Source organism: Bacillus sp. PK3-037, assembly GCF_054161355.1.
Window position 1 is genome coordinate 4012672 of the sequence record NZ_CP096408.1, and the last position, 57671, is coordinate 4070342.

Annotated in this window: 46 protein-coding genes, 11 tRNA genes, 6 rRNA genes, 1 pseudogene and 1 other annotated feature (2 of these 65 only partly in view); all 64 genes and pseudogenes read right to left on the reverse strand. The window is 45.2% G+C overall.

Features of this window, described 5'->3' with window-relative positions:
* A protein-coding gene (gene sigH / locus M1D69_RS20645; RefSeq protein WP_458105028.1) for an RNA polymerase sporulation sigma factor SigH crosses the window boundary here: on the reverse strand, positions 1–47 show its 5' end (the start). 610 nt of this gene lie to the left of the window's left edge; the window shows 47 of its 657 coding nt (coding positions 1–47); the start codon lies at positions 45–47; its stop codon lies off the left edge, out of view.
* Positions 48–109: 62 nt separating this feature from the next.
* The gene (gene rae1 / locus M1D69_RS20650; RefSeq protein WP_044153431.1) at positions 110–622 is read right to left on the reverse strand and encodes a ribosome-dependent mRNA decay endonuclease Rae1/YacP; all 513 of its coding nucleotides are present in this window, start codon (positions 620–622) and stop codon (positions 110–112) included.
* Positions 623–628: 6 nt separating this feature from the next.
* A complete protein-coding gene (gene rlmB / locus M1D69_RS20655) occupies positions 629–1378 on the reverse strand; it encodes a 23S rRNA (guanosine(2251)-2'-O)-methyltransferase RlmB (RefSeq protein WP_458105027.1) in 750 nt (249 codons plus the stop codon).
* Positions 1362–1794: pseudogene (locus M1D69_RS20660) on the reverse strand (mini-ribonuclease 3). Before M1D69_RS20660 ends, rlmB begins: the two are co-directional and overlap by 17 nt.
* A 3-nt stretch (positions 1795–1797) precedes the next feature.
* Positions 1798–3198, reverse strand: a complete 1401-nt coding sequence (gene cysS / locus M1D69_RS20665) for a cysteine--tRNA ligase (RefSeq protein WP_059352661.1) — start codon at positions 3196–3198, stop codon at positions 1798–1800.
* On the reverse strand, positions 3195–3848 hold the full coding sequence (gene cysE, locus M1D69_RS20670) for a serine O-acetyltransferase (RefSeq protein ID WP_458105026.1): 654 nt from the start codon (positions 3846–3848) through the stop codon (positions 3195–3197). The genes cysS and cysE overlap by 4 nt, the downstream gene beginning before the upstream one ends.
* 80 nt (positions 3849–3928) lie before the next feature.
* Positions 3929–4159, reverse strand: a binding site (T-box leader).
* A gap of 2 nt (positions 4160–4161) precedes the next feature.
* Positions 4162–5613: a glutamate--tRNA ligase gene (gene gltX / locus M1D69_RS20675; RefSeq protein WP_059352660.1), complete on the reverse strand. Its 1452-nt coding sequence runs from the start codon at positions 5611–5613 to the stop codon at positions 4162–4164.
* Between the two features lie 88 nt (positions 5614–5701).
* Complete coding sequence (ispF, locus tag M1D69_RS20680) at positions 5702–6178, reverse strand: 2-C-methyl-D-erythritol 2,4-cyclodiphosphate synthase (protein ID WP_458105025.1); 477 nt, start codon at positions 6176–6178, stop codon at positions 5702–5704.
* On the reverse strand, positions 6171–6869 hold the full coding sequence (gene ispD / locus M1D69_RS20685) for a 2-C-methyl-D-erythritol 4-phosphate cytidylyltransferase (RefSeq protein ID WP_458105023.1): 699 nt from the start codon (positions 6867–6869) through the stop codon (positions 6171–6173). Before ispD ends, ispF begins: the two co-directional genes overlap by 8 nt.
* Positions 6870–6884: 15 nt before the next feature.
* The gene (locus M1D69_RS20690; protein ID WP_059291688.1) at positions 6885–7985 is read right to left on the reverse strand and encodes a PIN/TRAM domain-containing protein; all 1101 of its coding nucleotides are present in this window, start codon (positions 7983–7985) and stop codon (positions 6885–6887) included.
* Between the two features lie 119 nt (positions 7986–8104).
* A complete protein-coding gene (gene disA, locus M1D69_RS20695; protein ID WP_003242042.1) occupies positions 8105–9187 on the reverse strand; it encodes a DNA integrity scanning diadenylate cyclase DisA in 1083 nt (360 codons plus the stop codon).
* 3 nt (positions 9188–9190) lie between these two features.
* Positions 9191–10567, reverse strand: a complete 1377-nt coding sequence (gene radA, locus M1D69_RS20700; RefSeq protein ID WP_458105022.1) for a DNA repair protein RadA — start codon at positions 10565–10567, stop codon at positions 9191–9193.
* Positions 10568–10658: 91 nt separating this feature from the next.
* Positions 10659–13091 (reverse strand): ATP-dependent protease ATP-binding subunit ClpC, encoded by a 2433-nt coding sequence (gene clpC / locus M1D69_RS20705; protein ID WP_458105021.1) that lies wholly within the window; start codon positions 13089–13091, stop codon positions 10659–10661.
* Positions 13088–14179, reverse strand: coding sequence for a protein arginine kinase (locus M1D69_RS20710; RefSeq protein ID WP_059291687.1), 1092 nt, complete (start codon positions 14177–14179; stop codon positions 13088–13090). The genes clpC and M1D69_RS20710 overlap by 4 nt, the downstream gene beginning before the upstream one ends.
* Positions 14179–14736 carry a UvrB/UvrC motif-containing protein gene (locus M1D69_RS20715; RefSeq protein WP_458105020.1) on the reverse strand — a complete coding sequence of 186 codons (558 nt, stop codon included), beginning with the start codon at positions 14734–14736 and terminating at the stop codon, positions 14179–14181. Before M1D69_RS20715 ends, M1D69_RS20710 begins: the two co-directional genes overlap by 1 nt.
* Positions 14737–14749: 13 nt before the next feature.
* The gene (gene ctsR / locus M1D69_RS20720; RefSeq protein WP_010332747.1) at positions 14750–15214 is read right to left on the reverse strand and encodes a transcriptional regulator CtsR; all 465 of its coding nucleotides are present in this window, start codon (positions 15212–15214) and stop codon (positions 14750–14752) included.
* A gap of 244 nt (positions 15215–15458) precedes the next feature.
* Positions 15459–15574: ribosomal RNA gene (rrf, locus tag M1D69_RS20725) — 5S ribosomal RNA — on the reverse strand.
* A 54-nt stretch (positions 15575–15628) separates the two neighbouring features.
* A 23S ribosomal RNA gene (locus tag M1D69_RS20730) occupies positions 15629–18556 on the reverse strand.
* A 169-nt stretch (positions 18557–18725) separates the two neighbouring features.
* Positions 18726–20275: ribosomal RNA gene (locus tag M1D69_RS20735) — 16S ribosomal RNA — on the reverse strand.
* A gap of 239 nt (positions 20276–20514) precedes the next feature.
* Positions 20515–20590, reverse strand: a tRNA-Ala gene (locus M1D69_RS20740).
* Positions 20591–20597: 7 nt separating this feature from the next.
* Positions 20598–20674: transfer RNA gene (locus tag M1D69_RS20745), tRNA-Pro, on the reverse strand.
* 23 nt (positions 20675–20697) lie between these two features.
* Positions 20698–20774 (reverse strand) — tRNA-Arg (locus M1D69_RS20750).
* 9 nt (positions 20775–20783) lie between these two features.
* Positions 20784–20869, reverse strand: a tRNA-Leu gene (locus tag M1D69_RS20755).
* Between the two features lie 14 nt (positions 20870–20883).
* Positions 20884–20958 (reverse strand) — tRNA-Gly (locus M1D69_RS20760).
* Positions 20959–20998: 40 nt separating this feature from the next.
* Positions 20999–21081 (reverse strand) — tRNA-Leu (locus M1D69_RS20765).
* A gap of 7 nt (positions 21082–21088) precedes the next feature.
* Positions 21089–21164, reverse strand: a tRNA-Lys gene (locus M1D69_RS20770).
* Between the two features lie 37 nt (positions 21165–21201).
* Positions 21202–21277 (reverse strand) — tRNA-Thr (locus M1D69_RS20775).
* Positions 21278–21280: 3 nt separating this feature from the next.
* Positions 21281–21356: transfer RNA gene (locus M1D69_RS20780), tRNA-Val, on the reverse strand.
* A 22-nt stretch (positions 21357–21378) separates the two neighbouring features.
* A 5S ribosomal RNA gene (gene rrf, locus M1D69_RS20785) occupies positions 21379–21494 on the reverse strand.
* Positions 21495–21548: 54 nt separating this feature from the next.
* Positions 21549–24476, reverse strand: a 23S ribosomal RNA gene (locus tag M1D69_RS20790).
* A gap of 169 nt (positions 24477–24645) precedes the next feature.
* Positions 24646–26195 (reverse strand): 16S ribosomal RNA (locus M1D69_RS20795).
* Together the 16S, 23S and 5S rRNA genes with 9 tRNA genes alongside form the textbook arrangement of a ribosomal RNA operon.
* 376 nt (positions 26196–26571) lie before the next feature.
* On the reverse strand, positions 26572–28071 hold the full coding sequence (gene lysS, locus M1D69_RS20800; RefSeq protein WP_024123647.1) for a lysine--tRNA ligase: 1500 nt from the start codon (positions 28069–28071) through the stop codon (positions 26572–26574).
* Between the two features lie 91 nt (positions 28072–28162).
* A complete protein-coding gene (dusB, locus tag M1D69_RS20805) occupies positions 28163–29164 on the reverse strand; it encodes a tRNA dihydrouridine synthase DusB (RefSeq protein WP_458105018.1) in 1002 nt (333 codons plus the stop codon).
* Positions 29165–29188: 24 nt separating this feature from the next.
* Positions 29189–29398 carry a helix-turn-helix domain-containing protein gene (locus M1D69_RS20810; RefSeq protein WP_458105017.1) on the reverse strand — a complete coding sequence of 70 codons (210 nt, stop codon included), beginning with the start codon at positions 29396–29398 and terminating at the stop codon, positions 29189–29191.
* Positions 29350–29853, reverse strand: a complete 504-nt coding sequence (gene folK / locus M1D69_RS20815; RefSeq protein ID WP_458105016.1) for a 2-amino-4-hydroxy-6-hydroxymethyldihydropteridine diphosphokinase — start codon at positions 29851–29853, stop codon at positions 29350–29352. Before folK ends, M1D69_RS20810 begins: the two co-directional genes overlap by 49 nt.
* Positions 29850–30212 (reverse strand): dihydroneopterin aldolase, encoded by a 363-nt coding sequence (gene folB / locus M1D69_RS20820; RefSeq protein WP_101865159.1) that lies wholly within the window; start codon positions 30210–30212, stop codon positions 29850–29852. Before folB ends, folK begins: the two co-directional genes overlap by 4 nt.
* Positions 30205–31062, reverse strand: coding sequence for a dihydropteroate synthase (folP, locus tag M1D69_RS20825; RefSeq protein WP_044153463.1), 858 nt, complete (start codon positions 31060–31062; stop codon positions 30205–30207). The genes folB and folP overlap by 8 nt, the downstream gene beginning before the upstream one ends.
* A 14-nt stretch (positions 31063–31076) precedes the next feature.
* The gene (pabC, locus tag M1D69_RS20830) at positions 31077–31925 is read right to left on the reverse strand and encodes an aminodeoxychorismate lyase (protein ID WP_458106094.1); all 849 of its coding nucleotides are present in this window, start codon (positions 31923–31925) and stop codon (positions 31077–31079) included.
* Complete coding sequence (pabA, locus tag M1D69_RS20835; protein ID WP_458105015.1) at positions 31925–32509, reverse strand: aminodeoxychorismate/anthranilate synthase component II; 585 nt, start codon at positions 32507–32509, stop codon at positions 31925–31927. The genes pabC and pabA overlap by 1 nt, the downstream gene beginning before the upstream one ends.
* 13 nt (positions 32510–32522) lie before the next feature.
* Positions 32523–33932 (reverse strand): anthranilate synthase component I family protein, encoded by a 1410-nt coding sequence (locus tag M1D69_RS20840; protein WP_458105014.1) that lies wholly within the window; start codon positions 33930–33932, stop codon positions 32523–32525.
* Positions 33933–34095: 163 nt separating this feature from the next.
* Entirely contained in the window at positions 34096–35022 is a 927-nt protein-coding gene (gene cysK, locus M1D69_RS20845) for a cysteine synthase A (RefSeq protein WP_458105013.1), read from the reverse strand.
* A gap of 75 nt (positions 35023–35097) precedes the next feature.
* Positions 35098–35991, reverse strand: a complete 894-nt coding sequence (locus M1D69_RS20850; protein WP_458105012.1) for a peptidyl-prolyl cis-trans isomerase — start codon at positions 35989–35991, stop codon at positions 35098–35100.
* 48 nt (positions 35992–36039) lie between these two features.
* Complete coding sequence (gene hslO, locus M1D69_RS20855; RefSeq protein ID WP_044153473.1) at positions 36040–36915, reverse strand: redox-regulated molecular chaperone HslO; 876 nt, start codon at positions 36913–36915, stop codon at positions 36040–36042.
* Between the two features lie 11 nt (positions 36916–36926).
* Complete coding sequence (locus M1D69_RS20860; RefSeq protein ID WP_044153475.1) at positions 36927–37703, reverse strand: type III pantothenate kinase; 777 nt, start codon at positions 37701–37703, stop codon at positions 36927–36929.
* 188 nt (positions 37704–37891) lie between these two features.
* A complete protein-coding gene (ftsH, locus tag M1D69_RS20865; protein WP_024123634.1) occupies positions 37892–39808 on the reverse strand; it encodes an ATP-dependent zinc metalloprotease FtsH in 1917 nt (638 codons plus the stop codon).
* Positions 39809–39905: 97 nt separating this feature from the next.
* Positions 39906–40448 carry a hypoxanthine phosphoribosyltransferase gene (gene hpt / locus M1D69_RS20870; protein WP_038954341.1) on the reverse strand — a complete coding sequence of 181 codons (543 nt, stop codon included), beginning with the start codon at positions 40446–40448 and terminating at the stop codon, positions 39906–39908.
* A 2-nt stretch (positions 40449–40450) separates the two neighbouring features.
* Positions 40451–41863, reverse strand: coding sequence for a tRNA lysidine(34) synthetase TilS (tilS, locus tag M1D69_RS20875; RefSeq protein ID WP_458105011.1), 1413 nt, complete (start codon positions 41861–41863; stop codon positions 40451–40453).
* A 103-nt stretch (positions 41864–41966) separates the two neighbouring features.
* Positions 41967–42989: a protein kinase domain-containing protein gene (locus M1D69_RS20880; protein WP_458105010.1), complete on the reverse strand. Its 1023-nt coding sequence runs from the start codon at positions 42987–42989 to the stop codon at positions 41967–41969.
* The gene (locus tag M1D69_RS20885; protein WP_010332713.1) at positions 42955–43692 is read right to left on the reverse strand and encodes a vWA domain-containing protein; all 738 of its coding nucleotides are present in this window, start codon (positions 43690–43692) and stop codon (positions 42955–42957) included. The genes M1D69_RS20880 and M1D69_RS20885 overlap by 35 nt, the downstream gene beginning before the upstream one ends.
* An 84-nt stretch (positions 43693–43776) precedes the next feature.
* Entirely contained in the window at positions 43777–46260 is a 2484-nt protein-coding gene (gene spoIIE, locus M1D69_RS20890) for a stage II sporulation protein E (RefSeq protein WP_458105009.1), read from the reverse strand.
* A gap of 199 nt (positions 46261–46459) precedes the next feature.
* Positions 46460–46531: transfer RNA gene (locus tag M1D69_RS20895), tRNA-Glu, on the reverse strand.
* Positions 46532–46540: 9 nt separating this feature from the next.
* Positions 46541–46617 (reverse strand) — tRNA-Met (locus tag M1D69_RS20900).
* Between the two features lie 167 nt (positions 46618–46784).
* Positions 46785–47171 (reverse strand): S1 domain-containing RNA-binding protein, encoded by a 387-nt coding sequence (locus M1D69_RS20905; RefSeq protein WP_003218379.1) that lies wholly within the window; start codon positions 47169–47171, stop codon positions 46785–46787.
* An 80-nt stretch (positions 47172–47251) separates the two neighbouring features.
* Positions 47252–47629 carry a cell division protein DivIC gene (gene divIC, locus M1D69_RS20910; RefSeq protein ID WP_010332711.1) on the reverse strand — a complete coding sequence of 126 codons (378 nt, stop codon included), beginning with the start codon at positions 47627–47629 and terminating at the stop codon, positions 47252–47254.
* Positions 47630–47646: 17 nt separating this feature from the next.
* Positions 47647–48282, reverse strand: coding sequence for a spore cortex biosynthesis protein YabQ (gene yabQ, locus M1D69_RS20915; RefSeq protein ID WP_215510923.1), 636 nt, complete (start codon positions 48280–48282; stop codon positions 47647–47649).
* Positions 48279–48581: a sporulation protein YabP gene (gene yabP, locus M1D69_RS20920; protein ID WP_024123628.1), complete on the reverse strand. Its 303-nt coding sequence runs from the start codon at positions 48579–48581 to the stop codon at positions 48279–48281. Before yabP ends, yabQ begins: the two co-directional genes overlap by 4 nt.
* A gap of 78 nt (positions 48582–48659) precedes the next feature.
* Positions 48660–48920 carry an RNA-binding S4 domain-containing protein gene (locus tag M1D69_RS20925; RefSeq protein ID WP_024123627.1) on the reverse strand — a complete coding sequence of 87 codons (261 nt, stop codon included), beginning with the start codon at positions 48918–48920 and terminating at the stop codon, positions 48660–48662.
* 1 nt (position 48921) lies between these two features.
* Complete coding sequence (gene yabN / locus M1D69_RS20930; protein WP_458105008.1) at positions 48922–50391, reverse strand: bifunctional methyltransferase/pyrophosphohydrolase YabN; 1470 nt, start codon at positions 50389–50391, stop codon at positions 48922–48924.
* A complete protein-coding gene (locus tag M1D69_RS20935) occupies positions 50381–51979 on the reverse strand; it encodes a putative polysaccharide biosynthesis protein (protein ID WP_316273845.1) in 1599 nt (532 codons plus the stop codon). Before M1D69_RS20935 ends, yabN begins: the two co-directional genes overlap by 11 nt.
* A gap of 181 nt (positions 51980–52160) precedes the next feature.
* The gene (gene spoVT, locus M1D69_RS20940; RefSeq protein ID WP_458105007.1) at positions 52161–52697 is read right to left on the reverse strand and encodes a stage V sporulation protein T; all 537 of its coding nucleotides are present in this window, start codon (positions 52695–52697) and stop codon (positions 52161–52163) included.
* Positions 52698–52832: 135 nt separating this feature from the next.
* Entirely contained in the window at positions 52833–56366 is a 3534-nt protein-coding gene (mfd, locus tag M1D69_RS20945) for a transcription-repair coupling factor (protein ID WP_458105006.1), read from the reverse strand.
* A 69-nt stretch (positions 56367–56435) separates the two neighbouring features.
* The gene (locus tag M1D69_RS20950; RefSeq protein ID WP_458105005.1) at positions 56436–56666 is read right to left on the reverse strand and encodes an anti-sigma-F factor Fin; all 231 of its coding nucleotides are present in this window, start codon (positions 56664–56666) and stop codon (positions 56436–56438) included.
* 60 nt (positions 56667–56726) lie between these two features.
* Entirely contained in the window at positions 56727–57293 is a 567-nt protein-coding gene (gene pth / locus M1D69_RS20955; RefSeq protein ID WP_458105004.1) for an aminoacyl-tRNA hydrolase, read from the reverse strand.
* Positions 57294–57398: 105 nt separating this feature from the next.
* On the reverse strand, positions 57399–57671 hold the 3' end of the coding sequence (locus M1D69_RS20960; protein ID WP_458105003.1) for a 50S ribosomal protein L25/general stress protein Ctc. Its footprint extends 345 nt past the window's final position; only the last 273 of its 618 coding nucleotides appear in the window; its start codon lies beyond the right edge, outside the window; it ends in the stop codon at positions 57399–57401.

A 57671-nucleotide genomic window follows, 5' to 3' on the forward strand; every position in this document is an offset into this window, starting at 1 on the left:
CAAAACTGCTCTTTGTTGAATTTTCCCTTGTTGTTCTGTAGATTCACTCCGATCCCCCCGGCGCACGTAGATAGAAATATTATACATTACTGGACAAAAAAGCGTCAACTTAATCTAAGTCGCCCCTCCGCCATTTTTCAAACGTTTTCAAAACCTCTTCCGATAAAGCAATTTTACCCGCTGGCTTTTCAGAAGTGATCTTTCTTACCCGCCTTTCGATTCGCCTTTCTATCGCTTCTACCTCTCTCAAGAGCTCCCGGGCCGATTTTCGCAATGCCCCTTGTCCGAAAATCGCCCACTGCTCAGTGTAGTCAGAGGTCGCAACATGAATTTGAGTCGCAATGTTATTCAGATCCTGTGCCAGCTTTTCTATCCGCTCATCCGCAGTCTCATTTTCTTTTGTGAAAATCACTTCAACTCTGTGGTTGGTCTGTTTTTTCTCAATTCCCTTCACAAGATGCGCGTCAAATACGACAATAACCCTGTTTCCTGTATACGATTGATATTCCGCCATTTTCTGAATCAGTACGTCTCTCGCCTCTTCAAAACTGTTCGCTTTTAAATCCTTCAGCTGCGGCCAGGCTCCAATCATGTTGTATCCGTCTACTAACAGGATATCCATGGGTCTTTATTCTCCCAGAGGGTTTCGCTTCCGGTAGACTTCATACATCAAAAGCCCCGCCGCTACAGATGCATTGAGTGAAGTAACTTTACCTGCCATCGGGAGTTTAATAAGAAAATCACATTTTTCTTTAATCAGGCGTCCCATTCCTTTTCCTTCACTTCCGATGACGAGAGCCAAAGGCATGCTGCCGTCCATTGTACGGTAATCCTCCCGCGCGGATGCATCAGTTCCGACAACCCAGATTCCCCGCTCTTTCATCTCTTCTAACGTCCGTGCCAAATTGGTGACCTTTGCGACAGGAATATGCTCAATTGCGCCTGTTGAAGCCTTTGCCACTGTAGTTGTCAGACCGACAGCTCTGCGTTTTGGAATCACAATGCCATGGGCGCCGACTGCATCAGCTGTTCTCATAATTGATCCGAGATTATGAGGGTCCTCAAGCTCGTCCAGAATGAGAAAGAAAGGCTGTTCATTTCTTTCCTCTGCCGCTTGATATAAGTCGTCCAGTTCCGCGTACTCATACGCTGCGACCTGTGCCACTACACCTTGGTGCTGCCCTGTCACCATTTGGTCGAGTTTTTTTCTAGGGACGTATTGAATGGTGATGCCCTGCTTTTTCGCAAGCTCAATCACCTGCTGTGCTTGTCCCTTTACGGTGTTTTCCGCCATCCACAGCTTATACAGCTTGCGATCTGATTTTAACGTCTCGATCACTGCATTTTTTCCTATGACGTAATCATGTTGCTGACTCATTTGTTTTCCTCCCTGACCGTTCCGAATTGTATAGCTTCAGCAACAAGCTGATTCAGTCTTTCTTCTTTTTTCTCAAGAAAAAGATAGCCCAGCAGTGCTTCAAATGCTGTACTATAGCGGTACGTTTGCACATCTGTATTTTTAGGTATCGTTCCCGACTTGGCATTTCTGCCTCTTTTCAGCACCGCTTCCTCTTCTTCCGTGAAAAATGATTGATTCCGCAGAAAGAAAAGGATCTCAGCCTGTGACTTTGCCGATACGATCCGGCTTGATTTCTTGTGAAGATCATTTGGTTTGGTAAATCCCTGCTTAAGCAGGTGATGCCTCACATAAACTTCAAAAATGGCATCACCTATATAAGCAAGCGCAAGGCCGTTGAGCTGCTTTGAATCTTTTATCGTTTCAAAATCAAGCATCCGTTATTCTCCTCGTTTCCAGCGAGTGCCTTGAGCCGTATCTTCAAGAATGATATTCATGCTTTTCAGCTGGTCGCGGATCTGATCAGACAGAGCAAAATCACGATTGCGGCGCGCTTCATTTCTTTTTTCAATCAAATCTTCAATCTCTTGATCCAGAAGCTCCTGCTCACCCAGTGAGAAACCGAGGACAGAAACAATTCGGTCAAACATGTCAATAAACGCTGTAATCACGTGATCTGCCGTATGATCTTCCTGAAGATAATAGTTCGCATTCTTCGCCAAATCGAATAAAACAGAAATGGCATTCGCTGTATTAAAATCATCATCCATTGCTTCTTCAAATGCTGTTCGATGTTCTTCAATCTTTGCAAGCCATTTATCATCATCTTCTGTTAAATTCGTGCTGCTGTTTAAACGGTGCTGAAGGTTGCTGTACGCTGTTTTCAACCGGTTAAACGCGCTCTTTGTGTTCTCCAGAAGCTCTTCTGAATAGTTAATTGGGTGACGATAGTGAACAGACAGCATAAAGAATCTGAGCAGCTGCGGATCATGCTGTTTAATAATGTCATGCACAAGCACAAAGTTGCCGAGTGATTTTGACATTTTTTCATTATCGATATTGATATAGCCGTTATGAAGCCAGTATTTCGCAAATGTTTTGCCAGTCAGCGCTTCTGATTGAGCAATTTCATTTTCATGGTGAGGGAATGTTAAATCCTGGCCGCCTGCATGGATATCAATTTGATCACCTAAGTACTTTTTCACCATAGCAGAGCATTCGATGTGCCAGCCCGGACGTCCTTTCCCCCAAGGGCTATCCCAAGAGATTTCTCCTTCTTTCGCCGCTTTCCACAGAGCGAAATCAAGAGCATCTTCTTTTTTCTCGCCAACTCGGATGCGCGCGCCAGATCTCAATTCATCAATCGATTGCTGCGAGAGCTTTCCGTATCCCTCAAATGCTCTTGTTTTGAAATAAACATCTCCTTCAGATTCATAAGCATAGCCCTTTTTCACCAGCTGATCTATAAAATCAATAATCGCGTCCATGTTTTCCATGACGCGCGGATGAAGGTCCGCTTTTCTGCAGCCAAGAGCGCCCACATCTTCAAAGTATGCCTTAATAAAACGCTCAGAAATGGTCGGAACATCTTCACCAAGTTCATTTGCCGCTTTAATTAATTTATCATCTACATCTGTGAAGTTAGAGACATATTGGACATCGTAGCCTTTATACTCCAAATAGTTTCGAACCGTGTCATAAACGATAGCCGGACGCGCGTTCCCGATGTGAATGTAATTGTAAACCGTCGGTCCGCACACGTACATTTTCACTTTCCCCTCTTCAAGAGGAACAAATGTTTCCTTCTGTCTAGTTAATGTATTATAAAGAGTGATTGTCATTTTTGATTAATCCTTTCTTTTCTGTCTTCAAGTTCCGTCTTCAGCTCTAAAATCTGCTGTTCCAAAGACTTAAACCGGTCAGCAACCGGATCGGGTAAATCCTGATGGTTTAAATCCCGTCTTACTTTTTTGCCATTTCGTACAACGACCCGTCCAGGGATGCCGACAACTGTTGAAAAATCAGGAACATCGTGCAACACTACTGAACCAGCGCCAATTTTTGAGCCTTCACCGACAGTAATTGAACCGAGCACTTTAGCACCTGTGGCTATCAATGCGTCATCTTTAATCGTTGGGTGCCTTTTTCCCTTTTCTTTTCCTGTTCCCCCGAGGGTAACCCCCTGAAAAACGGTTACGTTATTGCCGATTTCACATGTCTCCCCAATGACAACCCCCATCCCATGGTCTATGAAAAATCTTCTTCCGATCGTAGCCCCTGGGTGGATTTCAATTCCCGTAAAAAATCGGCTCACCTGAGATATAAGGCGTGCAAGGAAATAAAATTTTCGTTTATATAAAGCATGTGCAATCCGATGCGCCCATATAGCATGTAAACCAGAATAAGTTAAAATCACTTCAAAATAACTTCGTGCTGCAGGATCTTGATCGAACACCGTATCAATGTCTTCTTTGAGCATTTTAAAAAACACATGCTTCCCCCCATTCTACCCGCTATCATCTATCTATTTCCTCTAGACCCAATAAAAAAAGCGCCTCTGCATGTAAACATGACAGAGACGCTTTGACCGCGCGGTTCCACTCTGTTTGAAAAGCAGACTCCTGCTCTCCCAACTTCAGCCTGTAACGGCGGCGGCCGCCTTTGAATACTGATTTCGAAAAACGTTCTTCAAAGGTCTTAAGGGCGCACTTCTAAAACCCGACTCCTGGATCTCTCTCAGCCAATGAAGATCCTTTCTGTATTGGTCTAAAGCTTTATACTCTTCCCTGTCAACAATCATCTATTTAGATATTTTTCAACCGCTGAATTGCAGATTCTTTTCCGATCAGTTCAATTGATTGCGGAAGCTCAGGACCGTGAGTTTGGCCTGTTACAGCAACACGGATCGGCATAAACAGTTTTTTCCCTTTATGACCTGTTTCTTTCTGCACTGCTTTGATAGAAGCTTTGATCTGGTCCGGAGTGAACTCCTCCAGCTCTTCAAGCTTCGCAGCGAATGTGCTGAGCACTTCAGGCACCTGTTCTTCTTCTAAAACAGCTTTTGCTTCTTGATTATACTCGATCTCATCCGTAAAGAACAAATCAGTCAGCTCAACAATTTCCGCACCGTAGCTCAATTGCTCATGATATAGAGAAATCAGTTTACGAACCCATTCTTGTTCTTCAGGAGATAGTTCATTGCCAACTTTGCCGGCTTTTTGAAGATGCGGAAGCGTAAGCTCAACAACCTGATCAAGATCCAATTTTTTCACATATTGGTTGTTGACCCATTTCAGCTTATGCATATCAAACAAAGCTGGTGATTTAGATAAACGATTCACATCGAAAATATCAATAAACTCTTCTTTTGTGAAAAGCTCTTCTTCTCCCACCGGCGACCAGCCCAGCAGGCCGATAAAGTTGAACAGCGCCTCCGGCAAGTAGCCAAGCTCTTTATATTGCTCAATGAATTGAATAATTGATTCATCACGTTTGCTGAGCTTTTTACGGCTTTCATTTACAATCAGCGTCATGTGGCCGAACTGAGGAATATCCCAGCCGAACGCTTGAAAGATCATGATCTGTTTTGGTGTATTCGAAATATGGTCCTCACCGCGCAGCACGTGCGTCATTTTCATTAGATAGTCATCCACAGCTACTGCAAAGTTATAAGTCGGCGTTCCGTCTTTTTTCACAATAACAAAGTCGCCGATGCCATCAGATTCGAAAGAAATTTCACCTTTTACAATATCATTAAACGCAATGATTTTTCCTTCAGGGACACGGAAACGAATACTCGGCTTTCTGCCCTCTGCAAGGAACTTTTCCTGTTCTTCCTGAGTCAGATCTCTGTGCTTTCCGGAATAACGCGGCATTTCTCCGCGGGCAATCTGCTCTTCACGTTCTTTTTCAAGTTCTTCTTCTGTACAGAAACATTTATAAGCAAGCCCTTTTTCAAGCAGCTCTTCATAGTAAACCTTATAGATATCGTTACGCTCGGACTGACGGTATGGGCCGTACTCTCCGCCGACATCCACACTCTCATCCCAATCGATGCCAAGCCATTTTAAATAGTTGAGCTGGCTTTGTTCTCCGCCCTCAATGTTGCGTTTTTTATCAGTGTCCTCAACACGGATAATAAACTTGCCGCCTTGGTTGCGGGCAAATAAATAATTAAAAAGCGCCGTTCTGGCATTTCCAATATGCAAATGTCCTGTTGGACTCGGTGCATAACGGACGCGTACTTCGTTTCCCATTTCATATACTTCCTTTCATCTCATGTATGGCCTCAGGCTAAATGTATGCATCTATTCTACCACCAAATAGACCGGGCATCAAAACAAGTTAGCCTTTTTGTATCAGCACTGTGGCTTGAGCCGCTATTCCTTCCGCTCTTCCTGTAAATCCAAGCTTTTCGGTCGTGGTCGCTTTAACATTCACTTGGGAAACCTCTGCCTCAAGCCCTTCAGCGATTCTTTTTCTCATGTCTTCTATGTACGGCAGCATCTTCGGTTTTTGCGCAATGATGGTGCAGTCAATGTTTCCAAGGACATACCCCTTCTGTTTCACGATCCCCCAGACATGCTGAAGTAATTTAAAAGAGTCAGCGTCCTTGAACTCAGGATCAGTGTCAGGAAAATGCTTGCCGATGTCGCCTTCTCCCACAGCTCCCAGGCATGCGTCAGCAACGGTGTGCAATAATACATCCGCGTCAGAATGTCCGAGCAATCCTTTTTCATACGGGATTTCAACTCCGCCGATAATGAGAGGCCGGCCCTCTACTAATTGGTGCACATCAAAACCTTGTCCGATTCTAAACATGATTATTCCCACTTTCTGCTTCCATGATAGCTTCAGCTGACGTTAAATCATCAGGAGTCGTCAGCTTAATATTTGTATAGTTACCTTCTACAACACGAACCGAACGGCCCGCCAGCTGTTCGACGAGACTGGCGTCATCCGTTCCTAAAAACCCCCTGCGCTCTGCCTCAGCGTGAGCCTCCATCAATAAAGAAAGACGAAAAGCTTGTGGCGTTTGGACAGCCCACAAGCTTGAACGTTCAATCGTCTCACTGACTTCTAAATCTTGAACGCGTTTAATCGTATCTTTTACCGGAACAGCCAGGATGGCCGCTCCGATCTGCTCCGCTTCAGCAATCAATTCGTCAATCTGGTCATGCTTTATAAAAGGACGAGCGCCGTCGTGAACGAGGACAATCTTTTCTTGTTTAACGGCTTTGAGCCCTTTATAAACACTGTGCTGGCGTTCATCTCCGCCTGCTACAAGCTCGATAGCGGTTTGAAACGGATATTGATTCAGCAATTGCTGAAAGTCTTCCCGTTCGCGCTCGTTAATCACCAAAATGATTCTGCCGCACGGACGATGGCTGTCAAACACCCGTAAAGTGTGAATGATAACCGGGTCTCCTTTCAGCTCGATAAACAGTTTATTTCTCCCTGCCTTCATCCGTTTCCCCTGTCCGGCCGCAAGAATTACCACATCATAATTCATTGTTTCTTTCTCCCTTTACAGCGCCTTCTCCAACAGCTTAGGCTTGGCAAAAATCATTCGTCCCGCTGCTGTCTGCAGCACGCTTGTGACGAGAACATCAATGTGTTTGCCGATATAATTCCGTCCTTCTTCAACGACAATCATAGTGCCGTCATCCAAGTAAGCGACTCCCTGATTATGCTCTTTGCCGTCTTTAATGACCTGAACATTCATTTCCTCACCCGGAAGCACAACAGGCTTGACCGCGTTGGCAAGGTCATTAATGTTTAACACTGCTACCTTCTGAAGCTCGCACACTTTATTTAAATTAAAATCATTCGTCACAACGACTCCGGATGTCAGTTTAGCGAGTTTGACCAGCTTGCTGTCAACCTCCTGAATATCTTCAAAGTCACCTTCATAAATTTCAACTTTAATATCTAATTCTTTTTGAATACGGTTCAGGATATCAAGACCGCGGCGCCCTCTGTTGCGCTTTAACACATCTGAGGAGTCAGCGATATGCTGCAATTCCTCAAGGACAAACTGCGGAATCACGATAATTCCCTCTAAAAAACCAGTCTGACAAATATCTGCAATTCTCCCATCAATAATAACACTTGTGTCCAGGATTTTCAGCTTTTTGTCTTGGACCTCGTGCTCTTCATCAGCTGTTCCTTTTTTCTTTTGCATTCTGGCGGAAATGGAGAATAGGCTGATCAATTCATCCTTTTTCTTAAAGCCCACCTGAAAACCAAGATAACCGAGAAAGAAAGCTAAAAACACAGGGATGATTGTGCTGAGTATGCGGTAAGGTATATTGTCTAAAGGAATAACGTTTACGATAAGATAAGCAATTATAAGTCCAAATACTAAGCCTAGACTTCCAAATAACAAATCTGGAACCGGCGCTTTTAATAATGAATCCTCTATCCACTTCACCCAGTTCACAACGTAATCTGTACCCCATATACTGATGAGAAAAAAAATAATTGCACCTATTGCCGCAGACGTATATGCGTTTGTTATTAAAGGTATGTCCTGTAAACTTAACAGTACAAACAATTCAGGTATTAAAAATATACCAACAACGCCGCCGAAGATAATGAAGAACGCCTGAACTATTCGTTTTAACATACCCCCACCTCCTTTAAAGAAAATTGTTGTATTTCACAAGATTTTACGTAACCTACGAATATCAGAATAAACAAAAACCAACAATAATATACCCGTAAAGATATGGTTTTAACCGAAAGTCATAGCTGTCTGTCTAAATAATGCTTCTCTTGAAGGCGTTTTAAGCCCTTTTTGATTTTTTGGGCTCGTACTTCACCGATACCCTCTACTTCATCTAATTCTTCTGCGCTGGCCTCAATAATTCTCGGCAGGACGCCAAATGCCTCCACCACATTCTCCACAATCGGCATCGGAAGGCGCGGAATCTTATTTAGCAGCCTGTATCCTCTAGGCAGAACATAGTCATCAAGATTTGTAGAAGCCGGATAACCAAGAAGCTTATAAACAATGGAATCATCCAGCAAATCGTAGCTGGACATATCCTGCAGCTCTTTCAAGAGAACAAATGGATCTTTAATCTTTTCTTTCACATAATCCTTAATAAATAAAGCAGCCTCTTCTTCCATATCAGTAATCAGTTCGATGACCTGCAGCTTAATCAAATGACCTTCTGTTCCCAGTTCCCTGATATACATGTTGATTTCATTTTTGATTCGCAGCACCATTTCATAACGGTGCATCACAGACAGAACATCGCTGAATGTAACGAGTTCCTCAAACTCTAATGCGTTTAGTGCATTAATCGTTTTGTCCAGAATTGTTTTATATTTTTCTAGAGTTTGAATGGCTTGATTCGCTTTTGTTAAAATAAACCCTATGTCTTTAAGTGTATACTTCATACTTTCCTGATATAACGTTATGACATTTCTTCTCTCAGAAATTGCGATAACGAGACAGCCGGTTTGCTTAGCTACTCTTTCGGCGGTGCGGTGCCGCATTCCTGTTTCTGACGAAGAAATTGTGGCTTCTGGCATCAATTGTGTATTGGCATATAGGATCTTTTGACCAGAATCACTTAAAATAATCGCACCATCCATTTTAGCCAGTTCATATAAATGCGCCGGAGAAAAAGCAGTGTTAATGTGGAAACCGCCATCCACCACTTCTTTTACTTTATCATTATATCCAACAACAATCAGACCGCCTGTATTTGCTCTCAGTACATTTTCTATTCCCGCTCTGAGCGGTGTTCCAGGAGCAACAAACTGCAAAATAGAAGACAGGTCTAACTCATGTTTCGCCCCTTTTTTCTCTTTTTCCATCTATTATCCTCCTAATGAAGTACGAAGAGCCTCTGCAACATTTGCTACTCCGATGACCTCAATCCCTTTTGGTTTCGTCCATCCATCCAGATTTGCCGCAGGTATGATCATGCGTTTAAAACCAAGCTTTGCCGCTTCTTTTACACGCTGTTCAATCCTTGATACCCGGCGGACTTCTCCGGTTAATCCCACCTCTCCTATAAAGCAATCTGCAGGATTTGGAGGTGCGTCTCTAAAGCTTGATGCGATACTGACCGCTATAGCAAGATCAATCGCAGGTTCATCAAGTTTGACGCCGCCCGCTACCTTCAAATATGCATCCTGATTTTGCAGCAGCAGCCCTACTCTTTTTTCTAACACAGCCATTAACAGTGACACCCTGTTATGATCTATCCCTGTTGCCATGCGCCGCGGATTGCCAAAGCTTGTTGGCGAGATGAGCGCCTGAATTTCAACAAGAATCGGCCTTGTACCTTCCATAGAAGCCGTTATGCTCGACCCCGCAGATCCCGCCGAACGCTCTTCTAAAAAGATCTCTGAAGGATTCAGTACCTCAGTGAGCCCTTCTTCCCGCATTTCAAAAATACCCATTTCGTTTGTAGAACCAAAGCGGTTTTTTACAGCCCGTAAGATTCGGAAAGTATGGTGACGTTCTCCTTCAAAGTATAAAACAGTGTCAACCATATGCTCCAGCAGTCTCGGCCCCGCGATGGATCCTTCTTTCGTTACGTGACCTACAATAAATATCGGAATACCTTTTGTCTTTGCAATTTTCATCAGCTCGGCTGTACATTCTCTTACCTGTGACACACTGCCGGGAGCCGATGTAATATCGCTTTGATAGATCGTTTGAATAGAGTCAACAACCACAAACGCTGGATTCATCTCTTCTATAGCAGACGAAATATACTCCATATCGGTTTCGGATAAAACATGCAGTGAGGGATTATTTATGCCCAGACGGTCTGCTCTTAATTTTGTTTGTTTTACCGATTCTTCTCCTGAAATGTACAGAACATGACGTGTTGAACCAGATAACTGAGCGGATACTTGCAGTAATAAGGTCGATTTTCCGATGCCGGGGTCCCCGCCAATTAAAACAAGTGAGCCCTTCACCACACCGCCGCCGAGCACTCTGTTAAACTCGCCGAGCTGTGTTTTAACCCGGGGTTCTTCTGATGTTTCGATTGATGTTATGGGGGAAGGTTTCTGAACGGTTTGAACAGAATGAGAAAAAGCCGCTCTCCGATTGGCCGGTGCTTTTTTAATCATTTCTTCCACCATTGTATTCCAAGCGCCGCAGCCCGGACATTTCCCCATCCATTTTGGAGACTCGTAGCCGCAGGATTGGCAGATGAATTTGGATTTTGTTTTAGCCATAAATAGTGTAAGACCTCTCCCTTGTTCTATTTCTTGATACGAAATTGAGGCATACACTTACATGCTGTATGCCTCATTTTCGTCTTCTATATTAATTCGTTTTAACTGTCGTTTTTACGACAAATTCGCCATCTTCTACATCCAGAACGATATGGTGTCCTTTATGAATGTTACCTCTGAGCAGCTCTTCAGATAAACGGTCCTCCACATGTTTTTGAATGGCTCTTCTGAGCGGGCGGGCACCGTATTCAAGGTCTACTCCCTCTTCCGCGACTTTTGCTTTCGCAGCTTCCGTCAATTCAATAGAAAGATCCTGTTCTTTAAGACGTTTCGTTAATTGATCAGACATCAATGACACGATTTCAGCCAGATGTTTTTTCTCAAGTGAATGGAAGACGATAATTTCATCAATACGGTTGATGAATTCCGGTCTGAACGCACGCTTCAGCTCACCCATCACTTTATCCTTCATGTCTTTATGATTTTGCGTCTCATCCTGAACGTTGAAGCCGACATATTTGTTGCGTTTCAGCTCACTTGCTCCGACGTTTGACGTCATGATCAGAATCGTGTTGCGGAAATCAACTGTACGGCCTTTAGAATCAGTCAATCGTCCGTCTTCAAGAACTTGAAGGAGGATATTGAAGACGTCAGGGTGCGCTTTCTCAATCTCATCAAGAAGCACGACAGAGTATGGTTTTCTTCTTACCTTCTCTGTTAATTGGCCGCCTTCATCGTATCCCACATACCCTGGAGGTGAACCTACAAGTCTAGAAGTCGAGTGTTTTTCCATGTATTCAGACATATCAATTCTAATCATGGCTTCTTCATCACCGAAGATAGACTCAGCAAGTGCCCGTGCAAGCTCCGTTTTACCTACACCTGTAGGGCCTAAGAAAATGAATGAGCCAATTGGGCGTTTAGGGTCTTTTAGCCCTGCTCTTGCACGTCTGACCGCTTTAGCAACGGCTACAACAGCTTCATCTTGGCCGATGACACGGGAATGAAGAATGCTCTCCATATTAAGAAGCTTATCAGTTTCAGTTTGAGCGATTTTTGATACAGGCACCCCAGTCCAGCTGGATACAACCATCGCAATATCATCCACAGAAACCTCTGAGTTTTCCTGTCCCTGCTTCTCTTTCCATGATTTTTTCGTATCTTCCACTTGTTCACGTAAACGCTGTTCCGTATCACGCAAGGAAGCCGCTTTTTCAAATTCTTGGCTTTGCACCGCAGCATCCTTCTCTTTACGAACTTCATCAAGTTTCTGTTCCAGCTCTTTTAAATTAGGAGGCGTTGTAAAGGAACGCAGTCTGACCTTTGAACCCGCTTCATCGATCAAGTCAATAGCTTTATCCGGAAGGAAACGGTCAGAGATATATCTGTCAGAAAGCTTAACCGCAGCCTCAATGGCTTCGTCAGTGATAGAAACGCGGTGGTGGGCTTCATATCGGTCACGCAAGCCTTTTAGGATTTGAATGCTTTCGTCTACAGACGGCTGATCAACCTGGATTGGCTGAAAACGGCGTTCCAGAGCTGCATCTTTTTCAATATATTTACGGTACTCATCAAGAGTTGTCGCACCGATGCACTGAAGTTCTCCGCGAGCAAGTGAAGGTTTCAAAATGTTGGATGCATCAATGGCACCTTCTGCTCCGCCCGCTCCGATTAGTGTATGGAGCTCATCAATGAATAGAATGATGTTTCCAGCCTGACGGATTTCATCCATAACTTTTTTCAAGCGGTCCTCAAATTCACCGCGATATTTCGTACCGGCAACAACTGTTCCCATGTCTAATGTCATAACGCGTTTATCCCGTAAAATTTCGGGAACTTCATTATTGATAATTTGCTGTGCGAGACCTTCTGCGATAGCCGTTTTCCCTACGCCCGGTTCCCCAATCAGAACAGGATTGTTTTTCGTTCTGCGGCTCAGCACTTCAATGACACGCTGAATTTCTTTGCTTCTGCCGATAACCGGATCAAGGCTGTCTTCCTTCGCAATCGCTGTTAAATCTCTTGCCAGGCTATCTAGTGTAGGCGTATTCGCATTGCTGTTTGTTCCAGCAGCTGATGAACCTGTTTCATTACTTCCTAGAAGCTGAAGCACTTGCTGTCTTGCTTTATTCAAGCTGACTCCGAGATTGTTAAGCACTCTCGCAGCCACACCTTCACCTTCCCGAATAAGACCAAGAAGAATATGCTCTGTTCCCACATAAGAATGACCGAGTTTTCTGGCCTCATCCATTGAAAGCTCAATGACTTTTTTAGCTCTCGGAGTATAATGAATCGTTTGAGACATTTCCTGTCCGCGCCCAATTAAGCTCTCCACTTCTTTTTGGATTTTATCTGAACCAAGTCCAAGCGCTTGAAGTGCTTTAGCAGCGATGCCCTCTCCTTCTCGCACCAGTCCTAATAAAATATGCTCAGTGCCGATATTGTTATGACCTAAACGAAGTGCTTCTTCCTGTGCAAGCGCCAGTACCTTTTGAGCTCGTTCTGTAAATCTTCCAAACATCATATCGATTCATCCTCCTGTCTATTCCCATTCATTTCTAAGTGAAGCCGTTCTCTGATAAGAGCCGCTCTTCGTATATCTCTTTCGTTCGGACGCAAAGCGCCTCCCGAGTACTGCTGTAAAAATCCCGGCTGTGTTAAAATCATCAGTTCATTAAGTATATTGCTTGAAAGTCCTTTTATAATGCCTAAGTCTATACCCAGCCGAACATCTGAAAGACACTTTGCAGTTTCTTTCGATTCTATCATCCGGCAATTGGACAAGACTCCATAGGATCGATACACACGATCCTCAAGCTCAATCTTAGAGGTTTGGTAAAGCGCTTCTCGAGCAGATCGTTCCTGTTCAATCAGCTGGGCGGCTACGCTGTTAAGGTCATCGACAATATCCTGTTCCGACTTTCCAAGCGTGATTTGATTTGAAATTTGAAAGATATTTCCTACTGCTTCGCTGCCTTCCCCATAAATTCCTCTAACAACTAAGCCTAATTGATTAATAGCCGGGATAATTCGATTTATTTGCCTAGTTAAAACCAGTGCCGGAAGATGCATCATGACTGAAGCCCTTAAGCCCGTACCTACATTTGTAGGACAGCTGGTTAAGTAACCTCTTTGCTCACTAAATGCATAATCAACCTTTTCCTCAATCCAGTCATCAACTTGGTTTGCGGCTTTCATGGCTTGCGGAAGCTGAAAACCTGGGAAAAGACACTGAATTCTAATGTGATCCTCCTCATTCAACATGACGCTCACTTCCTCATTTTCAGAAAGCAAACAGCCGCCAAAAGGAGACTCTGTCAAATTAGGGCTGATGAGATGCTTTTCAACAAGCACCCGTTTTTCTAAAGGCTGTGCATCGTTCATTCTGATCAAAAGGAATTTGCCGACACCGGGAATTTCTTGTTCTGAAAACTGTTCTTCAAACTGTTGTAAGATGGATGAGGCTTCTTCATTGGAATATCGCGTAGGGAACCGAATATTTTCAAAGTTCCTAGCTAAACGTATGCGGCTGCTGAGTACAATGTCACTTTCAGGGCCTTTCTGCTTCATCCAACTGCTTAATGCGTCCTGAATAAAATGCTTTAGCGACATTACCCCTGTTCCTCCTCACTATCTGTACTTTTGAGTGACTGTTCTAATGAACGAATTTGATCTCTCACATGGGCTGCATTTTCAAATTCTTCTTGTAGTATTAAAGCTTCTAATTCTTTTTTCAGCATATCGATCTGTCGTCTGACATGCAGGTTGCCGCCTATACGTTTCGGTATTTTCCCGCCATGCACAGTGTTTCCGCTGTGAACTTTGCGTAAGATCGGTGTAATATTAATATGAAATGTTTTATAACATTCGGCACAGCCAAATCGGCCGGTTTTTCTAAATTGCTGAAATGTCATTCCGCACTTCGGACAAGCAGATATTTGCTCGGAATGGCTGAACATTTGAGTTCCAGCATTCTGAAATGAAGAATCCATGTTCAGTAAACCTGAAAGTAAATTATGAATAGAGAAACCATGACTTGCACTTATACCATATGAATCGCTATGTTCTTTTGCACATTGTTCGCAGATGTGAACCTCTTTTTTCTCTCCGTTAACAACCTTTGTAAAGTGAAAAGTGGCTGGTCTCTCATTGCACTCTTGACAAATCAATCTTTTCACCCGCTTATTTTAATTTTAAAGCGGTCAGCATAGCTTTCATCATTCTCGCTCTTAATTCATCACGTTCAGGCAAATCAATGTACAGTACTGAGCGATCCATCACGCTGACCATCATTTTTGCTTCTCTTTCAGAGATCACCTTGTCTTCTAATAGCCTTAAAATAATGTCATCAGAGGCTGCTTGAGACAAATGGGTATTAATTTGAGAAATAATATTATTGATTAGGACAACTTCATTATTCATTTTAATTTTAATGATTCTGATGTAACCGCCGCCCCCGCGTTTGCTCTCAACAATATATCCTCTCTCGCTTGTAAATCTGGTGTTGATGACATAATTTATTTGGGAAGGAACACATTGAAATTTATCTGCAATTTCACTACGTTTAATTTCTAAAATTTCCTTGCCATTTTGATCTAACACTTGTTTCAAGTACTGTTCAATGATGTCAGAAATATTATGTCCCACTCAACCCCCTCCTTTATTGACTTTGACTATATTTGACTTTAATCTTACTATAAGGTGTTTTTCGAGAATTTTCAACTTTCTCGCTCTATCTTAAGTATTTCCATTTTCTAAATCCATAAAACCTGATTATTCACTTAAAATTTCTCTGTGAAGTTATTATATTATATAACTAAATGAAATTTTATGATACCAATAAGCAGAATGCAAAAAAGGGCAGCTCATATGAGCTGCCCTTTCGTTAATTGCTTGGCGGCGTCCTACTCTCACAGGGGGAAACCCCCGACTACCATCGGCGCTGAAGAGCTTAACTTCCGTGTTCGGCATGGGAACGGGTGTGACCTCTTCGCTATCGCCACCAAACAATTTGAGAGTGTTCTCTCAAAACTAGATAACAGGTGTGACATCATTAGATATTAGGTTAAGTCCTCGATCGATTAGTATCTGTCAGCTCCATGTGTCGCCACACTTCCACCTCAGACCTATCAACCTGATCATCTTTCAGGGATCTTACTTCCTTGCGGAATGGGAAATCTCATCTTGAGGGGGGCTTCATGCTTAGATGCTTTCAGCACTTATCCCGTCCGCACATAGCTACCCAGCGATGCCCTTGGCAGAACAACTGGTACACCAGCGGTGCGTCCATCCCGGTCCTCTCGTACTAAGGACAGCTCCTCTCAAATTTCCTGCGCCCGCGACGGATAGGGACCGAACTGTCTCACGACGTTCTGAACCCAGCTCGCGTACCGCTTTAATGGGCGAACAGCCCAACCCTTGGGACCGACTACAGCCCCAGGATGCGATGAGCCGACATCGAGGTGCCAAACCTCCCCGTCGATGTGGACTCTTGGGGGAGATAAGCCTGTTATCCCCGGGGTAGCTTTTATCCGTTGAGCGATGGCCCTTCCATGCGGAACCACCGGATCACTAAGCCCGACTTTCGTCCCTGCTCGACTTGTAGGTCTCGCAGTCAAGCTCCCTTGTGCCTTTACACTCTGCGAATGATTTCCAACCATTCTGAGGGAACCTTTGGGCGCCTCCGTTACCTTTTAGGAGGCGACCGCCCCAGTCAAACTGCCCACCTGACACTGTCTCCCCGCCCGATAAGGGCGGCGGGTTAGAAGGTCAATACAGCCAGGGTAGTATCCCACCGATGCCTCCACCGAAGCTGGCGCTCCGGTTTCCAAGGCTCCTACCTATCCTGTACAAGCTGTACCAACATTCAATATCAGGCTGCAGTAAAGCTCCACGGGGTCTTTCCGTCCTGTCGCGGGTAACCTGCATCTTCACAGGTACTATAATTTCACCGAGTCTCTCGTTGAGACAGTGCCCAGATCGTTGCGCCTTTCGTGCGGGTCGGAACTTACCCGACAAGGAATTTCGCTACCTTAGGACCGTTATAGTTACGGCCGCCGTTTACTGGGGCTTCAATTCGCACCTTCGCTTACGCTAAGCGCTCCTCTTAACCTTCCAGCACCGGGCAGGCGTCAGCCCCTATACTTCGCCTTACGGCTTCGCAGAGACCTGTGTTTTTGCTAAACAGTCGCCTGGGCCTATTCACTGCGGCTCTCTCGGGCTTGCACCCTAACAGAGCACCCCTTCTCCCGAAGTTACGGGGTCATTTTGCCGAGTTCCTTAACGAGAGTTCTCTCGATCACCTTAGGATTCTCTCCTCGCCTACCTGTGTCGGTTTGCGGTACGGGCACCTCTCACCTCGCTAGAGGCTTTTCTTGGCAGTGTGGAATCAGGAACTTCGCTACTATATTTCGCTCGCCATCACAGCTCAGCCTTATGGGAAACGGATTTGCCTATTTCCCAGCCTAACTGCTTGGACGCGGATATCCAATACCGCGCTTACCCTATCCTCCTGCGTCCCCCCATTGCTCAAATGGTGAGGAGGTGGTACAGGAATATCAACCTGTTGTCCATCGCCTACGCCTTTCGGCCTCGGCTTAGGTCCCGACTAACCCTGAGCGGACGAGCCTTCCTCAGGAAACCTTAGGCATTCGGTGGAGGGGATTCTCACCCCTCTTTCGCTACTCATACCGGCATTCTCACTTCTAAGCGCTCCACCAGTCCTTCCGGTCTGGCTTCACAGCCCTTAGAACGCTCTCCTACCACTGTTCGAAGAACAGTCCGCAGCTTCGGTGATACGTTTAGCCCCGGTACATTTTCGGCGCAGAGTCACTCGACCAGTGAGCTATTACGCACTCTTTAAATGGTGGCTGCTTCTAAGCCAACATCCTGGTTGTCTAAGCAACTCCACATCCTTTTCCACTTAACGTATACTTTGGGACCTTAGCTGGCGGTCTGGGCTGTTTCCCTTTCGACTACGGATCTTATCACTCGCAGTCTGACTCCCAAGGATAAGTCATTGGCATTCGGAGTTTGACTGAATTCGGTAACCCGGTAGGGGCCCCTAGTCCAATCAGTGCTCTACCTCCAAGACTCTTACCTTGAGGCTAGCCCTAAAGCTATTTCGGAGAGAACCAGCTATCTCCAGGTTCGATTGGCATTTCACCCCTACCCACACCTCATCCCCGCACTTTTCAACGTGCGTGGGTTCGGGCCTCCATTCAGTGTTACCTGAACTTCACCCTGGACATGGGTAGATCACCTGGTTTCGGGTCTACGACCACGTACTCATGCGCCCTATTCAGACTCGCTTTCGCTGCGGCTCCGCATCTTCTGCTTAACCTTGCACGGGATCGTAACTCGCCGGTTCATTCTACAAAAGGCACGCCATCACCCATTAACGGGCTCTGACTACTTGTAGGCACACGGTTTCAGGATCTCTTTCACTCCCCTTCCGGGGTGCTTTTCACCTTTCCCTCACGGTACTGGTTCACTATCGGTCACTAGGGAGTATTTAGCCTTGGGAGATGGTCCTCCCGGATTCCGACGGAATTTCACGTGTTCCGCCGTACTCAGGATCCACTCTGGAGAGAACGAAGTTTTGACTACAGGGCTGTTACCTCCTATGGCGGGCCTTTCCAGACCTCTTCATCTACCTCGTTCCTTTGTAACTCCGTATAGAGTGTCCTACAACCCCAAGAGGCAAGCCTCTTGGTTTGGGCTAATCCCGTTTCGCTCGCCGCTACTCAGGGAATCGCATTTGCTTTCTCTTCCTCCGGGTACTTAGATGTTTCAGTTCCCCGGGTCTGCCTTCTCATACCCTATGAATTCAGATATGGATACCACTCCATTACGAGTGGTGGGTTTCCCCATTCGGAAATCTCCGGATCAAAGCTTGCTTACAGCTCCCCGAAGCATATCGGTGTTCGTCCCGTCCTTCATCGGCTCCTAGTGCCAAGGCATCCACCGTGCGCCCTTTCTAACTTAACCGTTAAAAAGAATCACTATGTGATATCTTGTGTTACTAATTGAATGTGATGTCTACTGTTATCTAGTTTTCAAAGAACACGTTTCGAAGGAATGATCCTTCAAAACTAAACAAGACAGGGAACGTTCTGTTTATAAGACCCAAGGTCTTATATTCCGTAAATATCCTTAGAAAGGAGGTGATCCAGCCGCACCTTCCGATACGGCTACCTTGTTACGACTTCACCCCAATCATCTGTCCCACCTTCGGCGGCTGGCTCCATAAAGGTTACCTCACCGACTTCGGGTGTTACAAACTCTCGTGGTGTGACGGGCGGTGTGTACAAGGCCCGGGAACGTATTCACCGCGGCATGCTGATCCGCGATTACTAGCGATTCCAGCTTCACGCAGTCGAGTTGCAGACTGCGATCCGAACTGAGAACAGATTTGTGGGATTGGCTTAACCTCGCGGTTTCGCTGCCCTTTGTTCTGTCCATTGTAGCACGTGTGTAGCCCAGGTCATAAGGGGCATGATGATTTGACGTCATCCCCACCTTCCTCCGGTTTGTCACCGGCAGTCACCTTAGAGTGCCCAACTGAATGCTGGCAACTAAGATCAAGGGTTGCGCTCGTTGCGGGACTTAACCCAACATCTCACGACACGAGCTGACGACAACCATGCACCACCTGTCACTCTGCCCCCGAAGGGGACGTCCTATCTCTAGGATTGTCAGAGGATGTCAAGACCTGGTAAGGTTCTTCGCGTTGCTTCGAATTAAACCACATGCTCCACCGCTTGTGCGGGCCCCCGTCAATTCCTTTGAGTTTCAGTCTTGCGACCGTACTCCCCAGGCGGAGTGCTTAATGCGTTAGCTGCAGCACTAAGGGGCGGAAACCCCCTAACACTTAGCACTCATCGTTTACGGCGTGGACTACCAGGGTATCTAATCCTGTTCGCTCCCCACGCTTTCGCTCCTCAGCGTCAGTTACAGACCAGAGAGTCGCCTTCGCCACTGGTGTTCCTCCACATCTCTACGCATTTCACCGCTACACGTGGAATTCCACTCTCCTCTTCTGCACTCAAGTTCCCCAGTTTCCAATGACCCTCCCCGGTTGAGCCGGGGGCTTTCACATCAGACTTAAGGAACCGCCTGCGAGCCCTTTACGCCCAATAATTCCGGACAACGCTTGCCACCTACGTATTACCGCGGCTGCTGGCACGTAGTTAGCCGTGGCTTTCTGGTTAGGTACCGTCAAGGTACCGCCCTATTCGAACGGTACTTGTTCTTCCCTAACAACAGAGCTTTACGATCCGAAAACCTTCATCACTCACGCGGCGTTGCTCCGTCAGACTTTCGTCCATTGCGGAAGATTCCCTACTGCTGCCTCCCGTAGGAGTCTGGGCCGTGTCTCAGTCCCAGTGTGGCCGATCACCCTCTCAGGTCGGCTACGCATCGTTGCCTTGGTGAGCCGTTACCTCACCAACTAGCTAATGCGCCGCGGGTCCATCTGTAAGTGGTAGCCGAAGCCACCTTTTATGTTTGAACCATGCGGTTCAAACAAACATCCGGTATTAGCCCCGGTTTCCCGGAGTTATCCCAGTCTTACAGGCAGGTTACCCACGTGTTACTCACCCGTCCGCCGCTAACATCAGGGAGCAAGCTCCCATCTGTCCGCTCGACTTGCATGTATTAGGCACGCCGCCAGCGTTCGTCCTGAGCCAGGATCAAACTCTCCGATGAATGGATCGCAGATTAAGTTCACCACATCCTGTGGCAACATCTGCGTGATCTGCATCGTGCAGACCTCAGTTTGACTGACTACGCACATCGCTGTGCGATTTTATAATAAAACTTGAATTAACAGGTACGTTTTGTCTTGTTTAGTTTTCAAAGATCATTTTGTTTATCGCTTTGTTAAAGCAACTTTATTAGTATACAACGTCGCTTTCTCAAAGTCAACAACTTTTTTAAATCTTTTTTGGTGGAGCCTAGCGGGATCGAACCGCTGACCTCCTGCGTGCAAAGCAGGCGCTCTCCCAGCTGAGCTAAGGCCCCATAAAAATGGTCGGGAAGACAGGATTCGAACCTGCGACCCCATGGTCCCAAACCATGTGCTCTACCAAGCTGAGCTACTTCCCGATTTCCCATATTGATAAAATATATGGCGCGCCCGAGAGGAGTCGAACCCCTAACCTTTTGATCCGTAGTCAAACGCTCTATCCAATTGAGCTACGGGCGCAAATTATAATGCCGAGGGCCGGACTTGAACCGGCACGGTAGTCACCTACCGCAGGATTTTAAGTCCTGTGTGTCTGCCAATTCCACCACCCCGGCGTGGATAGTATAGTTGGAGCGGAAGACGGGATTCGAACCCGCGACCCCCACCTTGGCAAGGTGGTGTTCTACCACTGAACTACTTCCGCATACAGGCTGTCCAGTTTTTATAACTGTCATCCTGTATAATGCGGGTGAAGGGACTTGAACCCCCACGTCATAAAGACACTAGATCCTAAGTCTAGCGCGTCTGCCAATTCCGCCACACCCGCTTAAAAATGGTGAGCCATGAAGGACTCGAACCTTCGACCCTCTGATTAAAAGTCAGATGCTCTACCAACTGAGCTAATGGCTCTTCTTACAAGAGACTTGAATATTATATCATATAAAAGTGGTGCCGGCAAGAGGACTTGAACCCCCAACCTACTGATTACAAGTCAGTTGCTCTACCAATTGAGCTACACCGGCAAATGGTGGAGGATGACGGGCTCGAACCGCCGACCCTCTGCTTGTAAGGCAGATGCTCTCCCAGCTGAGCTAATCCTCCATAATTGCACTAACGTGCAATTGCTTGGCGGCGTCCTACTCTCACAGGGGGAAACCCCCGACTACCATCGGCGCTGAAGAGCTTAACTTCCGTGTTCGGCATGGGAACGGGTGTGACCTCTTCGCTATCGCCACCAAACAATTTGAGAGTGTTCTCTCAAAACTAGATAACAGGTGTGACATCATTAGATATTAGGTTAAGTCCTCGATCGATTAGTATCTGTCAGCTCCATGTGTCGCCACACTTCCACCTCAGACCTATCAACCTGATCATCTTTCAGGGATCTTACTTCCTTGCGGAATGGGAAATCTCATCTTGAGGGGGGCTTCATGCTTAGATGCTTTCAGCACTTATCCCGTCCGCACATAGCTACCCAGCGATGCCCTTGGCAGAACAACTGGTACACCAGCGGTGCGTCCATCCCGGTCCTCTCGTACTAAGGACAGCTCCTCTCAAATTTCCTGCGCCCGCGACGGATAGGGACCGAACTGTCTCACGACGTTCTGAACCCAGCTCGCGTACCGCTTTAATGGGCGAACAGCCCAACCCTTGGGACCGACTACAGCCCCAGGATGCGATGAGCCGACATCGAGGTGCCAAACCTCCCCGTCGATGTGGACTCTTGGGGGAGATAAGCCTGTTATCCCCGGGGTAGCTTTTATCCGTTGAGCGATGGCCCTTCCATGCGGAACCACCGGATCACTAAGCCCGACTTTCGTCCCTGCTCGACTTGTAGGTCTCGCAGTCAAGCTCCCTTGTGCCTTTACACTCTGCGAATGATTTCCAACCATTCTGAGGGAACCTTTGGGCGCCTCCGTTACCTTTTAGGAGGCGACCGCCCCAGTCAAACTGCCCACCTGACACTGTCTCCCCGCCCGATAAGGGCGGCGGGTTAGAAGGTCAATACAGCCAGGGTAGTATCCCACCGATGCCTCCACCGAAGCTGGCGCTCCGGTTTCCAAGGCTCCTACCTATCCTGTACAAGCTGTACCAACATTCAATATCAGGCTGCAGTAAAGCTCCACGGGGTCTTTCCGTCCTGTCGCGGGTAACCTGCATCTTCACAGGTACTATAATTTCACCGAGTCTCTCGTTGAGACAGTGCCCAGATCGTTGCGCCTTTCGTGCGGGTCGGAACTTACCCGACAAGGAATTTCGCTACCTTAGGACCGTTATAGTTACGGCCGCCGTTTACTGGGGCTTCAATTCGCACCTTCGCTTACGCTAAGCGCTCCTCTTAACCTTCCAGCACCGGGCAGGCGTCAGCCCCTATACTTCGCCTTACGGCTTCGCAGAGACCTGTGTTTTTGCTAAACAGTCGCCTGGGCCTATTCACTGCGGCTCTCTCGGGCTTGCACCCTAACAGAGCACCCCTTCTCCCGAAGTTACGGGGTCATTTTGCCGAGTTCCTTAACGAGAGTTCTCTCGATCACCTTAGGATTCTCTCCTCGCCTACCTGTGTCGGTTTGCGGTACGGGCACCTCTCACCTCGCTAGAGGCTTTTCTTGGCAGTGTGGAATCAGGAACTTCGCTACTATATTTCGCTCGCCATCACAGCTCAGCCTTATGGGAAACGGATTTGCCTATTTCCCAGCCTAACTGCTTGGACGCGGATATCCAATACCGCGCTTACCCTATCCTCCTGCGTCCCCCCATTGCTCAAATGGTGAGGAGGTGGTACAGGAATATCAACCTGTTGTCCATCGCCTACGCCTTTCGGCCTCGGCTTAGGTCCCGACTAACCCTGAGCGGACGAGCCTTCCTCAGGAAACCTTAGGCATTCGGTGGAGGGGATTCTCACCCCTCTTTCGCTACTCATACCGGCATTCTCACTTCTAAGCGCTCCACCAGTCCTTCCGGTCTGGCTTCACAGCCCTTAGAACGCTCTCCTACCACTGTTCGAAGAACAGTCCGCAGCTTCGGTGATACGTTTAGCCCCGGTACATTTTCGGCGCAGAGTCACTCGACCAGTGAGCTATTACGCACTCTTTAAATGGTGGCTGCTTCTAAGCCAACATCCTGGTTGTCTAAGCAACTCCACATCCTTTTCCACTTAACGTATACTTTGGGACCTTAGCTGGCGGTCTGGGCTGTTTCCCTTTCGACTACGGATCTTATCACTCGCAGTCTGACTCCCAAGGATAAGTCATTGGCATTCGGAGTTTGACTGAATTCGGTAACCCGGTAGGGGCCCCTAGTCCAATCAGTGCTCTACCTCCAAGACTCTTACCTTGAGGCTAGCCCTAAAGCTATTTCGGAGAGAACCAGCTATCTCCAGGTTCGATTGGCATTTCACCCCTACCCACACCTCATCCCCGCACTTTTCAACGTGCGTGGGTTCGGGCCTCCATTCAGTGTTACCTGAACTTCACCCTGGACATGGGTAGATCACCTGGTTTCGGGTCTACGACCACGTACTCATGCGCCCTATTCAGACTCGCTTTCGCTGCGGCTCCGCATCTTCTGCTTAACCTTGCACGGGATCGTAACTCGCCGGTTCATTCTACAAAAGGCACGCCATCACCCATTAACGGGCTCTGACTACTTGTAGGCACACGGTTTCAGGATCTCTTTCACTCCCCTTCCGGGGTGCTTTTCACCTTTCCCTCACGGTACTGGTTCACTATCGGTCACTAGGGAGTATTTAGCCTTGGGAGATGGTCCTCCCGGATTCCGACGGAATTTCACGTGTTCCGCCGTACTCAGGATCCACTCTGGAGAGAACGAAGTTTTGACTACAGGGCTGTTACCTCCTATGGCGGGCCTTTCCAGACCTCTTCATCTACCTCGTTCCTTTGTAACTCCGTATAGAGTGTCCTACAACCCCAAGAGGCAAGCCTCTTGGTTTGGGCTAATCCCGTTTCGCTCGCCGCTACTCAGGGAATCGCATTTGCTTTCTCTTCCTCCGGGTACTTAGATGTTTCAGTTCCCCGGGTCTGCCTTCTCATACCCTATGAATTCAGATATGGATACCACTCCATTACGAGTGGTGGGTTTCCCCATTCGGAAATCTCCGGATCAAAGCTTGCTTACAGCTCCCCGAAGCATATCGGTGTTCGTCCCGTCCTTCATCGGCTCCTAGTGCCAAGGCATCCACCGTGCGCCCTTTCTAACTTAACCGTTAAAAAGAATCACTATGTGATATCTTGTGTTACTAATTGAATGTGATGTCTACTGTTATCTAGTTTTCAAAGAACACGTTTCGAAGGAATGATCCTTCAAAACTAAACAAGACAGGGAACGTTCTGTTTATAAGACCCAAGGTCTTATATTCCGTAAATATCCTTAGAAAGGAGGTGATCCAGCCGCACCTTCCGATACGGCTACCTTGTTACGACTTCACCCCAATCATCTGTCCCACCTTCGGCGGCTGGCTCCATAAAGGTTACCTCACCGACTTCGGGTGTTACAAACTCTCGTGGTGTGACGGGCGGTGTGTACAAGGCCCGGGAACGTATTCACCGCGGCATGCTGATCCGCGATTACTAGCGATTCCAGCTTCACGCAGTCGAGTTGCAGACTGCGATCCGAACTGAGAACAGATTTGTGGGATTGGCTTAACCTCGCGGTTTCGCTGCCCTTTGTTCTGTCCATTGTAGCACGTGTGTAGCCCAGGTCATAAGGGGCATGATGATTTGACGTCATCCCCACCTTCCTCCGGTTTGTCACCGGCAGTCACCTTAGAGTGCCCAACTGAATGCTGGCAACTAAGATCAAGGGTTGCGCTCGTTGCGGGACTTAACCCAACATCTCACGACACGAGCTGACGACAACCATGCACCACCTGTCACTCTGCCCCCGAAGGGGACGTCCTATCTCTAGGATTGTCAGAGGATGTCAAGACCTGGTAAGGTTCTTCGCGTTGCTTCGAATTAAACCACATGCTCCACCGCTTGTGCGGGCCCCCGTCAATTCCTTTGAGTTTCAGTCTTGCGACCGTACTCCCCAGGCGGAGTGCTTAATGCGTTAGCTGCAGCACTAAGGGGCGGAAACCCCCTAACACTTAGCACTCATCGTTTACGGCGTGGACTACCAGGGTATCTAATCCTGTTCGCTCCCCACGCTTTCGCTCCTCAGCGTCAGTTACAGACCAGAGAGTCGCCTTCGCCACTGGTGTTCCTCCACATCTCTACGCATTTCACCGCTACACGTGGAATTCCACTCTCCTCTTCTGCACTCAAGTTCCCCAGTTTCCAATGACCCTCCCCGGTTGAGCCGGGGGCTTTCACATCAGACTTAAGGAACCGCCTGCGAGCCCTTTACGCCCAATAATTCCGGACAACGCTTGCCACCTACGTATTACCGCGGCTGCTGGCACGTAGTTAGCCGTGGCTTTCTGGTTAGGTACCGTCAAGGTACCGCCCTATTCGAACGGTACTTGTTCTTCCCTAACAACAGAGCTTTACGATCCGAAAACCTTCATCACTCACGCGGCGTTGCTCCGTCAGACTTTCGTCCATTGCGGAAGATTCCCTACTGCTGCCTCCCGTAGGAGTCTGGGCCGTGTCTCAGTCCCAGTGTGGCCGATCACCCTCTCAGGTCGGCTACGCATCGTTGCCTTGGTGAGCCGTTACCTCACCAACTAGCTAATGCGCCGCGGGTCCATCTGTAAGTGGTAGCCGAAGCCACCTTTTATGTTTGAACCATGCGGTTCAAACAAACATCCGGTATTAGCCCCGGTTTCCCGGAGTTATCCCAGTCTTACAGGCAGGTTACCCACGTGTTACTCACCCGTCCGCCGCTAACATCAGGGAGCAAGCTCCCATCTGTCCGCTCGACTTGCATGTATTAGGCACGCCGCCAGCGTTCGTCCTGAGCCAGGATCAAACTCTCCGATAAATGGATCGCAGATTAAGTTCGTCACATCCTGTGACAACATCTGCGTGACCTGCATCGTGCAGGCCTTAGTTTGACTGACTACGCACATCGCTGTGCGATTTTATAATAAAACTTGAATTAACAGGTACGTTTTGTCTTGTTTAGTTTTCAAAGATCATTTTGTCACTTCGTTTAAGCGACTTTATTATTATAACTCGTTGACTCATTGAAGTCAATAACTTTTTTTGAAGTTATTTTTTTGTCATCGCCTTGTTTAGCGGCAACGAATAATAATATACCACCTTGTAAATAATAGTGCAATAGTTTTTTGAAGAAAAACCTAAGGAATTATAAAAGAGCGTCATCCTTCTATTAGAAAGGTTGACGCTCTTTTATATTAGCGCTGTCTCATTTGCGGGAATAACAGTACATCTCGGATCGAAGGAGCATTCGTAAGCAGCATGACCAGGCGATCGATCCCGATGCCTAAGCCTCCTGTTGGCGGCATGCCATACTCGAGGGCTTCAACGAAGTCTTCATCCATTAAATGAGCTTCATCATTACCCTCTTCTCGTTCTTTTAATTGAGCTTCAAAGCGTTCTCTTTGATCAATAGGATCATTTAGCTCTGTGAAGGCATTTGCATGCTCACGGCCTACGATAAACAGTTCAAAACGGTCTGTGAAGCGCGGATCCTCTGGATTTTTCTTAGCAAGAGGAGAAATTTCTACTGGATGTCCATAAATAAACGTTGGCTGGATAAGCGTTTCCTCGATTTTTTGTTCGAAGAATTCGTTGATAATATGGCCCACTGTCATAGAGTCTTTAATCTCTACACCATGCTCTTTTGCATATTCACGGGCTTGCTCAACAGTTACATCTTCCCAGAAGTCAACGCCTGTCGCTTCTTTGACTGCGTCAACCATATGGATTCTTTTCCACTCAGGTTTCAGTTCGATTTGCTCTTCCCCATATTGGATTGTCGTCGTGCCAAGCACCTCTTGCGCGATATGAGCGACAAGGTTTTCAGTTAAGCTCATGATATCTTTATAGTCAGCATACGCTTCATATAATTCAATCATTGTAAATTCAGGGTTATGGCGTGTAGAGACGCCTTCATTACGGAAAACACGGCCGATTTCATATACTTTTTCTAAACCGCCGACAATCAAGCGTTTCAGATGCAGTTCAATCGCAATACGCATGTAGAGCGGAATATCTAAAGCATTATGATGGGTAATGAACGGACGCGCGGAGGCTCCCCCTGGAATGCTGTGCATAGTTGGTGTTTCTACTTCTAAGTATCCATGATCATCAAGGTATCTTCTCATCGCTTGAATGATCTTGCTGCGTGTGATGAACGTATGTTTGCTGTCTGGATTTACGATAAGATCCAAGTAGCGTTGACGGTAGCGCTGCTCAACGTCTTTTAAACCATGGTATTTATCCGGCAGCGGACGAAGCGCTTTTGTCAGCAAATCAAATGATGTTGCTTTTACAGACAGTTCGCCTACATTTGTTTTGAACACTTTTCCGGTTACGCCGATAAGGTCGCCAAGGTCGGAAGATTTGAAGATTTCATATTGGTCGTCACCGACACTGTCTTTTCTTACGTAGATTTGAATCTGACCTTCTAAATCCTGAAGGTGCGCGAAGCCGGCTTTTCCTTTGCCGCGCTTTGTCATCATACGGCCTGCGATTGTCACTTCAATCGCTTTTTCTTCTAACTCTTCTTTCGTTAGATTTTGATATGCCGCAATAATTTGCTCAGATTGATGAGTTCTTTCAAAACGTGCGCCGAATGGATCTATACCGTTTTCTCTCATCTGATTCATTTTGTCGCGTCTGACTTGCAGCTGGTCGTTCAATTCTTCATGATTATGCTCTTCTTGACTCATTGTTATCACTCCATTACAGATATTGTTTCATGAAAAAAGCAGAAAAACTGCCAGCGTAAAACTGGCAGTGAGCAGCAAATAGAGGTGAGTGTTATCCTACTTTTGCGTCTTGAAGCTCTTTTGCCTCAACTTCAACAGTAAATGCATCTAAAAGCTGTACAAGCTCTTCTCTTGTCTCGCAATGATTGATTCCATTACGAACCTCCGCATTGCCTCTTATGCCTTTCAGATACCACGCAGCGTGTTTTCTCATTTCTCTTACCGCTACATTTTCACCTTTTAAGTTAATCAGGCGGTCAAGATGCAGTTTGCATACCGCCATTTTTTCGCGTACTTGCGGCTCTTCTTTTAATTCACCTGTTTCAAGGTATTGAACCGTACGGTATATCATCCACGGATTGCCTAAAGCGGCACGGCCGATCATGACCCCGTCTACTCCTGTTTCATCAAGCATACGCTTAGCATCCTGCGGCGTCTTGACATCACCGTTCCCGATAACCGGAATCGATACAGATTGTTTTACTTCTTTGATAATATCCCAGTTTGCAGTTCCTTCGTACATCTGCACTCTTGTACGGCCGTGAAGCGCAACTGCTTTTCCGCCCGCACGCTCGACAGCCTGTGCGTTTTTCACTGCGAAAATGTGGTCTTCATCCCAGCCCATTCTCATTTTCACTGTGACTGGTTTATCGACGGCATCCACTACTGCAGAAACCATTTCGTAAATCTTATCAGGGTCGAGAAGCCATTTGGCACCCGCATCGCATTTTGTAATCTTCGGCACGGGACATCCCATGTTAATATCAATGATATCAGCAGTTGTGTTCTGGTCTACAAACTTCGCCGCTTCCACAAGGGTTTCCTTTTTTCCCCCGAAGATTTGAAGGCTGAGTGGTTTCTCACGTTCATCGATATAAAGCATACCCATAGTTCTTGCATTGTTGTAAAGGATCGCTTTGTCACTGATCATTTCAGCGCAGACCAATCCGGCTCCGAATTCCTTTACCGTCAATCTGAACGCAGAGTTGCAGACACCAGCCATAGGTGCGAGCACAACCCGGTTTTTCAATTGAACATCTCCGATTTTGAACAAATTTTTCTCCTCCTTTCATTTGTTCTATTTTTCTGGCGGCGCCAATTCGTCCGCACTTATATTTAAAACATCAGCTGCGCTTTGAATGATGGCAGCTGACGGCAATCGGTTTCCGCGTTCAATTTCGCCGAGAATAGAAACTGATATACCTAACGCTTTCGCAAATCCTTCTTGAGTATAACCTTTCAGCTTTCTGAATGCACGAATTCGTCTACCCCAGATTTCTGCTTCCATACTCTTACACCTTCTTGGTCGGTTTCCGCGCTTTTTGCCTCTTTTTCAACCCGCGTGCATATTTCCGCAAGCGGTGCGAGGACAAATAAACGCTCATACATTCTCGGATGCGGAACAATTAGTTGCTCTGTTTCAATATTTTCACGATTAAACAGTAAAATGTCAAGGTCTGCCGTCCGCGGACCCCATCTGACTTCTCTCGTCCTGCCCAATTCATTTTCTATCTGCTGCGTGAGCTCAAGGAGCTGAAATGGATTCAGCGACGTCTCGATTTCAACTGCCATATTTAAAAATTCATCTTGAGCTTCGTATCCGACTGGGTCTGTTTCGTAAATAGAAGACACTTTTGTGACTGTCACTGCCTCATGTTGATGCAGCATCGCCACCGCTCGCCGTAAATACGTTTCTCTATCTCCAATATTAGATCCAAGGGCTATATAAGCTGTATTGTTCATGATTTTTTTCTCGTGATTTCTATTGCTACTGATTTATAGTGGCCGGGAATTGGCGGATCTGGCTTAATCACTTTTACAGTACATTGCTGCACCTGATGAAATTTCTTCAGGACAGTGTCCGCAATACGTTCTGCCAGTGTTTCCACTAGTTTCACAGGCTCACCCTCGACGATATCTTTACATACGTGGTAAAGCTCGGCATAGTTAATGGTTTGCTCAAGGTCGTCTGTTTGTCCCGCTTTGCTTAAATCCAATTCTGCGGTTAAATCGACTTTAAAACGCTGTCCGAGCTTGTTCTCCTCTTTTAACACACCGTGATAGCCATAAAACTCCATGCCTTCTACGTAGACTTTATCCATGATGCATCCCTCCCTTGTTCAGCATTGCATCCATCATTTTCGCCATTCTGGCTATTTGTTTTACATCATGGACTCTCACAATGTCACAGCCTTTTTGAATGCCTAGACACACGGTTGCGCCTGTGCCCTCAGCCCGCTCCTCAGGCGGAAGATCCAGGACACGGCCGATAAATCTTTTCCGGGAGGTTGCAAGAAGAACCGGATAGCCAAGTCCGCTGAAAACTTCAAGTTTGTTCATGACTGCCAGATTATCGTGATAGTCCTTCGCAAAACCAATGCCGGGATCGAGGATAATGTTCTTTTCCTCTACACCTGCTTCAACAGCAATCTTTACACTTTCCATTAAGTCCGACAGCATATCCGGTATTAAGTCGTTGTAGTTTCTCTCTTTGCGGTTATGCATGAGAACGATCGGAACATTGTGTTCAGCTGCGACAGAAGCCATTTTCGGGTCGTACTTTGCTCCCCAAATATCATTGATGATCGAAGCGCCGGCTTTAACAGCTTCATCGGCGACAGAAGCCTTGTACGTATCTACAGAGATCGGCACTGCGAGCTCTTTTGTAATCCGTTCAATCACAGGAATCACTCTGGACATTTCTTCGTCCTCGGACACATATTCGGCGCCGGGTCTTGTCGATTCGCCTCCGATATCAATGATATGCGCACCGTCATCAATCATCTCTTTCGCGTGCAACAGGGCATTGTCCAGGCTGTCATATTTTCCGCCATCCGAGAAAGAGTCAGGCGTTACGTTTAAAATACCCATCACCAGCGTCTTTTCTCGATATGATAATGCGCTGGGTTTGGTATGGATTACTTGTGTTTGGTCTATTGTTTGCTGCGCCATTCTCTTCCTCCCTGTCATGAATTCATGTTCTTTATTTCTTGGTGGTATAGCGTTTGTAAAGCGGAAGTTATTTCTCCGTTTCGGCCCGGATAGTTCACTTCTTCTATTTTAGAAAACGGAATGATCTCAAGAATCGAGTTGGTCATCCATGCTTCATCTGCCGTCAAAAGGGCTTCAAGCTGGTAGCGGCCTGTTTTGACATCCATCCCTATTTTCTTTGCGTTCTCCATGACAAAACGTCTCGTGACGCCTTCAAGAATTCCGGTATCAAGTGATGGTGTATAGATAGAGCTGCCTTTTCTCCAGAAGACATTTGAAATGATGCCCTCTGCCACAGCGCAATCCTCCGTTAAAAAGATCCCTTCAAACCGCGGATCATTTCCGATCTCCCGTTTCGCATACATATTATTTAAATAGTGATGTGATTTTAACCGGAACGGCCCCTCCGGTGTGTTTCTCCGTATCGATAACACCTTTCCTTCCTTTTGCAAAGGAAGACTTTCTGGTTTTAGCTGGTTAACAAAACATAAAACAGTCGGGTTATCGTAAGTTTGAGCAGCGAAGCCTTTATCGCTGATGCCGGCTGATATGTTCAGCCTGACGCGGGCATTGCCGTCTTTGATATCATTCAGCCCGAGCAGCTTGTCCAGCATTTCAATCATCTCTTGTTTTGTCACAGTGTATTCGATTTGCAGATCCTTAAGTGCGCGTTCAAGCCGTTCTATATGCCAATCAAGCAGGAACGGCCGGCCTTCATAAAGCCTGAAGGTCTCAAACACACCGATCCCATATAAAAAACCATGGTCAAAAGGAGAAAGAACTGCATCTTTCTCCTCTATAAATCGGCCGTTTACATATATCATCACGCAATGACTTCCTTGCGGTACGTTTCAATAAAATTTCTGAGCATTTCTTTTCCAAAGGAAGTCATAATAGACTCTGGATGAAATTGTACGCCTTCTATCGGAAGGTTATTGTGCCGAATAGCCATGATTTCTCCTTCTTTCGTTTGTGCGGTTACTGTGAAACAGCTTGGCAGCGTCTCAGGTTTTACGATCAGCGAGTGGTATCGTGTCGCCACAAGCGGGTTTTGCAAACCTTTAAAGATCGTCTTGCCGTCATGTTCGATTTCTGAGGTTTTTCCGTGCATCAGCCGCTCTGCTCTGACCACGTCTCCGCCAAATACCTGTGCGATAGACTGATGTCCGAGACACACACCAAAAACGGGAATTTTGCCTGCGAAGTATTTAATTGCTTCAAGGCTGATTCCAGCTTCATCAGGACTGCACGGTCCAGGTGAAATCATTAAGAAATCCGGTGACAGCTCTTCAATATGCTCTATTGTGATATCGTCATTGCGTTTTACAATCAGCTCTTCTCCAAGCTCGCCCAAATACTGTACTAAGTTGTACGTGAAAGAATCATAGTTATCAATCATTAAAATCATTTCTCCGCTCACCTCATCTAATTTTTGTCTCTGCTTCGCTCAGCTCTAACGCCTTTTGCATCGCAAAAGCTTTTTTGAATGATTCTCTGTATTCATGCTTAGGGACAGAATCAATCACAACTCCTGCTCCGGATTGCATAAACGCCTGCCCTCCGGCTGCATAAATGGTTCGGATCACGATATTAAACTGAAGATCCTGATTATACCCAAACCACCCTATAGATCCAGTATAAAGCCCACGGCGTGTCGGCTCAAGTTCTTCTATAATTTCCATTGTCCTTACTTTAGGAGCACCTGTAATCGTTCCTCCAGGAAATACAGCATGAATAATATCTACAGCGTCGTATCCATCCTGCAGTTCACCTTGGACATTAGACACAATGTGCATGACGTGGGAGTATTTTTCAATTGCCATGAATTCATTAACCCGCACTGATCCGTAACGTGAAACTCTGCCCAGATCATTTCGTTCTAGATCAACCAGCATGACATGCTCAGCGCGTTCTTTTTCATTATGGATTAATTCATTTGCGAGCGCTTCGTCTTCCTCATCCGTTTGCCCTCTGGAACGAGTGCCCGCGATCGGTCTTGTCTCTAACAGTTTGCCCTTTTTGCTGACAAGAAGTTCAGGAGATCCGCAAATAATTTGGAAATCTGGTGTTTCTAAATATGCCATATATGGAGAAGGATTCACTTCTCTCAGCTTTTTGTAGATCTCATACGGGTGAGCAGACAGCGACTGCGACTGCCTGATCGATAGATTGACTTGAAAAACATCTCCGCTGGCAATGTATTGCTTGATTTTCTCTACAGCCTGAGAAAAGCCTTCTTCAGTAAAAGGCGCTGCAAAGGAACCGTCAGCTGTATATGTCATCTCTTGTAACGGCTCACCGGGAAGCTCAGTCAGCCACATATGTTCGAGCTTGGACAGCTTTTCGTCCGCTGATTCGTTCTCGTCATTCACATGAGTGACCAGCCAAAGAGCCTGTTCTTCATGGTCATAGACGGCTATATCATCAAAGACAAGAAAATAGATATCAGGTGTCTCCAGGTCATCTAATGAGAGCATTTTAAAATTTTCAATGTAGCGTGCGTAATCATAGCTAAGAAAGCCGATTGCTCCCCCTTGAAAATCAGGCAGTTCTTCATCCGTTTCTGTTTCCAGCGTTTTAAACCAACTGTGGAAAGCGCGTAAGGGGTCACCCTCTTTAAACAGTGTCTCATCCCCATGCTTAATGGTTGTAATTCCGTCTTTTCCCTTGACAGCCGCAATTGGATCAAGACCAGCTATACTGTATCTGCCGCCTCTTGCACTTTCAAGAAGCACGTGCTGTTTTCTGGATTGTGAAAGTTTCTCATATTGTTGCAAGAATGAATCTTTTTGAAAAGGTACTTTTCTGCCTGCCGGTCTGCGTTGTGCCATTTATATCATTCCTCTGTTTTCTTTTTCTGCTTTTTTTATTGTAAAGCAATATCATGAGTGAAAAAAGTGAATTTCTCTTCCAAGAATAAGATTCGTCGCGGATTCGGCATATTTCATGCACAAATAAAAAAACTCCCGGGCACCGGGAGTTTTTTCGAGCTTTTTAATCGAATTGATACAGCGGCGTACTCAAATAACGTTCGCCGTTACTCGGAATGATAGCTAAAACTTTTTTGCCCTTTCCGAGTTTTTTCGCTACTTCAATAGCAGCATAAATGGCCGCACCTGAAGAGATGCCTCCGAGAATTCCTTCTTCACGTGCAGCTCTGCGTGCAAATTCAAATGCTTCTTCATTCTTCACAGGGAAAATTTCATCGTATACTTCAGTGTTTAAGATGTCGGGCACAAAGCCAGCTCCGATCCCCTGAATTTTGTGAGGGCCTGGTTTTCCTCCTGAAAGCACTGGGGAATCTGACGGTTCAACAGCGTAGATTTTGACGGAAGGATATGCTTCCTTCAGGACTTCACCCGCTCCTGTAATCGTTCCGCCTGTTCCGATTCCGGCTACAAATGCATCAAGCTGGTCATCACCGAATTGCTCAACGATTTCTTTACCTGTTGTTTGGCGATGGATTTCAGGGTTCGATGGATTGTTAAACTGCTGCGGCACGAAGTATCCGTGTTTTTCAGCAAGCTCCTCCGCTTTCTTAATGGCGCCTTTCATGCCTTCCGCACCCGGAGTCAGCACAAGCTCAGCACCATACGCGCGAAGAAGGTTGCGGCGCTCCATGCTCATTGTGTCAGGCATAACCAAAATCGCTTTTAAACCTTTAGCTGCAGCAACCATTGCCAGCCCGATTCCTGTATTTCCGCTTGTCGGTTCAATGATTGTATCGCCAGCTTTTAATTTCCCTTCTTTTTCAGCGGCTTCAATCATCGCTAAACCGATACGGTCTTTTACACTGCTTCCAGGGTTCATGTATTCAAGCTTCAAATATACATCCGCACTGTTTTCATCAACAAGGCGATTTAATTTAACGATTGGCGTATTCCCAATTAATTCAGTAATGGAGTTTGCTACACGTACCATTCTCGACACCTCAATTTCCGACTATTTGTATTGGTATTATGTATATAATCTATCAATTTCAAAATTTTTTGTCAATCATTTAGTACTTTTTTCCCCATAGAACCAAGACACGTCAGCTTCTTTCCAAAGCGATTTTACTGTTGCTTTATCACCTAACTGATCCATTGCGATCTGGCGTTTAATCTGATTCTTCACTTCATCATATGAGAACGTTCTCGCATTTAACTTTTCTTTCAGTTGTATAATCGCATAACCGTTGTTTACCTTTATCGGTTCGTTTGACCATTCATCTTGTTTTAGTGTCTTTGCTTCTTCAATGTATGATGACGGAATGTTGTCTGATGACTCGGTGACAAACCCTAAATCTCCCCCGTACGGTGACGTATCCCTGTCTGTGGACCGTTCCGCCGCAACAGCTTCAAAGCTCGAGCCGCCTTCAAGCTCTTTTAAAACTTGTTTGGCTTCCTCTTCATCCTTTACAACAATATGCCGAATACGATACGAATCATCAAACTGATACAGTTCTTTATTTTGATTATAAAATGATTTCATTTCTGTCTTTGAAATATCAATATCCTTTGTTAATAATTCCTCAAGAAGAATATTATAGCGAATTTGGTCTTTCCACTCTTTTTCAGTTGTATGCTCGTCTTCGTAAAATGAATTATTCACTGCCTTAATCAGCAGAAATTCCCGATCAATTTCGCTTTTAGATACTTTGAGATTGTTCTTTTTGGCAAGCTGCTCTACCACTCGGACATTGATCATATCTTCAAGTGTTGATTTTCCGTATTCATCTTCCATTTCCTTCAGCCATTCTTCTCTTGTGACGCTTTTGCCTCCAATAGTAGCAATGGACTCGTCGGACGTGGAAGCACTGGCTTGAGATTTCGTCAGTGTATAAGCCACTGCGATACAGCATACCAGCAGCGCGCCCCAAATGATTGTCCAGATTGTTTTTGATTTCAAATTTACTGTCAGCCCCTTTTCTTAAATTCAAAAAACCCGCTAAAGAGCTTAGCGGGTCGTTTGGTCTCGAAGCTCTTCCAGCTCTTCTTTTGTAAATAAGTACTTTTCATTACAAAAATGGCATACTGCTTCGGCTTGTCCATCTTCTTCTATCATATCTTGAATTTCTTTTTTGCCTAGTCCTAAAACGGCTGTTTCAAAACGCTCTTTTGAACAAGGGCAATGGAATTTAACAGGCATGGTTTCCAAAATCTCAGGCTTTTCTCCTAAGACTTCTTCCAAAATTTCTTCCGGCGTAAGCCCTTTTTGAATCAGTTTAGAAATAGGTTCTACTACAGATAAACGCTGTTCAATTTTTGTAATGGTTTCATCATCTGTTCCCGGAAGGAGCTGAAGAATGAAACCTCCTGCCGCCAAAATGGTGTTGTCTGGGTTAACAAGCACGCCGACACCTACAGAAGAAGGAACCTGCTCCGATGATACAAGATAGTACGTAAAATCTTCTCCCAGTTCTCCGGAAACGATTTCTACTTGCCCTGTGAAGAACTCACGCAGGCCTAAATCTTTTACAACACTTAATGTTCCATCTGTTCCAACAGCTCGTCTGACATCCAGCTTGCCGTGTTCATTCAAGTCAAAATGAACATGCGGGTTTGAGACATATGCCCTGACTTCCCCTTTAGCATTCGCATCAGCAACAATCGCGCCGATTGGCCCGCCGCCTTCCACTTTCACTGTCAGCTTATCATCACCTTTCAGCATAGAACCAAGCATGAGTGAAGCTGTCATTGTACGGCCCAGTGCAGCGGATGCTGTCGGCCATGTATCATGCCGTCTCTGTCCTTCATTCACCATATCAGTCGTTTTTGCAGCATATGCGCGAACTTTTCCGTCATACGCCAGCGCTTTTACTAAATAATCCATTGCAAAACCTCCTATACACTTCCCACGCGGTTTCGTTCATAAATCAATTCCAGCCCTTTTAGGGTTAAGAATGGATCAACGATGTCTATACAATCTGATTCGTTTGCGATTAATGGCGCAAGACCGCCTGTCGCAATGACTTTCGGTTCTTGTTTTGCCTGCCATTTCATGCGTTTTACGATTCCTTCCACTTGGCCGACATAGCCAAATAAAATTCCTGATTGCATCGCGCTTACAGTGCTTTTTCCGATAATATTGTCAGGCCGGGCGATTTCAATACGCGGAAGCTTCGCCGCACGCGAGTACAGCGCCTCAGTCGAAATTGTAATTCCAGGCGCAATCGCTCCGCCCATATATTGTTTGTTTTCATCGATATAACAGTACGTTGTGGCTGTACCAAAATCAACAACAATCAAAGGATTGCCGTACAAGTGAATGGCCGCAACAGCATTTACGATTCTGTCAGCGCCTACTTCTTTCGGATTGTCGTACTTTATATTTAAACCGGTTTTCATACCAGGACCGACAATTTGCGGTTCGATATGAAAGTATTTTGTGCACATTCTCTCTAACGCAAACATGATTGGCGGCACAACTGAAGAAATGATAATGCCTTCTATTTGTTCAAACATGAGACCTGAATGATCAAATAAAGAGCGCAGAATCATCCCAAACTCATCTTCTGTTTTATGCCTGCTTGTTTCTATACGCCAGTGATATTCTAATTCACCATCATGATATACACCAAGTACAGTATTGGTGTTCCCCACATCAATAACAAGTAACAACCTCTATCACCACTTTTGAATAGTTTCTCTATCATTACTTTTACAAACATTCTACAATACCATACACGATCGGCGGCTCATTTGTAAACAAATCGATACCATAATTGGATGATTGAAAAGGGGGCAGCAGAGGCGGGATTCACATAAAAAAACTGCCAGCGTCAGCCGGCAGTTTTTATCAGAAAGCGTTACTCTTTCGTATCGTCTTTCTTTTCTTCTTCTGTTTTTGACAGAATGTTTACTTTGACATCATCGTTCTTCTCATCATCAGAGAACTTACGCTCAGGCAATGTTCCGTGATCGACAAGGTGTTTGATTTGTTCAGCATCCAGTGTCTCAACTTCCAGAAGCGTCTGAGCAATCAATTCAAGCTTGTCACGATTTTCTGTCAGGATTGTTTTCGCACGCTCGTAACACTCTTTGATAATGCGCTGAATTTCCTGATCAATCTCGTAGGCAATTTGATCACTGTAGTTTTGTTCGTTGTTGAAATCACGGCCTAAGAATACCTGGCCACCCTGAGACTGTCCAAATTGCAACGGTCCCAGTTTTTCTGACATACCGAATTCTGTAACCATTCGTCTTGCAATATTTGTCGCACGCTGGAAGTCATTGTGCGCTCCTGTGCTGACTTCACCAAAGATAATTTCTTCAGCAACACGTCCGCCCAAGAGACCGACAATTTTATCAAGCAGTTCCGGCTTTGTCTGGAAGTAACGGTCCTCTCTTGGTAGCATAACTGCATAACCGCCAGCCTGACCCCGAGGAACAATCGTTACTTTATGAACCATATCAGCCTCATCTAAAACGAGTCCGATAACGGTGTGTCCGCCTTCGTGATATGCCACGATATTGCGTTCTTTCTTGGAGATGACGCGGCTTTTCTTAGCTGGTCCGGCAATAACACGGTCCGTAGCTTCATCAATGTCGCGAGCATCGATTTTTTTCTTGTTTTGACGAGCCGCCACAAGAGCAGCTTCATTCAATAGGTTTTCTAAGTCAGCGCCTGAGAAACCAGGTGTTCTCATGGCAATCGATTTCAGGTTTACCGTTTCATCCAGCGGTTTGTTTCTCGCATGGACTTTCAATACAGCTTCACGTCCAATTACATCTGGGCGGTCCACTGTGATTTGACGGTCAAAACGTCCCGGACGAAGTAAGGCTGGGTCCAAGATGTCCGCACGGTTCGTTGCGGCAATGATGATAATTCCTTCATTGGCACTGAATCCGTCCATTTCAACAAGCAATTGGTTGAGCGTCTGTTCACGTTCATCGTGTCCGCCGCCGAGACCCGCTCCACGCTGGCGTCCGACTGCGTCAATTTCATCAATGAAGATCAAACAAGGCGCATTCTTTTTCGCGTTTTCGAACAAGTCACGCACACGGGAAGCACCGACACCTACAAACATTTCAACGAAATCAGATCCGCTGATGCTGAAGAATGGTACACCGGCTTCACCGGCTGATGCTCTTGCAAGAAGTGTTTTACCGGTACCCGGAGGTCCGACTAAAAGCACACCTTTAGGGATTCTTGCGCCAAGCTCGGCAAACTTGCGGGGATCTTTCAGAAATTCAACAACTTCCACAAGTTCTTGTTTCTCCTCGTCTGCCCCTGCAACGTCTTTAAATTTGACGCGTTTCTTTTCCTCTGTATATAGCTTCGCCTTACTCTTACCAAAGTTCATGACACGGCTGCCGCCGCCTTGAGCTTGATTGAGCAGGAAGAAGAACAGAATAAAGATAATGACAAATGGGATGATGGTCGTCAGGAACGTCACCCATCCACTTGTTTCTTGAGCGGGATCAACCTTTACATCTGTCTTTTTTATAGCATTAAAGATCTGATCTGCTCCCTTTCCTTCAGGAACATGAGTCAAAAAGTATTGATCCTTGTCGTAATTTTTCAGCTGTCCTTTTACCTCATAAACACCTCTGACAGGCTGAACCGACACGCTATCAACTTTCCCGTCATCCAGGTTTTTGATGAACGTGCTGTACGACATATTTTCTGTTTTCGGATTTGAGGTCTGGAAGTAGCTCACAACCCCGATTACTACTAATAAAATAAGTAAATAAAAAATGGTATTACGGAAGACCCGATTCATTCCTTACCTCCTCCCACAGTAAGCACAACTATGTTCAATAGTACCATAGAAAATCATTCCAATACAACCAATAACCATCTCGGAAGCAGGCTGCCGATCAGCTTTCATAAACTGCCGGTTTTAACACTCCGATATAAGGCAGATTGCGATAGCGCTCAGCATAATCAAGTCCGTAACCCACTACAAACGCGTCAGGAACTTTAAAGCCGACGAAGTCTGCTTTAATGTCCGCTTTTCTTCCGCTTGGTTTATCCAAAAGGGTAACAATCTTGATTGATTTTGCTTTACGGTATCGGAAGAGCTCTACTAGATAACTTAAGGTTAACCCACTGTCGATGATATCTTCAATAATTAAGATGTCCCGGCCCTCTACAGATGTATCCAAATCTTTAATGATTTTTACTTCTCCAGATGAAACCGTAGATTTTCCGTAGCTTGATACATCCATGAAATCCATTTCCAAATATGTATCAATATGCTTGATAAGATCCGCCATAAAAGGAAGAGCTCCTTTTAACACACCGATTGCCAACGGAAATTTATCTTGATACTCGCTTGTTAAGTCTGCACCTAACTCTTTTACTTTCTCTTGTATCTCTTCCTCTGAGATCAGAACTGTTTCAATATCATGTTTCATCATGATTATGCTTGCCCCCTACACTTTTCATGCTGTCTATATTGTAATACAATGCGGTCACTGTTTGGAATCACAAGATCTTCAAAAATGGATTTTTTCAAGCCCGGTATCCAGATAATTTCACCGCTTGCATCCGTCACAACCGGCCAGTTGTCTCTTTCTTGCAGAGGCAATTTCTTATCAATAAATATATCCTTTACCTTTTTCGAGCCATTCATCCCTTTTAGTTTTATCCGATCGCCGGCTTTTCTTGTCCGGATCGTCAAGGGAAATCTCACCTTATCTTGACTTGTAATAAAAACAGAATTCCCATGTCCTTCAAGAGGTTCCGCGTTACGCTTTGTCTCTATCAGAAATCCGTTTGGGAGCACTGCCGTCTCATCGGCAGCTCCGCTTATTTGATATTCAAAGGGAACATTTTTGCACTGCCATTGTTCAAATGTAAACAAACATGTCTGATATGATTTGACCACCTTCAGTCCTTTCGGAAAGTCCAGTACTCCTGAAGGACCGCCCTTATCCGCCCAATCCAAAAACTGCTGAATATGATGAGCTGAAAAGGATGATGGAACGTTTTCATAAAGATAGTTTAATATTAGTTGAACTCCTCTTCTTTGTAAAGGCATCGGGAGGGCAAGCAATTGAGAGGAATTGATTTCAACTGATATTTTAGACTGGCTTGTGATTACTTTATTCATTTCTTCTTTCGTTAATGACTGTAAGAATTGCTCATCTTCAGTCAGCGCTTCGCTTACTTTCTGAAACCTTTTATGCACATCCGGTGATTCCTGTTTCAAAAAAGGGAGCACTGCTTTTCTGAATCTGTTTCTAGTGTAATCATCTTTGGCGTTGCTTTCGTCCGTCCGGTAGCTCAAAGCGTTTTCATGGCAATAATGAAGAATCTCTTCTTTTGTAATGGCTAGAAATGGTCTGATCATCTGTCCCGTTTCAAACCGTCTTACCGGCTGCATTCCGGCAAGTCCAGCTCCGAGTGTGCCTTTGGCCAGTCTCATAAGCATTGTTTCAACCTGATCATCTCCATGATGAGCAAGTGCAAGATAATCCGCTTGATGCTTGGACATCACTTCCTTAAAAAACTGATATCGGCAATCACGGGCAGCTGCCTGCTTGTTGAGTCCGTTTTTCTCAGCATACGCAGTTACATTGATTTGAGCCGTTTCACATTTGATCTGTTCAGCCTCACAATACGCTTGGACAAAACGCATGTCTTCCTCAGATTGCGCCCCTCTGAACCGGTGGTCTACGTGAGCCGCAATCACATTGGCTGAACGGCCATATAACGCATGAAGCGCGTGAAGGAGAGCCATCGAATCCGGGCCGCCGGAAACGCCTACAATAATTGTCGCCCCTTTTAACGTAAGATTGTGTTTGATAAAAAAATCTTTGACACTGTTCACAATGTCCTCCTCACAATGAGCAGGTATTTTAAAGATATTCATATCCTATCACTTTCAATCCTTCCAAGCAAAGAAGAAGCATGGGTATTGCAGATTGCAGCTGTCAAATAAGGAAAAAGATAATGTAAGCGAAATAAAGCGCCAAAACACTGATTACAATAAGAGCGGTTTCGAATAACCCTCCGGACTTAGCGCCCTTCTTTTTAGGTGCATATCTCGTCTGTGTTACTTTTCCCTGGCGCATGTTTTGCTGTCTTTGTCTTGAGATAGATTGCGCCGAAGTTGGCGTTTTTCCGCCCTGTTTTCTTTGCGCTGCCTTTTGCCCTGCTGCGAGCATCTCTCTTTTCATCTCGTCAGCGGAATCATAATGGCCATTTAAAGCAGAAATAAGCACTTTTTTATACTTTTGCAGCACCGGACTGCCTTCGATTAAAGATCTCAGCTGTTCCTTTGGCTGGTTCGTTTTTTTGAATTCCTTTTTATGTACACAGTTGATCATAATCATAGCAACCGCAAACAAGTCGTAAGAGGGCTCTGCTTTTCTTGTCCCATACCCCCAATATCCTCTGTCGTAAAACTCGGTATACTCTTTTATTGCTCGGCCCTCCTTGGTTGTTCCGCCTACATCTATGCAGCGGATTCTGGCTGGCGGACCGGTGACAATCAGATTATCCGGCTTAAGGTCGCCGAATATCCACCCTTGCTGATGAAGCACGGATAAGCTGGTTAACAGCTGAATCATCAAGACCGGAATCCATTCTGCTCCTTTGTCACTGACGAACTGTAAAAGCAGCGGGCCTTTTATGTATTCCATTGCATAAAATGAAACCTTTGTATTAGCACTGGGAATAAAGGCATCATCAGTGTCAAAAAAAGAAGGCCCCATCGTTACGGACTGGGCCTTTGAAAAAGATTTTAAGACATTCACTTCAGAAGTAATAGACAGGCTGTCATCACTTACCTTTAAGGCAACATGTCCATCTGATGCTTCTGCCAAATACACAATTCCATTGGCCCCTTTTCCAAGCTGTTTACGCAATGTGTAAGTATTTCCATTCCACTTGCCTTTCACTCTCGTTCCCGGCTTGAGGCTACATGCCAAACTCGTCAAAGTGTCGTTCATCATCTGCCAGCATGCTCCTTCTTGAGCGGATTTTTTCGAATTGCTGTGTTGCTTCACGAATCGCCGGACCTGTCGGCGTGATGCCGCCTGTCGATAGCTTCGCAAAGAGTGTGGAAAGAGATTGCAGCTTCGGTGTCCAATTTAGCACAAGCTCGACCTCTTGTTTTTTCCCGGGAAATATACACATCGCAAATTCGTTATTCCCTATTCGGGAGTTAAGACTCACGGACAAGTCAATCAGTGCTTCTTTCACTGTAGGGAGCTTCGGCGCCATACTAGCGCTTGTATCAACGAGAACCAAAACCTGAAGGTGCACCGTTTCTCCCAGTTCATCTACCACTTCCATGACTTCGCCGCGTTTTTCCGGAGAAAGCTCCTCCATTTCCACATTCTTTCCCAAGATTTGCTTCAGTTCTTGATTCACCACCCCTTGCAGGGTTTGCGTCATTGCTTTTTTTGTTACCATCTGAACCGTTTGCGAAAGCTGTGATGCGTAGACGACCTGATGCACGCCGCCTCCAGCAAGCGCAATCCCTTCAACTTCTTTCATAGCCTCTTGGTCAATTTTGTTTTCTTCCATTATACCTATGACATTTACTGTAATCCCTTGCTCTTTAGCAAAAGCAGCCATAGCAAGCGGGTCTTCACCGTGATTTGAGCAGCCATCCGTTATCAGCAGAATTTGATTCAAACGTCCGTTGTTCACATTCATTCCTCCTGGAGAATACGATGATTCTCAGATTCATATAGTTCCATCTTCGCCAGAAGAAATTTGATTTATACGGAAGCGTTATGAAATTTCTTGTTTGCTTTGAAAGATAGCCGGAACGGGAATAGACGCCCACTTTGGTGTATTGTGATCAATTCGGACGACAACAACCGTCATATCATCATCAATTTGGCCTGATCTTGTGCGAATCACTTCCTCCATGAGTAAGTCAGCAATTTCCTGCGGATCATCTGTTTTTAACCCTTTCATTTTGCGCTTCATCCATAAATCATGATTTTCCACGTGTTTAGGGCCTTCGAAAATACCGTCACTCATCATGATCAGGAGGTCTCCCGCCTTCAGCTGCTCACTCACAACCTCAACGTCAAATTCGTTAATAATGCCGATTGGCAGATTGCTCGCTTGGACTTTCATCACCTGCTCACCCCGTTTGATAAAGCTCGGTGTTGATCCAACCTTCAAAAACTTACAGCTCGCATCCTGAAGGTCGATAATAGAAAGATCGAGCGTGGAATATATTTCATCGGTTGTCCGCAGAGACAGTATGCTGTTGATCGTTTTGATCGCTATTTTTTCATCAATTCCTGATTCAAGGATCTTTTCAAGAAGTTTAATCGTTTCATTGCTTTCAAAGTGAGCCCTCGCGCCATTGCCCATGCCGTCGCTGATAGCAGCTGCATATTTTCTTGCGCCCAGCTCCATCATGCTGTAGCTGTCGCCGGAGACAAGGCCGCCGCCCTTCGCCGCATGAGCCGCACCCGTAGACACTCTGTACGATTTTGTTGATCCAAATGCGACATGGCTGTATCCATTTGGATGCGGAGAATGCTGCTCGGCTTTCACAAGAACTTGCTCTTCCAAAATGTCAGATAGCATAGGCGCTATGATTTTTTCACTTTCTCCATGCCCGCTGAATGGGATTGTCATTTCAATATCAATGTTTCCCTGTTCAAGGCTGTAAATCTCCACCTGCTGAATCTCTATTCCAAAATGCTGAAGAGCCTCAATAATTTGTTCTTCTTGGATAAAGTGCTGCTCCCTCTCCCTTTTTATTTCCCGAGAAAAGTCTGCCATGACCTCTGAAACACCCAAGAGCTGTTCAGCCACAAGCCGCCTGCTGTCCTGCACTTTTTTCTTAAGAGTTAAATTCGCATGATGATAGGCAAGCTCATCCTCTATCAACTCTTCAACCTGACGCGATTTAGAGCAATACTGATGAAACTCTTTTTTCAGCCTTCGGTTTGAAGCATACTCTTTTTCCTCTGTTTCAAGCATAACTTGTTTCATTAAATCATATGTTTTATCAAAGTTCTGAACCCAGCACCTGTTTTTCTTGTAGCACGTTTGACAGGAATGCTCCGTAATTTTGCTTAAAAACAGATCGACCTCGCTGTCATCTGTTTGTTCGTCAGACGCTTGATAAAAGGTTGCAAAGCTTTCTGACAATGCATGAAATACATTGGAGAACTGATCCACCTTTTGAGCAGTGACGTCTCTGATTTTTCTCGCGTATTGCTGCTGCTCCTGAAGATGTTCCACAGTGCCCGGAATATATCTCGCCACTTTTCTTGTAATGGACTGAGGCGTAAGCAGAAACAGGCCGACTGCTATCAATGACTCATAGAGCGTTGTCATCAGACCGGCAGAGCCTTCTCCATATAAAGAAATAAGAAGCGATCCGATAATCAGCCCGATTGCCGCACCGGCTTTTTTTCCTTCTTTCAGCAAACCGCCTAATAAGCCCGAAAAAGCGAGCAGACTCATTTGATAGAGATTTCCGATATTGGCCAAGCCGAGAATCAGGCCTGTCACAACACCCACTGTACAGCCGATGCTTGCACCGCCGATGAAGGAAAAGCTTAATACAACATAACGGGCCAGGATATGTTCTGCCTGCATCCCTTGATAGGACAAGCCTGCAAGTCCAGTCAGCACCGAAGCAATCAGAATCATAAAGCAAATGATTTCTTCTATTTTTAAGGATTGTTTTACTTTCTTCACTGTAAAAATCGGAAGGCTTTGGAGGAAAATCAGCGTTAAAATAAAGGACAGCCCCGCTTCTACAACAGCCATCACATAATCATAGGTTGTAAACGCGCCATTCTGAGCATAAACAAAACCCGCTCTTGCCGCCGCCATGGAGAAGAACACGACAATCGGAAGGGCTTTCACACGATCATCCGTGATGAAGGATGCTACTTTAGAAAACACGAAGAATGCAAGCAACGCCGCTAATATGAGTAATGAGTGCTTCGGAGAAATTGTCATTGCACCTGCAAGCACAGCCAGCACTGCATACAGCGCCTTGTCTCTTCTGATCAGAAGCATTGCCCCAAAGAAAGGAAGGGCGAAAGGAAGGACCTCGGATAATATGAAAGCTCGTCCAAGCAAAAACCCAATGACGACATAAATGAATCCTTTATAGAAAAACAGTGAATGCAAATGATGAGTCACCAGCTTCGCTCCCCTGTTAAAAAACGATTGGAGTTTTTCAAAAGCTTGTCCCGCCATTGGCCCGTTCACTCTTCTTTCTGCTTTTTCCATTTCTCTCATCTCCCACCTGTTATATTCGTTGCCTGTCATTATAGCGAAAGCACAGATAGGATTTTGTCAAAAGAAGGTAAGTATACCAAAGAAGTCTTCGACGGTTTCTGCCCTGAAATTCGTTTATGCGGAGAATTTCCAGAAAGATGTCTAAAAATGAAAAAAATCGGCCTCTGTAACAGAAACCGATTTTTCAGTATGACCCGTACGGGATTCGAACCCGTGTTACCGCCGTGAAAGGGCGGTGTCTTAACCGCTTGACCAACGGGCCTAACAAATATGGTAGCGGCGGAGGGGATCGAACCCCCGACCTCACGGGTATGAACCGTACGCTCTAGCCAGCTGAGCTACACCGCCATATTGTTTTGTGCTTCTAAGCACAAGTTATATAATACAAAGGTTTGTCCTTTTCGTCAACAGAAACTTTAATGTTATAATTTTCTGACTCTTACCTTGAGAAAGCATATAAAAAAAGCACCCGTTGGGACGAACGGATGCTTCATTTATTTATAGAAAGCAGCAAGTTATCCTCTTCTTGCTCCGCGCCCTCCACGTTTTGATTCCGTATTGCGTTTTAAAGATGACAAGCGATCTTCGCTATCTTTTAAAAACTTGTTCATTTTCTGTTCAAAAGATTCTTTCGGACGGAAATCATTTCTAGGTCTGGCTTGCGGACGGTCTTTAGCTTTTTTAATAGATAAACCAATTTTCCCGTCTTTTTCAACGTTGATGACTTTCACTTCAACTTGGTCGCCGACTTTTAAGTGATCATTAATGTCTTTAACATAATTATCGGCTACCTCACTGATATGAACGAGACCGGTTGAGCCTCCAGGCAATTCAACAAATGCTCCAAAATTTGTAATACCTGTAATTTTCCCTTGCAACTTGCTGCCCACTTCAATCGACATAAAAAAAGTGCTCCTCCTTAGGCTTATAAAAAGATCGTTTGCTTAATTATACCTAAATAAAAATTTAAGTGTCAACAAGGCTACTTGTTCTTCTTCTCCACATTAAAGATTATTTCACCGTCTCCAGACATGAATAAGTCTCTTCTGGCAAGCTCTGTGACGTAATCTTCATCTTTTAATTTGGATATTTCTTCTTTTAAATCCGTTTGCTTTGTCTTTAAATTCTTCAGTTCTTTTTCAAGCTGTTCTTTCTTTTCTTCTTTTGCACTAAGGGAAGATGTTTGGCTCCATACAGAGCTTGCCAGTACAATTGCTGTCAGAAATACGAGGGCGCCGAATACAGTCAACCGTCTGTACAGCCCTTTTCTTCTTCTTTTCTTCAGCTGATTTTGCCGCTCTACTTTTTCTTTATAGTCGTTTTGTATTTCAGTTATCGTTCGTTCCCTGGAAAAATTCAAATCAGACGGTCCTCCTTTCATCTCTTCAAAAAACGTGTAATGGTCGTTCTTATGGTTACCAATAGTTTCTTCTTCTTTTTTAGAAATCCTGCACCTTTTTGAAAATATCGTCTGAAAGTTAGACGCAGTTTTTCAGGAAGAAGTTTCATACATTGTTTAACGATAAAGCGGATCGGAAAACACAGAACCATGACTATTTTATAAAGACATAACAAGAGAAAACCGATCAGGCGGTATGTTCTCTGAAAGAGAAACGTGACCAGCCAGATGATGACTCCGCATGTCCACACAATAGGACGAAATAACACGTGCTGAATGAGCTTTTTTAAGAATTGATAAACAGAAACAACAAGATAAATGACGAATTTCAGTATTTTTATATAGATTCGTTTGCAAAGGCTTTGATACGTCGCAACGCCCAGCAGAACCGCCAAAAAAATGTACAGCCTGAATTCTCCCTCATTTACATGAAGCAAGACATAAAAGAAGAGCAGCCCCTGCAAAATCCAGAAAAGAATATCATGAATAAATAAAAGCCACCTGGCTGTTCTGGCACGAATGACAAAGAGCCTGTACGTATCAAGCGACGCGCCAAGCCAGAGGCCCATACCGGACATCGCCAGCATTGTATAGAATTGTGTCGTCAGCGTCATTTAAACAACTTGCTAAAAAACCCTTTAGCTTTATCCCCTTGTTGCTCGTCTAAATACACTAAATCAAATACCCTGCCTTTGATCGAAACAATCCCTTTTTCTACATCAAGATTTTTCATTTGAAGGTTTTCGCCTCTGACTGAGAGCATTCCCATCACTGTTTCCAGCAGGAATTCTTCGTTATCAAAGCTTTCAACTTGCTTAACCCCAGAAATATCTAAATGTTTCCGGCCTTTCATTGTCACATCGTGCTGTTCCGGAACAGAAGAAGAACCTTTTTGTTCATAATATGAATTCATCTATTCAGCCCCCATATCCTCGATACTTTTAGCATTATTACTGCATTGTATGAGGGCGGGGATTCTTTTAGAACAAGCCTATTCGCCGAGTTTTTCTTCCTTTAGCACCGTATACATGTTTGCGGCTTCTTCTTTTTTCGTCGTGTCTTTGAGCTCATTCACTTGTACCGTTACAAGCTTTTGGCCGAAGCGGACCGTTAATTCATCTCCAGGTTTTACGTCTGAGCTTGCTTTAGCCTGATTTCCGTTAATGGAGATTCTGCCTTGATCAGCTACTTCCTTCGCTAGTGTACGTCGTTTAATCAGCCGTGATACTTTTAAAAATTTATCTAATCTCATATTATGATCTCCTCTCAGTTTCTTTTGCTTCATTCCACAGGTTGTCCATGTCCTCAAGAGACATATTAGCCAGCTCGATTCCCTTTTCCTTCGCTGTTTGCTCAATATAAGAGAAACGTCTCCGGAATTTATCGTTTGTCATCGCCAATGCTTCCTCCGGTTCTATTTTGTAGAAGCGGGCTACATTTACCAAGGCGAAGAGAACGTCGCCAAATTCGGCCTTGAGATTGTGTTCATGAGAGTCTTCAGAAACCTCCGAAGAAAATTCCTCCATCTCCTCATTCACCTTTTCCCAAATATCACTCACATCTTCCCAGTCAAAACCGACTTTTGCCGCTTTTTTCTGAAGTTTAGCAGCTTTAGAAAGAGCAGGAAGGGTTTTCGGGACGTTGTCTAACAAGGATTCTTCAGATGTATGTTTTTCGGCTTTTTTAATATCTTCCCAATTTGCCAAAACATCGTTTTCATCCTGAACCTTAACATCTTTAAACACATGGGGATGTCTTCGGACCATTTTTTCACTGATCCATTTAATCACATCATCTATTGTGAAATAACCTTCATCTTCACCGATTTGCGCGTGAAGCAGGACCTGAAGCAAAACGTCGCCAAGCTCTTCGATCATATGGTCTGTGTCTTCTTCGTCAATTGCTTCGAGAAGTTCATAACACTCTTCAATCATGTATTGTTTTAATGACTGATGAGTCTGCTTTTTATCCCACGGACAGCCGTTAGGCCCGCGAAGCTCTCTGATGATGCGCCGAAACGCGGAGAACTCCCGGTACAGCAGCTTCTCTTCTTTAATCGGCGGAATATACACACTTGTTAAGTTATTCATGGCGACATTGCGGTCCAGTTCAAATAAAGGCACTCTCCGAATATCCTCATCGCGGCTTCCGGCTGCCGTTACAATCACAACTTCATAATCATCCGGCAGCTTCTCCATTAATGTCAGCTTCACTTCGGATGCAGTCATTTGGTCGTAAACCTGACAAATGATCAGGTGGTGTCTGAGCTCAAGCTCATCCGCGCTCAATGTGCCGGCATCCACAAATTGAAAGCCTTCAATGGGATCAATTTGCAAGGCATTAAAAGTGGCATCAAGAAAACTTTGTCCTCCCGCGACTTTCACCTGAATGTTTTTTTCTTCCTGCCGCTCCGTCAGCAGCTGTACTGTTTTTTCTGCTACAAATGGATGCCCCGGAACCGCATAAACAACGTCCTGATGCTTCGCTTCTTCAAAGAGAATGTCAGCAATTTCTTCGTATACCGCATCAAACTGGTCGTGCTTCTCATATATATCATCAAAATAACGAATGTTCTTCGTTTCGCTTTCTAGCTCCTGAATTAAAGGGTGGTCTTTTGTTCTGATAAACAGAGTGTCCGCCTTTGTCAGCAGCTTATGTATGCCAATTGTCAACTGGTCCATGTCTCCGGCGCCAAGCCCGACGACTGTAATGTTACCTGCCATTTTGTTCTCTCCTTCTTGTGAGTTTGCTTAACTTGCTGCCAAAAGGCACACTGTTGAGCTCTTCATCCGTAAATATTCCCAATTTCATCATACAATAAATAAACACCGCGCCTCCAATGGCGACAGCAGAAACACTTTCAACCGCCGCATATCCTCTTCCTTCCGCATCAAACAGAAAAGACCAAAGGCGTAAATAAGCAAGCAAGACAGCTGACATCAATAAAGCGGACCCAATAATCGGAAGCATAACGCCTCTCAGCTTGTCCAGCCATTCTTTTTGCCGCAGGCGATATAAATTAAGGCCGGCGACAGCCGCAAAGGTAGCCGCTGTCGCAAATGAAGCCCCTTCAATTCCATAACGCGGAACCAAAAAGGTATTTAACACCCATTTCACAGCCACGCCTGCGCCTACCGCTATTGCAGGAAACACCGTGTTTCCCGTTCCCTGTAAGACAGCAGCAGCCGTGACCGCCAAGGACGCAAACAAAATGGAGCAGCTAAATATCTGTAACGCAGCTGTTCCTTCACCATTTTGAAACAGCATAATGTTGACCGGCTTGAGGATGCAGATGAGACCGGCAGACGCCGCAACGCCAATCGCAAGACACAGCTTTAAGGAAGACGTCACTCTTTGTTTCATCACCAGCATCTGATTGTCCTTTACCGCCTTTGAAATCAACGGTACGAGTGAGGTCCCGATGCTCATTGCGAAAACAGAACCGAGCTGCAAAAGAGGCTGCCCCCGGTCATAAATTCCTTTCAGCCGCTTTGCCTCTTCACTCACCTCACCGCCAGACAGCAAAGAATATAAATTCAGCGCATCGACAAGCTGAATAAACAAAAGCAGCAGGCTGCTGACACAGATTGTTACTGAATATAAAAGCAGTTTCTTAATCAATTGATTTGTTGTAATGTGATTTTCTTTTTCTATTTCCGCTTTTTCAGGCTTTTTCGTTTTGAACCAAAAAAAGACGAGTATGATAAGCGCAATCAAACTTCCGGCAAGAGAACCGGAAGCAGCTGCCGCTCCCGCAGTATAAAGCGAGGCACCCTTTTTGATGAGCCAAAATGATAACCCTAAAAGCACCGCTACCCGCAGAAACTGTTCCATGATTTGCGATAAAGCGGATGGCAGCATATTGTGCCTCCCTTGAAAAACGCCTCTGAGCAGCGCGACAAATGGAAACAGAAGAAACGCATAGGCAGTTACTTGTATTAACTGGGCGAGATGCGAATCACCCATAAACAGAGCGATCGGAACAGCCCCCATATATAAACACAGAAATAAAAAAACACCTATTACCGATAAAACCAGCGCTGAAATTTTCATTATGGTGTTATGGCTTTTTTCACTATAATCATTCATCAGTTTAGAAATAATCACCGGAAATCCTGATGTTGAAAGCATGACGGCAATACCGAGAAAAGGGTATACCTGCTGATATATATAAAATCCAACGTCGCCGACAATGTTTTGAAATGGGACTCTGTAAACGGCGCTTAATATTTTTGAAATAACGCCTGCCAGAATTAAAACAAAAGCCCCCTGCCACATCCAATGCCGTTTGACGCGTATTGAATCATCCATCCAAAAGCTCCTTCCCAACGTCAGGGGCCATGCAGAGTGTGCAATGACCTTGGTACAAATAAAAACGAGGTTATTATACCATATCCCAACCCTTGGAATCCTTTTTCGGCCTGCACAAAAAAGAACAGCGTCCCAAGGAGAGCTGTTCTTTCTATACCTATTTTGATAATTGTAATAAGACCTACTGTTCCATTTGACGAGCCAAAAACCCAGCTGCTGTTTCAACGGCTTTATGCTCAACTTCGCCCATCGCCTGATCCTTTGAAAAAATCACGACCGCACCTATCGGGTCGCCATTCGCCACAATCGGACCGACAGTATACGAACTCATATCTTCATCTATGCCATTCACAAGCTGCACGGATTTTGCGTCGCTCTCAAGCACGGAACTTCTCTGATCCATTGTTTTTTCCAGCATTTCGCTGATCGGCTTGTTTAAGTAGTCTTTTTTGGAACTTCCGGAGACGGCAATGTAGACATCACGGTCACAGATAAGCACTGAATGGCCAAGACTGTCATAAAGCGCGTCTGCATACTCCTTTGCAAAGTCTCCAAGCTCACTTATCGGAGAGTATTTTTTCAAAATGACTTCTCCGTCACGATCTACAAAAATCTCAAGCGGATCGCCCTCCCTGATTCTCAGCGTTCTGCGAATTTCTTTAGGAATCACGACCCGTCCTAAGTCATCAATACGACGTACGATACCGGTTGCTTTCATCTCTGGTGCCTCTCTTTCATTTGATGGTTATACAATGTGGGAAAGACCTAAAGCAGTTACTTTATGTACCTTCCGCCTCGCTTGAAATTAGTATCCGTCACATCAAATGTAATATACACCAGAGAGTAACAAAATTTACGTTGATGAAATGGTTTGTTTTTTCACATCTTTAAGGCCCTTCAGCATGCCCAGCACGGTTTCGAGCCATTCATCCGCAGCCTTGCCTTTCGTTTGAACGGAAATTTTGAGTTTTTTCCCTTCCATTCCCAGTCCGATTTGTCTGCCGTATTTGTTGCCAAGCTCAAACAGTTTCTGGCCGTCAATATCAGCACTAGCCTCTTCAGAAATGGTCAGCCTGACTGCATCTTTATCTTGCTTAATCAATTCGACCCGTTCATTTTTCGCATAAACCTTCATTTCAGCTACGGTAAACAAGTATTCAACTTCTTTTGGATAATTTCCAAACCTGTCAATCATCTCATCTTGAAGTTCATTTTTCTCTTCAATTGAAGCCACGGATCTGAAGCGTTTATACATATCAATTTTCTGTTTGCCGTCTTGAATGTAAGTTTCCGGAATGTACGCATCAAGCTCAAGATCAATTTCTGTTTCAAAATGCTCCGTTTTCGCTGTATCGCCTTTTCGCTCTTCTATGGCCTCTTTGAGCATTTGCGAATAGAGGTCAAATCCGACCGAATCGATAAAGCCGTGCTGCTGAGCGCCAAGAAGGTTTCCGGCTCCGCGAATCGTTAAGTCGCGCATGGCGATTTTAAAACCAGATCCCAGCTCTGTAAATTCTTTAATCGCCTGCAGTCTTTTTTCAGCTACTTCAGTAAGCACTTTATCCCGGCGATACGTGAAATACGCATACGCTACACGGTTAGAACGGCCGACACGTCCACGCAGCTGATAAAGCTGGGAAAGACCCATCTTATCGGCGTCAAACACGATCAGCGTATTCACGTTTGGAATATCTACACCCGTTTCAATGATTGTTGTGCTGACAAGAACGTCTGATTCCCCTTCCAGGAAACTCAGCATGACAGCTTCTAATTCATTTTCTGTCATTTTCCCGTGGGCATACGCAACCTTCGCGTCAGGGACAAGCATCGAAATCTCATCTGCTTTCCGTTCGATATCCTCTACCCTGTTGTATAAGAAATAGACTTGGCCACCGCGCGCAAGTTCGCGCTCAATCGCCTCTCTGACAAGGGCACCATTGTATTCCACAACATACGTCTGTACAGGGAAGCGGTTTTCCGGCGGCGTCTCGATCACCGAGAGATCCCTTACGCCAAGCATAGACATATGCAGCGTACGCGGAATCGGTGTCGCTGTTAATGTTAATACATCGACATTGGCTTTAATCTGTTTGATCTTTTCTTTATGGGTGACACCAAAACGCTGCTCCTCATCAATGATGAGCAGCCCTAAGTCTTTATAAACAACATCTTTTGATAACAGTCGGTGAGTCCCAATGACGATATCAACCGTTCCGTTTTTCAATCCTTTGATCGTTTCGTTTGCTTCTTTTCTTGTTCTGAATCGGCTAAGCAGGCCGATATTCATCGGGTAGTCCTGAAAGCGCTCTGTAATGGTCTCATAGTGCTGCTGAGCCAAAATGGTTGTCGGGACAAGCAGCGCGACCTGTTTTCCATCAGCGATTGCCTTAAACGCCGCACGGATGGCAACCTCTGTTTTTCCGTACCCTACGTCTCCGCAAAGCAGTCGATCCATCGGTCGCTCTCTTTCCATGTCTTTTTTGATTTCGTGAATAGAGCGGAGCTGATCCTCTGTCTCTTGATAAGGGAACGCCGATTCAAATTCACGCTGCATTTCATGATCGGGAGAAAACGCGTAGCCCTTGCTCGCTTCCCTTTCGGCATATAGTTTAATTAAGTCATCAGCGATGTCTTGAACGGATGTTTCTACTTTTTTCTTAACCCGCTTCCATTCGCTGCCGCCTAACTTATACAGCTTCGGTTCTTTTCCTTCAGAGCCGACATACTTCTGTACCTGGTCAATTTGTTCAACCGGCACATAAAGCTTGTCGCTTCCCTGATAGTGAATGTTCAAATAGTCTTTGTGAATTCCATTGATCTCAAGGGTTTCGATCCCTAAATACTTTCCGATCCCGTGATTAATATGAACGACATAATCACCAATTTGAAGCTCGGAATAGCTCTTGATGCGCTCTGCATTCGTAAGCTTCTGTTTTCGAGGCTTCTTTTTCACGCGGTTTTTAAACAATTCTTCTTCAGTAATGACAGCAAGCTTCATTAACGGCAGCTCAAATCCTGATTGAAGCTCGCCTTCCATGATATAAACCTGTCCCTGAACAAGCGCCTTTTTGCTGTCAGTCATCGCCGCTTCGATTTCATAATCGGCCAAAACAGAAGACAGTCTTTGTGTACGTTCCTTATTTGCTCCCAAAAACACAACGGTAAAGTTTGATTTTTTAAACCGCTCCATTTCACCGGCAAGAACATTCATTTGCCCGTGGAAGCTCTGCATTTGTCTGCTGGATACATTTACGATATTTTGCGGGCTCTTATGCTGAACATGGCGTAAAAACAAGGAATAGTACAGCAAAGGCCGTCTTTGTTCAGCAGCTATTTTTTGGAAGCTGAATGACAAACTGATGTCATGCAAAATCTTCCCTTCCTCCAGCAGATTTGTGACAAACTCCGCTTCTTCCTTTTGAAGCTGCTCTTCCATTTCATGAATCCGGCTGACTTCGTCCAAAATAAGAAGTGTGTTATCAGGTGTATAATCTAGCAAACTAGCAGGTTTTTCATAAAAATATGAAAGGTACTTCACCAGTTCTTGATCTGTCTGGCCTTCAGATAAACGTTCTTTATCATGAGAAATATTCATATGCAGGATTTCTTTTTGCTTGTCGAGCTTTAATTTTTTCAAGCTGTCGGCAAGGCCTTTATCCATCTTCTCTATAGCACGTGCTTTTTCTTCAGCTCTGATAATCAGTTCCTTTGCCGGACCAATACTGATGGAGGTCAAGGTTTCAATTGACCGCTGATCATCGGAGTTAAAGCTGCGGATGGAATCAACCTCGGTGTCGAATAATTCGATTCTGACCGGATGCTCAGAGGTCAGCGGATAAATGTCGATAATTCCGCCGCGAATACTGAATTCACCGGGTGCAGAAACCATATCAGATCGCTCGTATCCCACCTCTACCAGTCGGGATGCCAGCTGATCCGGTTCGATATCATGACCCACCTGAATGAGCATTTGGCTGTTTTTCCACACCTCTACCGGCGGCAGCATTCTTCTGACAGCCGCTACTGGAGCAACAACTATAGGCGTTTCTCCGTTTGTTAATCTATTAATGACATCTAAGCGCTGCGCCCGCAGTTCAGGGCTAGCCACCGCGATTTCTGATGATATGAGTTCATTGACGGGGTATAGAAGGACAGACCGATCCCCAAGAAGTGAAGTCAGATCATCCGTTACTTTCTGAGCTTGGTATAAATTATGGGTGATTAGAAAGATAGGCTTATTTGTTTCATTAGCCAGAGCAGAAGTGAAAACAGAACGCGCGGAACCTGAAAGACCCGCGAGCAGTTGTTCCTTCAGCCCCTCGTTTAAACCGTTGACGATGGATTTGAAGTCATCGCTTTCTTTAATAAAGGTTTGAATGTTGTCCATATGGCCCCTCCTCTCTGTTTTCTGCAAGAACAGAAAAACGCTTTGGTCTAGTGTCTACACCAAAGCTTTTTATTGAATAAATGTGTGATGTTCGTGGTAATGCGGATTTCGTTCGAGCGCCTCTTGGCAATCTTCACATATTGTAAGAACATGGACATCTCCATTGTCTTTATATGAAATCATATCGTTTCTTTCCTCGTTTGTTAAGTGCTCAAATCCAAGTGAGTTTGTCGATACCATGTAAGATTCCAGACTTCCAACTTTTACTCCGCAATGACGACAATAATAATGCAAAGCCATACAAGGGACCCTCCTGATGAAAAAGTCATTTTGGTGTAGTATGGGCTTTGATTATGTATTTTATACCTTCGCGTTGAATTCGTTCATAACCTCTAAAAACGGTTTGCTGAGAGAAGCCTCACAAGCCTTAACGGACTTTTCAATCGCTTCCTCAATTGCTGGTGTTTCATCCTTTGTAAACGCGCCTAAAACATAATCAACCACCTTCATGCCGTTCACTGGCCGCCCGATTCCGATACGGATGCGATCAAACTCAGGCGTTCCGAGATGCTGGATCAGTGATTTGATACCATTATGCCCGCCGGCACTGCCTTTCGTTCTTAGACGGATCTTGCCAGTCGGAAGATCCAGGTCATCGTAAATGACTTTTAAATCTTCGTTGTCTACATCATAATAATCCATTAAAGGCCGCAAACATTCTCCTGATAAATTCATATATGTAAGCGGTTTAACAAGTAGAACCTTTTTGCCGGAAACAAATCCTGTTCCGTATAATCCGTTAAATTTGCTCTGGTTCAGCTCAATGTTCCATTCCTTCGAAAGCTGGTCTATTGCCATAAATCCGACATTATGCCTTGTATTTTCATAGTTCTTTCCCGGGTTTCCGAGGCCAGCAATTACAAGCATGGCAAATCCTCCCTTAGTCACATAAGCTCCCGCTCTAACACGGGCTATAATTCTTCTCATTCTAGCACAAAAGACGTAACCGCGGGAGGGTTACGCCTTAAGCTATTATTGATCTTCGTTTTCACCTTCAGGCTGAGCATCGGCAGTTTCCTCTGCGTCTGTTTCTGCAGCATCCTGCTGCTGCGGAGGAAGAATAGAAGCCACAACTTCATCTGATTCGTGATTATAGGAGTAATCACCGCCGGCAGGCAAGTCCTCAATCGTGAGTACATCATTAACATCAAGACCAGAAATGTCTGCCTCGATCGATTGCGGAATTGCTTTTGGCTTCGCCTTCACGGTTAGAGCGTAAAGCGGCTGTTGCAATACGCCTCCATT

What these genes read in the sequence shown, in the direction of transcription:
- cysK (WP_458105013.1), bottom strand. Translation starts at nt 35,022, where the DNA reads ATGGTACGTGTAGCAAACTCCATTACTGAATTAATTGGGAATACGCCA.
- pth (WP_458105004.1), bottom strand. Translation starts at nt 57,293, where the DNA reads ATGCTTGTAATTGCTGGCCTCGGAAACCCGGGAAAGAACTATGAAAAT.
- clpC (WP_458105021.1), bottom strand. Translation starts at nt 13,091, where the DNA reads ATGATGTTTGGAAGATTTACAGAACGAGCTCAAAAGGTACTGGCGCTT.
- hpt (WP_038954341.1), bottom strand. Translation starts at nt 40,448, where the DNA reads ATGATGAAACATGATATTGAAACAGTTCTGATCTCAGAGGAAGAGATA.
- pabC (WP_458106094.1), bottom strand. Translation starts at nt 31,925, where the DNA reads ATGATATATGTAAACGGCCGATTTATAGAGGAGAAAGATGCAGTTCTT.
- folB (WP_101865159.1), bottom strand. Translation starts at nt 30,212, where the DNA reads ATGGATAAAGTCTACGTAGAAGGCATGGAGTTTTATGGCTATCACGGT.
- folK (WP_458105016.1), bottom strand. Translation starts at nt 29,853, where the DNA reads ATGAACAATACAGCTTATATAGCCCTTGGATCTAATATTGGAGATAGA.
- M1D69_RS20925 (WP_024123627.1), bottom strand. Translation starts at nt 48,920, where the DNA reads ATGAGATTAGATAAATTTTTAAAAGTATCACGGCTGATTAAACGACGT.
- folP (WP_044153463.1), bottom strand. Translation starts at nt 31,062, where the DNA reads ATGGCGCAGCAAACAATAGACCAAACACAAGTAATCCATACCAAACCC.
- ispD (WP_458105023.1), bottom strand. Translation starts at nt 6,869, where the DNA reads ATGAATTATGATGTGGTAATTCTTGCGGCCGGACAGGGGAAACGGATG.
- rae1 (WP_044153431.1), bottom strand. Translation starts at nt 622, where the DNA reads ATGGATATCCTGTTAGTAGACGGATACAACATGATTGGAGCCTGGCCG.
- ftsH (WP_024123634.1), bottom strand. Translation starts at nt 39,808, where the DNA reads ATGAATCGGGTCTTCCGTAATACCATTTTTTATTTACTTATTTTATTA.
- M1D69_RS20880 (WP_458105010.1), bottom strand. Translation starts at nt 42,989, where the DNA reads ATGATGAACGACACTTTGACGAGTTTGGCATGTAGCCTCAAGCCGGGA.
- M1D69_RS20690 (WP_059291688.1), bottom strand. Translation starts at nt 7,985, where the DNA reads ATGTTAAAACGAATAGTTCAGGCGTTCTTCATTATCTTCGGCGGCGTT.
- M1D69_RS20905 (WP_003218379.1), bottom strand. Translation starts at nt 47,171, where the DNA reads ATGTCGATTGAAGTGGGCAGCAAGTTGCAAGGGAAAATTACAGGTATT.
- M1D69_RS20710 (WP_059291687.1), bottom strand. Translation starts at nt 14,179, where the DNA reads ATGTCGCTAAAGCATTTTATTCAGGACGCATTAAGCAGTTGGATGAAG.
- ispF (WP_458105025.1), bottom strand. Translation starts at nt 6,178, where the DNA reads ATGTTTAGAATCGGACAAGGTTTTGATGTGCACCAATTAGTAGAGGGC.
- M1D69_RS20935 (WP_316273845.1), bottom strand. Translation starts at nt 51,979, where the DNA reads ATGGATGATTCAATACGCGTCAAACGGCATTGGATGTGGCAGGGGGCT.
- cysS (WP_059352661.1), bottom strand. Translation starts at nt 3,198, where the DNA reads ATGACAATCACTCTTTATAATACATTAACTAGACAGAAGGAAACATTT.
- yabQ (WP_215510923.1), bottom strand. Translation starts at nt 48,282, where the DNA reads ATGACGCTGACGACACAATTCTATACAATGCTGGCGATGTCCGGTATG.
- gltX (WP_059352660.1), bottom strand. Translation starts at nt 5,613, where the DNA reads ATGGGAAACGAAGTACGCGTCCGTTATGCACCGAGTCCAACAGGACAT.
- spoVT (WP_458105007.1), bottom strand. Translation starts at nt 52,697, where the DNA reads ATGAAAGCAACCGGTATCGTACGTCGTATTGATGACTTAGGACGGGTC.
- lysS (WP_024123647.1), bottom strand. Translation starts at nt 28,071, where the DNA reads ATGAGTCAAGAAGAGCATAATCATGAAGAATTGAACGACCAGCTGCAA.
- rlmB (WP_458105027.1), bottom strand. Translation starts at nt 1,378, where the DNA reads ATGAGTCAGCAACATGATTACGTCATAGGAAAAAATGCAGTGATCGAG.
- hslO (WP_044153473.1), bottom strand. Translation starts at nt 36,915, where the DNA reads ATGGATTATTTAGTAAAAGCGCTGGCGTATGACGGAAAAGTTCGCGCA.
- M1D69_RS20810 (WP_458105017.1), bottom strand. Translation starts at nt 29,398, where the DNA reads ATGGAAGCAGAAATCTGGGGTAGACGAATTCGTGCATTCAGAAAGCTG.
- spoIIE (WP_458105009.1), bottom strand. Translation starts at nt 46,260, where the DNA reads ATGGAAAAAGCAGAAAGAAGAGTGAACGGGCCAATGGCGGGACAAGCT.
- M1D69_RS20840 (WP_458105014.1), bottom strand. Translation starts at nt 33,932, where the DNA reads ATGGCACAACGCAGACCGGCAGGCAGAAAAGTACCTTTTCAAAAAGAT.
- M1D69_RS20950 (WP_458105005.1), bottom strand. Translation starts at nt 56,666, where the DNA reads ATGGCTTTGCATTATTATTGTCGTCATTGCGGAGTAAAAGTTGGAAGT.
- yabN (WP_458105008.1), bottom strand. Translation starts at nt 50,391, where the DNA reads ATGGCAGGTAACATTACAGTCGTCGGGCTTGGCGCCGGAGACATGGAC.
- pabA (WP_458105015.1), bottom strand. Translation starts at nt 32,509, where the DNA reads ATGATTTTAATGATTGATAACTATGATTCTTTCACGTACAACTTAGTA.
- disA (WP_003242042.1), bottom strand. Translation starts at nt 9,187, where the DNA reads ATGGAAAAAGAGAAAAAAGGGGCGAAACATGAGTTAGACCTGTCTTCT.
- mfd (WP_458105006.1), bottom strand. Translation starts at nt 56,366, where the DNA reads ATGGACAACATTCAAACCTTTATTAAAGAAAGCGATGACTTCAAATCC.
- radA (WP_458105022.1), bottom strand. Translation starts at nt 10,567, where the DNA reads ATGGCTAAAACAAAATCCAAATTCATCTGCCAATCCTGCGGCTACGAG.
- yabP (WP_024123628.1), bottom strand. Translation starts at nt 48,581, where the DNA reads ATGAATTCATATTATGAACAAAAAGGTTCTTCTTCTGTTCCGGAACAG.